The following is a 57,671-nucleotide window of genomic DNA, read 5'->3' on the forward strand; positions in this document are numbered from 1 at the left end:
GAGTTCAGTAAACTCAATCCGGAGGCTCTCTGTGTCCCTGGCTAAGTGCATTTACGATTTTCAACGATTATATGCTGACATGGTTTTGAGATCTAAACCTCACAAAGCATAGTAAAGGCTGTTAATTTTCAAAGAGATATGGATTTCATGGCAGGGGAACGTATATTGGTAGCTTGAAGCGAGTAACCGAAGGAAAGAGAGTTGGATATTGTTAAGGACGATTTGCAAGGCCATCAAATTAAGGCCTTACTTCAAGAGCACTTAGATGATATGTATGCCACGTCACCGGCGGAAAGCGTGCACGCTCTCGATATTGAGGCTCTGCGTCAATCTAACATAGAGTTTTGGACGGCCTGGAATGAGCAAGAGTTGTTAGGATGTATTGCGTTGAAAGCTTTGGACAGTAAGCACGCAGAAATCAAGTCAATGCGCACTGCTCATAACGCGAGAGGCAAAGGGGTGGCGAAAAGGCTTCTCAATCACCTTGTAAGTCAGGCATCTGAGCGCGGGTTTTCTCGTTTAAGCTTAGAGACGGGGACAGAAGACTACTTTACAGCCGCTCGCACACTCTACTCCGGCCATGGTTTTGTTGAATGCGATCCTTTTGCTGATTATGTACTCGATTCTAACAGTGTGTTCATGACCAGACAGCTTTAGGAGGCACCATGTTCAACCTAATTCGTCTTGTCGTCATTACCAATATTGTTGCTGCGTTATCGGTCTTTGGGCTAGGTTTGTTCATCCCGTTTTTTAAAGTCACCAACTTGATGGATGGCGCGTTTTTTAATGCCGCATCAATATGGTGTGTCACAGCTCTGGTTTGGGATGGTGGAAAAATAAGCCGCACTTACGATGTAGACCTAGTGACGCAAAAAGTGAAGGGCATGGTCGCTGAGCATGATTTGCAGGGCGAAAAGCACCAGCACTATCGTCAAAATTACAGCTTTGGTCTATCGCTTTTTATAGCGGGTGGGATACCTATGTTAGTGGCGATTGCCCTGTCGGTCTTTTCGTAGCTCAAATTGCTTACAGGAAAAAAGCCAGTGATGCCTGCGCACCACTGGTGACGCATGTTTACCCTAATCCATTTCACTTCCATGGCGCTCACGCCACTCTTGCCACATGCGCGCTTTAAACTCTAAGAATCCCATATCGCTATTTGGCGTAAACTGCTCGATGGTGCAATTCTCTTGGTCAAGGTAATCGAAATACTCGTAATGCTGTGTGTTGCCTCTGCTGTACTGGTAGCATTGAATAGTAATGCAAGCATTGCCATCACTCGCGTTGTTTTCAAGTTGGTGAATTTGATTTAGACCCGGTGATAACCAGGTGACTTCGCCTTGTTTAAACACTTGAGTGGCAAATGGCGTCGGATTGTCGTGAAATTTAGACAGCATTGCGAATAATTTCACTGTGATTTCACCAGCCAGCACCCTGATGATGGCATTAGCATCACCGTGGTTGTGAATGGGAGAGCGATGTTCGCTCGGCCATATCTCCATAACGTAAGGGATACCCGGCGATTCACCTTGATTCACTCCCATAGTGATCCGCAAATAGCTTTCTTTCGGGTCATCCCCAAATTCGTCTTTTTTGGCTTTGAGCGTTTGATAACACCAGCCATTGACGTCATTGATGCTTTCGTTGATGGCCTGCTCAAACTGCGGGAAGGCTTGAGTATTGAGGGTAAATTGCTTTCCTGAGATGTTGGCGTAGAGCTGCTGACAGGCGGGGGTTAAGTTCTCCGCAACGGTTTTGTGGTGAAAGGCGATGTCATCCATACTGATATCGTCAGTTTTGGCGACAAAAAGCGGAGGGTCGATCGTCACGGGATCAACGAGAACCTTATCGGTAAGGCGGTTATCTGAAGCGAGAATATCGATGTTATTGACTTCTTTAAGCCAGCTTTCGGCTTCGCTATCGATATCATTGGCTCGAAGATATTGTTCATCTTGTTTAAGCCCGTATTCCAACATGACGGTATTACCGCGTATCTCACCTTTACCATAGCGAACGACGGCGTTGTTACCATCGATACTGAGCCAATATTGACAATGTGGATCGCGATCGATGCCATGATGATTCGCAGCTAGTATTACCCAATCTCCAGAACCATCTAACCCTTGTATCGTTGTCGAAATACTGGTTACCGAGAGCTTCATTGCTCGCTTTCCTTCACCAAAGCAAAACTCCAAGAAGTTGAGTTCGCAATCAGTACTCGCCGCCACAGCGACTACGCCTTGCCCCCTGACAATGAGTTCCTTTTCTAGCTTTTTGGTGTGGCTAAAATCGGTACTATTGGCTAAGGGTGAAGTCGTTGGTTTTGTCTTGTCTGTCATATCTTGCTCCGCTTATGGTTCGTGCTTGGTTGCATATAATGCTAGGACAAGATTTGTTAATGTCTCGTTAAAATTCTAGACTTAATAAAAAGCAAGGGGATGTGAATATGGAAGCGATCAAAGAATGGCGGGTAAACTGCCCATATTGTGGTGAGGCCTTTGAGACCGTCATCGATTGCACATCGGACAATCAGGAGTACATTGAAGACTGCTATGTCTGCTGTCGTCCCATTTTGTTTGAAGTTACCCTAGAAAGTGAAGATGTGTATGTGACCGTGCGACACGAGAACGAGGTTTAAATTGAAATTCAACTAATTACGCGTTAAAACATCAGATTGTTATATGGATGTAACTCGGAGTTGGTTTGGATATTGGGGTCTTTTTTACCGGTTTTTCGTTAGGTTTGTCGTTAATTCTGGCGATTGGAGCGCAAAATGCGTTTGTCCTCAAGCAAGGATTAAAACGCCACTATGTTTTTGCAGTTTGCGCGGTCTGCGCGGTTTCTGATGCTTTACTTATTAGTGCCGGTGTTAGTGGCTTTGGAGCAGTGATTGAAGCGTACCCTTCGGTCGAAGTGGTTTCTCGTTATGCAGGCGCGGCATTTCTTTTTATCTACAGCTTTCAGAGTTTTCGCTCGGCAATTTCAAGCAACCATCAACTGGATCCCGAAGGGGATAGCAACGCCAGTCTGATGAAAACAGTGCTTATTTGTTTAGCACTAACATGGCTCAATCCTCATGTTTATCTAGATACCGTTGTCCTTCTCGGTTCTATCTCAACGCAATATACCCCTCAGCAATTCTCGTTTGGCCTTGGTGCGGTAACCGCCTCATTCGTGTTTTTCTTTTCGCTTGGCTATGGCGCCAGATACTCACGCCGATTTTCCATAAGCCCATTTCATGGAAGATTTTGGAGGGGCTGGTGGGCTTTATCATGCTGGCGATAGCGGTGTCTTTGGTTTTAGGTTAGGAGACAAGGATTTGGTGATGCAAAGTAATACGCTCAGCTGTCATTGTGGAAATGTGCAGCTTTCCTTTGACCGTTGGCCTGAGTCGGTCACTTGCTGTAATTGTTCGATTTGTCGGCGCTATGCGGCGCTCTGGGGCTACTTTCAACCCAAAGATGTGACGGTTGAAATAACGAAAGAGACAGTCGCTTATCGCTGGGGGATGGCTGTATCGAATTCCATCACTGCGCTGTGTGTGGTTGCGTGACTCACTATGAGTCTGCCGATAGCTCATCGACTCCGAGAACGGCTATCAATCTTCGAATGGCGGATGGCCTTAAGTCTTCCCAGGTTAAATATTTCGATGGTGCTGAGTCATGGTGTTTTCTAGATGAAAGTGAGGTGCGTAAGGTATGAATCAAGAAAGGTTGAGTTTTCAAGATATCACGCTGCGAGTCGCCAGTGAGCAAGACTTTGAGCCGCTCTATCAACTCATGACAGAGGATGAAGCCTGGACGGAGTTAAATGGCCCTTATTTTGGTTATCAGCGTCCAACGCGCGAGCAGTTTCGAGAGAGAAACTTTACCAAGCTTAAGTTAGGTAATGAAGCGCTTGTTATTGAATATCATCAAAGAGTCGTCGGGACGGTAAGTTGTTACTGGGAAGACCAAACGACCCGTTGGCTTGAGGTTGGAGTACTGGTTTATGACTCGCGACTATGGGGTTGTGGTATTGGCATGAAAGCGTTAATCCCTTGGGTGAGTTATCTGTTCAATACTCTAGACATAGAGCGGGTAGGGTTAACCACCTGGAGCGGTAATCCGCGAATGATGAAGTGTGCGCTAAAACTTGGCATGACTCAGGAAGCGCGCTTGCGTAAAGTTCGTTACTATCAAGGGCACTATTACGACAGCGTTAAGTATGGTGTGCTACGAGAAGAGTGGCGTGAACTAGAAAAGCTTTGGCGCCAGCGTGATCATATTTATTTGTTCGACTGGGGCGATACACTCATGGTCGATGATCCCACCCAAAGCGGAAAGATGTGCGATTGGCTAAAGGTTCAGCCGGTGGAGGGTGCGGAAGCGCTATTAAGTGGGCTTGCAAAATACTGCCCCATCTATGTCGCAACCAATGCCAAAGATTCTGCAGAACAAGACGTAAAACGAGCCTTTGAAAGAGCACAGCTTGCCGAATACCTATCCGGGTATTTTTGTTTCAGCAATCTTGGTGTTGGAAAAGATGATCAGGACTTTTACCCATGCATTGCCGCTAAGCTCAATACAGATACCAGCCAGCTTGTGATGACTGGAGATCAACTTGAACGAGATATACTGCCGGCAAGACGTGCAGGGCTAAGAACGAACTGGTTTAATCCGAGTGCAACCCCAAATAAAGAAAACGGCTTTGCTCGACTAGAGGATATTCTCTATCGGGAGCAAAGCCGTATGTCGCTGGTTGATCTTGACTAAAAAACGGCCATCACGATGATTGGATGGTGGTGATAAGCTTCTCTGCTTGATCCAAGTACTCACCACCAAACAAATTGCAGTGATTGAGCACATGATACAAATTGTAGATGTGCTTGCGGTACTCGTACATAGGCTCAATCGCCAATATGCTTTCGTATCCGTCGTAAAACTCTTGTCTAAATCCGCCGAAAAGCTCTGTCATTGCCAAGTCGCATTCTCTATCTCCCCAATAGCTCGCAGGGTCGTAGCATATTGGTCCAAAGGCAGTATTAGCCGCATTGCCATACCAAAGGTCGCCATGCAGTAACGACGGCTTAGGGTTGTGCCCGGAAAGCTGATCGTTCACCAGCCCAACAAAGTCATCTATATCCGTAAAGCTGATTTGTTTTTCTTTTAGAAGCTGAAGTTGCCAACCAATACGCTGTTCAGAGAAGAAGCGTGACCACTTTTTGTGCCATTGATTCGGTTGTAGGGTGGTACCAATATAGTTGTCTTGGTCGAACCCAAACTCTTTTTGCTCGCCCCACTTGTGCAGTTTGGCAAGCTCTTCGCCAAGCTGATAACTGGCGGGAGCGGTATCTAAGGGTTTTACTGGGATGTAATTGAGAATGATAAAGGCACACTCTTTGGTTTTACCAATGTGAACCAGTTCAGGTACGTGAACGGTGTTAGTTTCACGTAAAGCAGTGAGGTTGTCGGCTTCGATTTCAAATTTCGCAATAAAGTCTTTGTCATTGATTTTGACGAAGTAACGCTGATCACCATCGCTGATCATGTAACACTGATTAATGTCTCCGCCGCTCATTTTAATGCGCTCAGAGATATTGAACTCAAACATTAGAGTTTCTGAAAGCTGATCTGAAATTGCTTGCCACATAAACGCCTCCCACCTGCCAACACTATGGCTAGTGTAGAACAATATTGCTTACATAACATACTGTCAGCGCACAGAATCATTGACGTGACACCCGAATTTTCCCTTGTGTTCTTACAAACGTGACCTAGGTTTGCTATGGTGAAGATCTTGTCATTATTGTCATTGCTAGGAGAGCAGTCGTGGTTGTAGATACTGATGGCTATCAAGCACTTATTGAACACCTTGCGCTCAATCTAAGTGTGTTTACCTCAGAGTTGGGGGATACAGGAGAAGAGACCATCGAGGACGTATCCACTGATATGGTCGCCTCAAATATTATGGCGGTCTTTGAACAAAACCCAGAGCTTCATGCCAGTGTTCGCTTCAAGCTTCTCAAGGAAGTGGATTTAGTTATTCAAGATCTGGAAGAAGTGTTAGCGGGTGTTTGGAATAAAAAAGCGACCAATGAACAAGTCGCTTTTCTTGAGGAATACATCGCGCTAGTAAAAAATCTATTTGACACTGCGGTGGCAAAATACGATTGATCTCAGCCTTTCTCTCTGTATCGAATTATGGAGAGAAGGGTTATTGAACGTTTCTAAAATGCCAAAACGTTGATGCCCAATATGGGTTATCTAAGCGAGAAAGCACCACACCTTTTGATGTTGAGGCATGCATAAACGTATTGCCGCCTAAATATATTCCCACGTGACGTGTCTTCCTACCGGTTTTAAAAAACACCAAATCACCACTTTGCGCACTGTTATAGGCGACTTTTTCACCTATTTTAACTTGCTGCGCAGTTGTACGTGGTAATGAGAGCGAATAGGCATCTTGATAGACCGCTTGAACAAAGGCTGAGCAGTCAACGCCGGAATAATTAGTCCCACCCAAACGATATGGAACACCTTGCCATTTTTTATATTCCGCGAGAAAGGGCGCATTTTCAGGAGTATTGTAGTGTTGCTGAGTATGCTCCGCTCGCTTCGGCTGACTAGAGCAGGCCGATAGCAAAACCACCATACTGTATAAAATCAATAATTTAACAACTTTCATCTGTCACACTGCTTACATTTAAACGTAATAAAAATGTCATTAAGGATTACTAATATCCTGATAATTCTATACCAAGTTATTAAATAGTACGAACCTATTACTTATTTGGTTACCGTTTAATGGATCAACTCGACGGATTGTTTATGAAAACCCCAGACAAGGGAAAACGCGCCATCTCCTTGATTCACTCTCTGAGTGCTATCTTTTTAACCATTATTCTAATATTTGTCGGCGTGAGTGTGCTGAGCACCAATGGCCTTAATCAAGTTAAGCAGCAGTTTGACAATTTATCAGAAAAAGCCCTTCCTCTGTCTCTTAATAATGCCGCATTGACACAAGATGTGTTGGAACAAGTAAAACTGCTTAACTATGGTACACAGCTTGATTCGACAGAAGAGTTAGAGCAGACCCGCCAACGCATCACGCAGCTTGTCGAGCAAAGTAATCAAAAGATTGAAAACCTATTCGCCATTGCCTCAGAAATGGGCAATGCCGTGACTGCGGAGCAGCGAGAACTCCTTGGGCAAAAAATTGTTGAGCTTCAGGATAGCACTCAAGCTATTTTGGCTTACCAGTCGCAAATACTGGCCATGAGTGCCGGTATTGATAAGGAAGTCGCCGGTTTTCGATATGCCATTAGTACGCTTGGTCAAGAAATGAATCGCATCAGCTTGCTGTTTACACAAAACAACCCGTCGTCGGCGGATGCCGCGACACGAGTGGTGACGGCTGCTAGCTCTTTAGAGAGCGCATTCTTGATGCTGATGATGCAGACCGACCTAAACAAGGCCAATGGCGAATATCGTCAGATGCGCAATCGCTATGCCAGTATCAACTTAGCTTACGATCAGTTTGAAGAGTGGCATCCAGAAATCAGTGAATTTCCAAGCTTTACTGCGCCGTATGACATGGTAAAGACAGGGTTTAAGCCAGATGGCGTGGTGCGTCAGATCATAGAGCGATTGGAGATTGCGACTACGCAGCGTGAGGAACTCGCTAAAGCGGCTGTTTTAGCCAATGAAACTACTGAGATCTTATCAGCTATTTCCACAACCGCAGAAGGGCTCATTGATGAGAGCCAATCTGTAGTAAACGACACCATTCAAACCAATATTTACACGCTCATTAGTACTACTGTCGTATTGGTGGTCGTTGTTCTTGGGTTGTTCTTTGGGTTACGACGCTGGGTTAACCGAGCACTTAAGAATATTACTAGGCAGCTAAAGCGGTTGGTTGAGCACGACCTAACGGGGGGTGTCGAGCTTTCAGGTCCATCTGAAATGCGCGATATTGCTAGAAAGCTGAATCAGGTTATTGAATCGACTCACGACTCCATTGAGGTGGTAACACGTAACTGTGAAACCTTATACCAAACCGCAGAAATCAGTCATGGCGCGGCAGAAGAGACGCGAAGCAGTTTACGAGCACAAAACGAATCTCTCGATAGTATGGTGGCGACAGTGACTCAGTTAGAAGCGTCAATCAAAGAGATCGCGACGGTAACGACGTCTTCATTCTCCGATTCACAGCAGGCAGAAGAGTTTGCTTCTTTGGGACTAAAAGCGGTCGAGGAAAATCAGCAACGTTTGCATTCCCTCGAAACGACACTGGGTAACAATGAAGCCTCCATGACTGAGTTGGATGGCAAAGTGAAGCAAATCCAAGAGATGGTCGATATGATCAGTGGCATTGCAGACAACACCAACTTGTTAGCGCTCAACGCAGCCATTGAAGCAGCGCGAGCGGGAGAGATGGGACGCGGTTTTGCCGTTGTTGCGGATGAAGTCCGTAAGCTTGCCAGCGATACCTCAGAGCAAACCACCAATATTCGTCAAATGATGGCTGAACTGATGCATGCCGCCCAAGATTCGAGACAATCTGTTATCGACTCTCGAGCGGAAATGAATCACGCTCTCGATTCTAGTGAGCGAGTAAAAGCATCGTTTTCAGACATTGCGCTGTCTGTGAATCATATTCGAGAGCGTGCTGAGCAAGTCTCTGTAGCCACTGAAGAGCAAGAGCGAGCGACTGCTGAAGTAGGGCGCGCGATTGTTCATGTTACTGACCAAGGTGAGCACTCTAATATGCAGCTCGAGTCCATGGTTGAAAGTGCTGAGCAGGTGGCCGATATCGCTGGTCATCAGCAAGCGATGTTGCACAAGTATGAGCTCAACCGTCTATCCGTTTGAACGAACAGCTGTTTGAACGAACAGCTGTTTGAACGAACCGCAGCTTAAACGAACAGCGGTTTAACCTAATTAGACTCGCGATCGTTCCTAAAAGGCTGGGTAAGTAACTTATCCAGCCTTTGTTCGTTTTTAGCCGCAAATTCTGGGATGCCTATTTCCACCCTGTCGTGTCCAAGCTCTGGCTGAGCGCGATAGGTCCCAAACCAGCGATCCCATACCGACAAGAAGAAGCCAAAGTTGGAGTGTGTTTCTTTGGGGATCACTGAGTGGTGAACTCGATGAAAGTCCGGTGTCACCACCACTTTTCGTAGTACTTTGTCTACGGCTAAAGGTAGCTTGGCATTGCTGTGGTTAAACATCGCACTCGCATTAAGAACAACCTCAAACACCAATACCGCCATCGGTGGGATCCCGAGTGCCATGACTACGCCAATTTTGAGCCACATTGACACAACGATTTCGATGGGGTGGAAGCGTGCGCCAGTGGTGACGTCGATGTCTCTGTCGGCGTGATGCATTCGGTGCAATCGCCAAAGAATGGGCAGTCGATGGAACACGACATGTTGAAAGTAAATGACGCCATCCAGCAAGATGACACTGATTGGCAATACCAGCCATAAGGGCAAGGTAAGGTGGTTAAAAAGCCCCATGTGATGTTCAGCCGCGCGCAAAGATGCTTCAATTGCTAGAAGTGGCATGGCAATCGCTAAGGTTAAAGAGTTAAACCCCACCAACGCTAAATTGTTACTCCAACGCAGTAAACGACTGCGCGTTCTCTGCTTCCTTGGGACTGCCCACTCCCAAGCAGCGCAGAGCACTAATACGGAAAGAAAGATTGCTAGGCGAATAGTGTCACTGTTTTCCATTGCTGTTGAGTTTCCTTTTACTAACGCACGTTGGCAGAGTAGAATCCCGCCACCTTTTGTCAAACTACCATGATTATGAGACGCCACGCCTTCCACGCCATGTATGACGAGCGCCTTGCCGCAGCCACCAAACCATTCAACGCTCGCGGAGCAAAAGTTGAACGTTGTAAAACCTGTCAAATCGCCAAGCAATACTGTATCTGTGAACACCAACCTTCACCGAACCGTGATATCGCGGTCATGTTGTTGGTTTCTGATGCAGAGATTTTAAAGCCAAGCAATACTGGCCGTCTAATACTTGATACGGTCGAGCAAGGCTATGCGTTTCCTTGGCATCGTACCGAGCCAAACCCCAAAATGTTGGCAGTGTTAAATGATGAGACCTTGCAGCCGATTATAATCTTTCCGGAAGATTATGTAGATGACAAAACGCGTGTTCTTGAAATGGGTGAGCAAACTGAGTCAAGCACGATTTTATCTGAAGGTAAAAAGCCGCTGTTTATCTTTTTGGATGGCAGTTGGCGAGAAGCGAGAAGAATGTTTCGCAAGTCCCCATATCTGGATAAGTTCCCGGTCTGTTCGATAAAACCAGAAGCGATGTCGAACTACGTAATGCGCAAGTCTGAGAATGAAGACCATCTAGCGACCGCAGAGGTCGCCAGTTTGGTGTTTGAGCAATTTGGCGAAGGTAAAACCGCGAATACACTCGCACTTTGGTTTGCCGCTTTTCGCGAAAGCTACATGTTGAGTAAGACACGTTTCTCTTCTGACCTTACTCGTCCTGAGCTAAATAATTTCATTGCTCTAATAAAAAACGAGACGTTGCTCTAATAGTGTTCAATTAGGTGACGACTTGTTAACCAAGCGGTGCAAGCAAAGGTATAAATTGGGGCTGCATCACGGTTTGAGGGGGTAGGGATATGGATAATGCCATCAGTTATTCTATTTTTTCGCCTCGGATTGGGGTTTCAAGGAGAGTTTTCATGTATTACGGCTTTGACGTCGGCGGCACAAAAATTGAGTTTGGTGCTTTCAACGAAAAACTAGAACGTGTAGCCACTGAGCGCGTTCCAACACCGGTTGATGATTATCAAGTACTGCTAGATACGATTGCAGGCTTGGTAGCCAAATACGATGCAGAGTTGGGTACAGAGGGTAAAGTTGGTCTAGGTCTACCTGGTATGGAAGATGCGGATGATGGCACAGTACTTACCGTTAACGTTGCTTGTGCGAAAGGCAAGCCGCTACGCCGTGATCTAGAGGCGCTGATTGGCCGACAAGTGAAAATTGAGAACGACGCAAACTGCTTTGCACTTTCTGAAGCATGGGACGACGAGCTGCAAGACGCACCATCAGTGTTGGGCTTGATCTTGGGTACTGGCTTTGGTGGCGGTTTTGTCTACGAAGGCAAAGTGTTCTCTGGTCGAAACAACGTTGCGGGTGAATTAGGCCACATGCGTTTGCCTATCGATGCGTGGTTCCATCTAGGCGACAATCCACCTCTACTTCAGTGTGGTTGTGGTAAAAAAGGCTGTCTAGATAACTACCTATCTGGCCGTGGCTTTGAGCTGCTTTACACGCACTTCTATGGCGAGAGCAAGAAAGCGATCGATATCATTAAAGCGCGTGAAGCCGGCGATGCCGATGCGACAGAGTTCGTTGACATGTTTATGGAACTGCTAGCAATCTGCTTTGCAAACCTATTTACTGCTAACGATCCACACGTTGTTACTTTAGGTGGCGGTCTTTCTAACTTCGAACTTATCTACGAAGAGATGCCAAAGCGTGTACCTAAGTACCTGCTTTCTGTTGCCAAATGTCCAAAGATCGTGAAAGCGAAACACGGCGATTCAGGCGGCGTTCGCGGTGCAGCATTCTTGAACATCAAGTAATTGCTATTGTTTTAAGTGAGGCGACCTAATGGGTCGCCTTTTCTGTATTAGGCGGGAGTTGTCGTGAAAGCGAAAGTGATCTATCATTTGATACATTAATACTGTATCAAATGGTGGTTTAAATGAGTGCTTCAGCTAAATTCGTTCCCTCTCGTTCACAGGCTAGCTTTTGGTCGCAGATTGGCGTGCCTCCAAGAGGGCGCAAACTCTATGAAGCGATTGAAGCTGGCTTCGATTTCGCGACCTACCAAAAACTCGCGAACGTAACAGGTATCGAGAAAAAAGAACTCGCTCGAATCACCAATATTAAAAGCGCGACCCTGAGTCGTCGAGCGAAGGATGGTAAGTTCTCCTCAGATGAGAGTGACAGACTGTACCGATATGCAGAAGTCTACAATGCGTCACTGCGCTTATTTGAGAATAACAAAATCAAAGCGTTTCAGTGGATGCATAACCCGGTGAAGGCATTAGGGTATATAGCGCCAAGCGATATGCTGAAAACCAGTGCTGAAACTGAAGAAGTATTGAGCGTCATTGGTCGCCTTGAGCATGGCGTGTTCAACTAATGCAGTTGTATCGAATTGTAAAAAGAAAGTTTGCGACAAGCATAGAACAAGTCTTTGATGGTGAGGGAGCGCGGCGCTATGGTGGGCGATGGAATTCGGCAGGCACGCGATGTGTTTATCTTGCTACGTCGGAGTCTTTAGCCATTTTAGAGGTGCTGGTGCATCTCAATGATTCAGAGTTGCTTGAGCATTATGAGTTGTATCAAATTGACATCGACGATAGCGCGATCATCGAACTTGACCAAAGCTACTTGCCTGATGACTGGCAAGAAGACCCTGCACCAGCGTCAACCGCACAAATTGGCGATGAATGGCTAGCCAGTGACATGAGTCTTTGCCTTAAAATTCCATCGACTGTGGTACCGCGAGAGTTCAACTGCCTGCTAAATCTTGCGCATCCTGATTTCAACCTAGAGAAACTTAACGTCGTTAAGCTTAACTTCAAACCGGATCCGCGTTTACGAGGTTGACTTAATCAAGGTTAATAACGACAGGGCTATTAGCCGGAAGCACCAGCTTGATGGCGTTTGGCAGTACACTGAATTTGATGCGCTTTGATGTGAGTGGTTCACCATCGAGATTCACTGGCATCACCGTGTCAGAAATCCACTCTAATGTTTTCACTTGGTTTCGTTTTACAAACGTGCCACTAAACTCTGGCTGTTGAAGCAGTTCGTCAACCACTGTTGCAATATCGCTAGGTGCAAACTCCTCCAATGACACCACGTCAAGCAGCCCATCATTGAGCATGGCGTTGGGCGACAAAGGTTGACCGCCACCCGCCATTCTGCCGTTACATACAGCGCCGACGACAACGTGACTGTCTACTTCCTTGCCGTCATACAATACCCTGCCGCTAAAAGGCTGAAAGTTAATCGCTTGCACAAGCCCTGCAAGGGTGTAAGCGCCGCCGCCCAAGAAGTTTTTAAGCGCCACGGGTGTGTTTGCCGTGACCTGCGCGCCAAATCCGGCCGTGGCGATATTGATAAAGTGTCGTTCATTCGCCGATGCAGCATCAATACACGTAGCTCGGCCGGTAAGCGCCAAATGCAGCGCATCATACGTAGAGAGCGTTGGAATTTCGCACGCTGTAGCAAAATCGTTGGCCGTACCGAGAGGTAGGACGGCTAATTCGATGTGAGAAAGTTGTTGTTTGAGCAGAGCATCGACCACTTCATTGATGGTGCCGTCACCACCGCCAGCGATGAGGCGAGTCACACCCTCGGCACCGGCTTCTTGTACTAATCTTTCAATGTCTCCGCCTTCCCACGTCACGCGAACCTCAAGCTGATGCCCTTGTTCCCGAAGTTGATAGACCGCTTCTCGAATGTCTTCTTGAGCAGCTTTTTTACCGTTTAGCAGTAGGCGGATGGTCATGTTCTTTCCTTAAAACAGCGAGTTAGCATTGAATGCAGCGATAATACGAAAAACTATAGCACAAATTTCTCAATCGCTTTTGCTACGCCGTCTTCATCGTTGCTGTCTGTGATGTAATCGGCAATGGCTTTGGTCGCTTCCATCGCATTCGCCATCGCGACACCTTTACCAGCAAATGTGATCATGTGATGGTCGTTTTCGGCATCACCAAAGCACATGGTTTGCTCGTAAGGAATGCTAGGTGATCGGCGATGACTTTGACGCCTTCACCTTTATTGCTAAGTGGGTTTAGGAACTCTAAGAAGAATGGGGCACTTTGAACAATGGTGTAGTCATCGTGATACGAGGCGTTAATCTTGGCAATGCCTTCAGTGAGTTTGCTCGGCTCGCCAACAATCATTGCTTTGATGATTTCATGGTCATCTTCTAAGCGTTCAAAGTCATAAACAGTGAAGTCGAGCTTATTGATTTCCGCTTCGTGGTCGGTGTAAGGGTTAGCTTCTGTCGTGATCAATCCGATCTGCGTGCTGAACGCATGGCAGTGCAGCCCTAACTCGTTTGCAAGGCTTGCAATGCGCTTGGCATCTTTGCCCGTTAGTGGCTGCTCGTGAAGTTTTTCACCACTTGCGACTTTTTCAACATAGGTGCCGTTAAAGTGAATAACAACGTCGTCTTGCTCTGTTAAACCTAGTTCGACTAGTGCATCCTTCATGCCGTTAAGTGGTCGGCCAGAAGCAAGGACGACCGTAACGCCTTTGGCTTTAGCCGCTGCAATAGCCTGTTTAGTACGAGGGGTGATGTTCTTATCGGATGTGAGTAGGGTTCCATCCATATCGATAGCGATGAGTTTGTACACGTGACTTACCTAAAAAAGAAATAAAACAAAACCGCATCAGAATAGGGAAATTAACCGCAGACTGCCAGTGATTTTGTCGTCTGGTTAATGTTGAATTTCTGGCGCTCATCCTTTAAGGTCTGCTCATCTTACATAAATGGCAAAATTAAATGAGCGGTAAACAATTCAAGATCAATGAGATGTTTGAAACCATTCAAGGCGAGGGCGTGTTCACTGGCGTTCCGGCGGTCTTCATTCGTCTTCAGATCTGTAATGTGGGTTGTGCGTGGTGTGATACCAAGCAGACTTGGGAAGCAAAGCAAGAAGATGAGCGTACGTTCGGCGAAATCATCACTAAGCAAGGCGATAGCCCGACTTGGAGTGATGTCAGCGCCGATGAGATCGTTGCTATGTACCAAGCCCAAGGCTTTACAGCGAAGCATATTGTCATTACTGGTGGTGAACCCTGCGAATATGACTTAACGCCGCTTTGTGAAGCGTTTGAAGCTATCGATGCGCGTTGCCAAATCGAAACCAGCGGCACGTCAGAAGTGAGAGTCTCTGAGAACACTTGGGTGACAGTGTCACCTAAGATTGCCATGAAAGGCAAACGCGAAGTGCTTACCTCAGCGCTAGAGCGAGCGAATGAAATTAAACATCCTGTGGCGACAGAAAAGAACATTGAACAGCTTGATGCGCTGCTTGATGGTGTCGCATTAAAACCGGATGTAGTGATTGCGCTGCAGCCAATTAGCCAAAAACCACGCGCGACAGAACTTTGCATGAGCACGTGTATCGCGCGCAACTGGCGTTTGTCGGTACAAACGCATAAATACTTAAATATTGCATAACACCAAATATGGAGACGGTAATGAAGAAGGCAGTAGTAGTTTTTAGTGGTGGCCAAGACTCGACCACGTGTTTGGTGCAAGCCTTAAAAGAGTATGACGAAGTACACGCAATCACGTTCGATTACGGTCAAAGACACAAGCTAGAAATCGAAGTGGCTCAAGCTCTGACAGAAAAGCTTGGCGTAAAAGCACACAAAGTGATGGATGTGGGTCTACTTAATGAATTAGCTATCAGCTCACTGACTCGTGATGACATTCCCGTTTCACATGAACTGCAAGAAAACGGTTTGCCAAACTCGTTTGTGCCTGGGCGCAATATTCTGTTTCTAACCTTGGCTGGCATTTACGCGTATCAAATTGGTGCCTCAGCGGTCATCACAGGTGTGTGTGAAACCGACTTCTCTGGCTACCCAGATTGTCGCAATGACTTTATTAAGGCGATGAACAGTGCCTTGGTGCAGGGTATGGACAGAGAATTGGACATCGTTACGCCGCTAATGTGGCTTGATAAAGCCGAAACATGGGCGCTAGCTGATAAGTATGATGCTCTAGAACTCGTACGTAACGAGACGCTGACCTGTTACAACGGCATTATTGGTGATGGCTGTGGTGATTGTCCGTCATGTGACTTGCGCGCGAATGGTCTGAACCACTATCTCGATAATCAGCAAGCAGTGATGAAATCACTTAACGAGAAATCAAACTAAAAAGAGGCGCATTATGCGCCTCTTTGCTATCTACGTTTTAAACGATAGGGTGCTGATTAGTTTAGCTTTAGATACAGCTTAGCAACCTCTGAAGGCTCCATTTCCTTACCGTCTAGTTGATCATTCCAGTTTGTGCCGATCAGTACGCCGTCTTCGTCCAATGTCAGTAGCCAATCTTCAACGAAGATATCAAGAGGGATGTGCAGTACTTCAAAGTCAGCCCACTCTTCAACGTTGTGAGTTTTTGCGTCTTCTTCTGACGACCAGAAAGGCATGACTTCACTGTTTTCGAACTCGGTTGAATCACACGCCAACCAACCGTCTTCGTTACGAAGACCCCATACAAGTTGGGTTTTGCTTGTTTCTTCAATAAACAGCTTTAGGTTTTGTTCGATATCAGACGTTAATTTGCTCATTGTTATCTACTCATAGTAAGAACTGCTTACAAGACTAGCATGAGATCGTTAATATCTAAATGAAATGGCAATAAAAAAGCGCTCTAGAAGAGCGCTTTGTGTCTGGTTGGTGGAGAACTAAACTACTTGCCGATTTTGGTGAATATCGTCCATTCCATTTTGACTTCGCCCTTATAGCCGACTACCGAAGCAACGACTTTGCGATTCATTGCATGGGCAAATTCAGTGTTACCTAACTCTTCTGGCTTGGTTTCACCAAATCCCACGATCGTGAGCCTGTTTGGATCGATACCGTTGCTAATAATGGCTTGCCTGACGACGTCTGCACGGTTTTGTGACAACAGCATATTTTTATCAGCATCACCGACAATACTTGCAAAACCTTGGATTTCTATGGAAGTCTCTGGATATTCTTTCAGAAAATCTGCCATTTCGCTGATTTGGTTTTGGAATACAGGCTTGATGAAGGTTGAGTTGTTGTCAAACAGTATCCGCAGCGCCAGTGTATTTGATATGTCGTGATACTCTTCGCAACCATCGTTATCAAGTGCAGCACCTTGGGGAGTGGTGATGCAAAGGTCTCTTGCGTTGATAACACCATCACTGTCGTCATCTTGTAAATCGGCTATTTGATCAGCCACCGGAGTTGGAATGTAGTCGTACTTGTCTTCTTCTTTTGTGGTTGCTGATGTCATAAGTGGCATCACCATAAGGCCACAGATAATTACGGTTCTCTGTAGTTTCATGATTAGTACTCCACTTTCTCATTCCATTCAGACGGCGTATCGACGCGCAGAGCATCAAGTAGGGCACCTGTCGCATTCATAACACGGTAGCGAGCGAACTGTTCCGCATACTTGGCATCTAAGTAGCCTTTACGCGCTTCAAATAGCTCGTTTTCTGTATTCAGGACATCAAGCAACGTGCGTTTACCAATTTTGTATTGCTTCTGGTAAGCGACAACGGTGTCGGACGCTGAGTCTACGTGATCAGATAGAAACTCCCTCTGCTGAACCGTGTATTCGAGCCCTGTCCATGACAGTTTCAGACCTTCTTCGACCATACGATAGGTTCTGTCTCTAAAGTCCTTCGCCTTATTAAGTTGATACGCTGCCGATTCAGTGCGATCTGAATCTGAGCCGCCGTTGTATAAATTGTATCGCATGCGCAGCATGGCTCGGGTTTCGTTATCGGTACCTATGTTACCCCCAGCATCATCACGCCAGTTGTGTCCAGCATCGATATAGAACGTAGGGTAATTAACCCCCTTCGTTTGTTGGTACTGGAAACGTGCCGAATCGACATCAACTTGTGAGATTTTGATGACGGGGTGTCGCTCAATAGCAATCTGGAGTGCATCATCAACGGTAAATGGGATCGCAACCTCGTCCGCTCTTGGGTATTTCAGGCCGAGAGGGGCTTGCCCTACCAAGCGCTTAAATTGGGTATGAGTATCGAACAGATTATTTTGTGCTGCAAGCAAATTACCGTGCGCTTTAGCGATACGTGCTTCTACTTGAGATAAGTCCGCCGTCGACCCTATGCCAGAATCCACCCGCTTTTTAATGTCAGCGTAGATTTTCTTGTGCACATCGAGATTGGCTTCCGACAATGCGAGTACTTCATAGGCTTTGGTTGCATCTAGGTATATTTGTGCAACCTCTAAAGCTATGTCTGAGGCGTCTGCAAGCAGTTGGTAGCGCACTGATTCAGCCTCAGCGGCAGTTCTGTCGATGTCGTTGAGTGTTTCATTACCGTCCCAGATGAGCTGCGTCAGAGTGATGCCGACTTCCTTTCGGGTGAGAGACTCGTTTCTACTGTTGAGGATATTCTCACGATCGAAATCCGTTCTTTCGTATCCAATTCCGCCATCTAAGTCGACTTTTGGTCGGTATGCGCCAACCGCTGCTTCTGCATCGTAGCGTTTACTGACGTACTCATTGTACGCAGCTTTGATCTCAGGGTTGGTTTTGAGAGTGAAGGCGACAGCTTGCTCAAGCGTTTGACTGCTAACAGGTAGGCTGAGAGCCATAAAACAAGCTGCTGCGGTAGTGGTAAGCTTATTCAAAGTCTTTCTCCTTGATCCTGTGCTTAATAATCGGCTGGGCATGAATTTATGCATTTCTAAGTCTTAAGTATGAGTAGGCGGTGAGCCTTTACTCTTTTCGTTTAATAATAAGTTCAGCCAAGTCAGAATGTTACCCACTGTAGTTTTAACTATAGCGACAGTTAGGTGCATTTCAATGTCGATTTGTCTGGATTATGTATTTATTGTAAGACTCTAGATGATTTCATATCACGTCTTGTGATCTACGCTTACATACTATTGAAAGTAGTAAAGAAAATAGCCAATGCAATTAAAACAATGAAAAGGTTTCTTGTTTTTGAGACAGCAGAAACAAAAAAGCCAACCTTAGTTAGGTTGGCTGGGAAAGAGATGGGCTCGAATCTAGCGTTTGGCTGTTACAGTACTTTGCAAGCGAACCCTTTAAGGTAGAAGCCTTCTGGGTAAGCAGTATCGGTCGGATGATCTGCAGCTTGTTCAAAACGTTCAACAAATTTCACTGAGCGATTGGCATCTAATGCTGCATCGGCAATGATTTTTTGGAACAGGTTGCCGTCCATCAGGCCTGAGCAAGAGTAGGTGAGCAGTGTGCCACCTGGCTTGAGGATCTGCATGGCAAGCATGTTAATGTCCTTGTAACCGCGACAAGCGCCATTAAGCTGCGCTTTCGATTCAGCAAATTTCGGCGGATCCATAATGACCACATCGAACTTGGTGCCTTGGTCGCGATATTCGCGCAGTAGCTTGAACACATCAGCATTTAGGAATACGGCTTTTTTCTTTTCAGTAAAGCCATTGAGCTCAGCATTGTGTTTTGCTGTATCCAGTGCCAGTTGTGACACGTCAGCATTGATAACTCGCTTAGCGCCACCTTTAAGTGCATAAAGGCCGAATCCGCCCGTGTAGCTAAAGCAGTTGAGTACTTCTTTGTTCTTCACGTACTTTTGTGCTTGGAAGCGGCTGTCACGCTGGTCGAGATAGAACCCAGTTTTATGACCATTGATGATATCGACACTAATTTTTACGCCGTTCTCTTCAATAACCACTGGTTCATCTGGTGATTGACCAAATAGTACGCCGGTGCGCTCTTTTAGACCTTCTTTCTTTCTCACCGATACGTCGGAGCGCTCATAGATAGAACAATCAGGGAAGCAATGGTTCAACGCTTTCACTAGCGTCTCTTTTTGGTGTTCTGCGCCAGCGCTTAGTAGTTGGCAAACTAGGAAGTCTCCATAACGGTCAATAGTGACACCTGGTAGGCCATCAGATTCAGCCGCAATTAGACGATAACCGGTAAGGCCGTCACGCTCTATGATGTCTTCGCGAAGCAGTTGTGCTTGCTGAATACGCTCAATGAAGAAATCAACATCGATGTCTTGCTTAGAGAAACTCCATACTCGTGCACGGATTTGAGAGTTTGGAGAGTAGGCGGCTTTTGCCAACCACTCGCCGTTGTGCGCATACACGTCAACTGTCTCGCCAAGTTCTGGGGTGCCATCGACACGAGAGATGCCTCTAGAGAAAACCCAAGGGTGTTTGCGTCGGAGTGATTTGTCACGGCCTTTTACAAGGTGGATAGCTGATGCCATGGTATGCCTTACGATGTTGAAACGGAGAAAAGGTGGGGTATTTTGTGTGAAGTTTCAAATAAATGCAAATTGGCTTCATTACTTAAAACGTTAACACCTCATACTGAACTAAAATCAGCATAGCATGCGATGGATCTAGGAGAGTAATTATGGCGCAATATTGTCAGAAGTTGATTATCACCGGCATGGTTCAAGGGGTCGGTTTTCGTTATCACACCTGCCACGAAGGACTAAAGATAGGACTTACTGGTTATGCTAAAAATCTCCACGATGGTTCGGTAGAGGTAGTTGCTTGTGGAGATGAATCGAAAGTTGAGGCGTTGTGTGAGTGGTTGTTAAAAGGCCCAAGGACGGCGAGTGTAGACTCGGTGACCAGAGAGCCTTGTGAGCAAACAAAAGTCTATTCAGGCTTTGTTATCATGTAATCGATATAACCGTTACATAATTGAATCGATAGCTTGATTACAAGCATTTTGCCGGTTTAGGGAGGCCGGCAAGTTTGGTTGCTTGTTTCGCTGGGCCTTTCTTGAACAGTTTAAATAGGTATTTACTGTTGCCTTTTTCCGGGCCATGTGCTTTTTCCATGGCTTTGACCAACATTCTTACTGCTGGAGAGGTATTAAACTCTTCATAGAACTCGCGAACAAATAGAACCACTTCTAAGTGAGCGTCTGTCACTTCTATGCCTTCTTGCTCTGCCAAAATAGTGATCATACCTTGCTCCCAATCTTGGTGATTGAGTAGGTAGCCTTCAGCATCGGTTTCGATGGTTTTTCCGTTGTATTCAAACATGATGTGCAATCTAGTTGAGGATCATCGACGCAAGATTAGCTCAGATTAATCTTGTTTTTCAAGTAATGCTTCATGTTGAGGCTTTCGATTGAGTTCAGGTTTGGTTTTGAGCTGACAAATAAGAAGCCCGAGACACTGTCTCGGGCTCAATACAAACTATTTTATAAACGATAATTAATCGTCGTTCATGATGCCTAGGATAGACAATAGGCTGATAAATAGGTTGTAGATAGATACGTATAAGCTCACCGTTGCAGAGATGTAGTTCGTTTCACCACCACGTACGATTTGCTGAGTTGTCAGCAAAATGACACCTGTTGAGAACAGAACAAACATGCCGCTCATTGCTAGGTGAATCATTGGCATTTGTAGGAAGATGTTCGCGACCATACCTATCAGAAGCACAACAAAACCTGCCATTAACACGCCGCCTAGGAACGACAAGTCGCGTTTAGTCGTTAGTGCATAAGCAGAAGCGCCTAAGAACGCCAAAGCCGTACCGCCCAGAGCTGTAACAATAACATCACCCATACCTGCGCCAACGTAGGCGTTTAGGATAGGGCCTGTTGTGTAACCAAGGAAGCCAGTGAACAAGAACGTGAATACGAGACCCATGCTGTTGTTACGGTTCTTCTCAGTCAAGAACAGTAGGCCATAGAAACCAACCAACATTAGGATGAGACCTGGAGAGGTAGGTTCATTGCCATAGAGAATGCTGCAACGACCGCAGACCAAAGTAGCGTCATAGAGAGCAGCGCGTAAGTATTTCGCAATACTTTGTTTGTTTGCAGTACACTCGCCTGAGCAGAACTGCGAGATACCATAGGATCGTTCATAATCTTCCTCATAGATGATTGACTTATGTTTATATGACTATTTATGGGGTTGATTGTTCAAAAGATCAAGTCCCGTAGCGAAAGTCATTGAACAAAATCATAATAAAAATAATTGGTTAAGGATATAACAAGATGTAACACAATATTTCCAGTGTACATCAGTGACCTACAAAGAAAAAGGCGACACAAGGGTCGCCTTTGTTACATTTAATATAACTAAGATATGGAGATTAATGATGTAATATCTGACTTAGGAAGTTTTGGGTTCGGTCAGATTGAGGATTTTCGAAGAAATCAACAGGATTGTTTTCTTCAATAATTTCCCCAGCATCCATAAAGATAACGCGATCCGCGACTTCTTTCGCAAAGCCCATTTCATGCGTTACACACAGCATGGTCATGCCTTCTTCTGCCAACTCCACCATGACATCGAGTACTTCACGAACCATCTCTGGATCGAGTGCAGAAGTCGGTTCATCAAACAGCATCACTTGAGGATTCATGCATAGAGAGCGTGCAATAGCCACGCGTTGCTGCTGACCACCCGAGAGCTGACCGGGGTACTTGTCCGCCTGATCTGGGATCTTAACGCGCTCAAGATACTTCATTGCAATCGCTTCAGCTTCTTCTTTAGGCATCTTTTTCACCCAAATTGGAGCGAGAGTGCAGTTCTCTAGTACTGTTAGGTGAGGGAAGAGGTTAAAGTGCTGGAAACACATGCCAACTTCACGGCGAACCGCCTCAATGTTTTTCAGGTCTTCGGTGAGCTCTGTGCCAGACACATAAATGTGACCAGCTTGGTGCTCCTCTAGACGGTTGATACAGCGAATCATGGTTGATTTACCTGAGCCTGATGGGCCACAGATAACGATTTTCTCGCCTTTTTTAACGTCTAAGTTGATATTTTTTAGTACGTGAAACTCGCCGTACCACTTATTCATGTCCTTTAGTTGGATCATGTAATCTTCTTGTTGCGTCATAATACGTCCTCGAATTTCCGTTTATCGTTTGTGACCGGTATGCAGTTTGTTTTCGAGATAAATCGAGTATCTCGACATGCCAAAACAGAACACCCAGAACACTAACGCGACAAATACATAACTTTCCGTAGCAAAACCTAACCACTCAGGGTCGGTGTTCGCAGCTTGTCCAATACCAAGTACATCGAACATACCGATGATGAGTACTAGACTGGTATCTTTAAAGAGACCAATAAAGGTGTTTACAATGGATGGAATCGTGATTTTCAGTGCTTGAGGCAGAACAATCAGTCCCATCTTTTTCCAATAGCTTAACCCAAGCGCATCTGCGGCTTCGTATTGACCTTTTGGAATCGCTTGTAGACCACCACGAATAACCTCGGCCATGTAAGCAGCACTAAACATGACAACGCCGATGAGTGCGCGGATGAGCTTGTCTGTTTCTACACCCTCAGAGAAGAATAGCGGCAACATAACCGATGCCATGAACAGTACCGTGATCAGAGGCACACCACGCCAAACTTCGATATATACCGTACAAATACTGCGGATGATTGGCATTTCCGAGCGGCGACCCAAGGCCAGCGCAACACCAATTGGTAGCGATACGATAATACCCACCAAAGCGATAATGAGCGTAACGAGTAGGCCACCCCAGCGGTGTGTTTCTACGACTTCTAGTCCAAACACGCCACCGTAAAGCAGTGCTGCTGCAATGAATGGGTAGATGTTGACAAAGAACAGCCAAATCCAAACTCGCTTCGGTGTGCGCTCGTAGGCCAGTAGGGCAACGAACAGTGCCAATGTTGCGTAAAACAGGCGTGGTCGCCACAGTTCAGCTTGCGGATAGAAACCATACATGAACTGTTCCCAGCGCACGCTGATAAATACCCAACATGCTCCTTCACGAGAACACGCGTCACGTGTGGTACCTACCCAGTCGGCTTTAAGAATTGCCCAGTCGAACACATACCAAAGTAGTGATAGAGCAAAGTATCCCAAAACAATCGTCAAAACTGAGTTAACAGGACCATTAAATAAGTTTTTACGAAGCCAACCGACAACACCTACCGTGTTTGCTGGTGGCGGGAGATCGGGTTGAAATTGATGCTGACTCATATTATCTCTCCACCAAAGCAACTTTCTTGTTGTACACGTTCATCAGTGCAGACGTGAGCAAGCTGAGAGTGAGGTATACGCCCATCGTCATCGCGATGATTTCGATAGCCTGACCCACCTGGTTAAGCGTGGTACCAGCGAATACTGAAACCAAATCGGGATAACCGATTGCCATCGCAAGCGACGAGTTTTTCGTCAGGTTCAAGTATTGGCTGGTGAGTGGTGGAATGATGATACGCATCGCCTGAGGAATAACGACAAGCTTAAGCGTTCTTGAACGCGGCAGCCCAAGTGACATCGCAGCTTCAGTTTGACCATGGTTAACCGCATTAATACCAGAACGCACAATTTCAGCGATAAACGAAGCGGTGTAAATACTCAGTGCCAAAGTTAACGCTGCAAGTTCTGGAATGATGCTAATACCACCACGGAAGTTGAAGCCTTTCAGTACAGGATACTCAGCCGTGATTGGCATGCCCATAATAAAGAACACAACCATTGGAAGACCAACAATAAGTCCAAGGGCAATTCGACCCATAGGGGTTTGTTGACCTGTTAGCTTTTGGCGGTTATTCGCCCAAATATTGACAATGATCGTCGCAACAATACCCACGACAAACGCTGCGATTACAACACCACTGCCTTCGCCAAATACTGGGGCAGGGAGATAAAGACCACGAACGTTCAAGAAGATCGCTTCACCTAAACTCATACTTTGACGAGCAGAAGGCAGAGCTTGAAGTACCGCGAAGTACCAAAAGAAAATTTGCAGCAAAAGAGGAATGTTACGGAAAATCTCGATGTAAATTGCAGCAAAACGGCTAACCAGCCAGTTTGATGACAGTCTCGCGATACCCATGACAAAACCGAGAATGGTTGCAAACACAATGCCCAGCACAGAAACCAGAGCCGTGTTTAAAAGTCCCACATAAAAGGTGCGTCCGTAAGAGAAGGTTTCGTCGTACTCAATGAGTGTTAGACCAATACCAAATCCCGCTTCTTGACTTAAGAAGTCAAAACCGGTGGCAATGCCACGCGCAGCTAGGTTATCCAGTGCGTTATTGACGATGGTATAAAAGAAAAGTCCGAGAGCGAGTAGGGCAACGACCTGGAATACAACGGAGCGAAAGGTGGGGTTGTATAGTAGATTTGCGCTTTTCGCAGGTTTATCCTGCGCTGCGACTTGAGTCGTAGTAGGTTTCATACAGCTATAACCTCAAATCCTTTGAAAAAGGGCGGTAAAACCGCCCTTGTTGGAGCATGAAAACGCGATTAGCGAATTGGTGGCGCGTACATGAAGCCGCCAGCATTCCATAGTGCGTTTACGCCACGAGAGATTTGCAAAGGAGAGCCTTCACCTACTGTACGCTCGAAGCTTTCACCGTAGTTACCTACTTGTTTGATAACTTGGTAACCCCAGTCGTCAGCAATGCCAAGACCTTTACCTTTAGGACCGTCAACGCCAAGTATACGCTTGATGTTTGGATCGGTTGACTTCAGCATTTCGTCCGCATTCTTAGAAGTAATGCCGTACTCTTCCGCATTCACCATTGCAGCTAGAGTCCACTTAGCGATGTTGAACCACTGGTCATCACCTTGACGAACTACAGGGCCTAGTGGCTCTTTAGAGATGATTTCTGGTAGTACTTCCGCTGAGCTTGGATCCGCAAGGTTTAGACGAAGCGCGTAAAGACCAGATTGGTCAGTAGTAAGCACGTCACAACGACCAGAGTCGAAACCTTTTGAAGTTTGTGCTGCCGTATCGAATACAACTGGCTTATACTCCATACCGTTGTTACGGAAGTAGTCGGCTAAGTTAAGCTCGGTTGTTGTACCAGACTGAACACATACAGATGCGCCATCTAGCTCTTTAGCACTTGTTAGGCCAAGTTCTTTTTTGACCATGAAGCCTTGACCATCGTAGTAGTTAACACCAACGAAGTTCAGACCTAGAGCCGTGTCACGGTGTAGAGTCCAAGTTGTGTTACGAGAAAGAACGTCGATTTCACCTGATTGGAGAGCGGTAAAGCGTTCTTTTGCTGTTAATGGAACGTATTTAACTTTGGTTTTGTCGCCCAGTACCGCAGCAGCTAGTGCTTGGCAGTATTCTACGTCAATACCTTCCCACTCACCTTTTGAGTTAGGGTTAGAAAATCCTGGAAGACCAGTACTAACGCCACAAGTTAAAACGCCGGCTTTAGTGACTTTGTCCAGAGTTGAGTCTGCAGCCATTGCTGAAGTACTCATCATTGCAGCAGAAGCCGCCACTAAAGAAGCAATAAGAGTGAGTTTCTTTGCCATTGTGTATCCTTCCTGTTAGTTCCGTGTAAGTCAGGTCCAGCCTGAATACCATGTGCTAATTATTGTTGTGTTTCGGTAGAGGCTGCTGTTTTTGAACCGAATTGGTGCAAGTTGTCACAGCCGTTTAAAGCGTAGATAATGAACTGTGAATACTCAAATTATTAATTTAAATGGTTTTTTGAGTAGTCACTCAACGCCAAACAATTGTTAGAATGGCTAAGTGTGATGACTTTGTAAATAGTGCAACTAAGCACTAAAAAAGTGAATTAGAGAGTGGTGTGTTAAAGTTTCGTTAAAGCAAAATAAAACAAATGCCATTTCTTTGGTTGTTTATATTTTCATCTACAAAATGTTTGAAATTTGGTTGGAAATAGTTTTGTGATCAATGTCTCGGTGACAATTTTGCACCATTTTGGCGATCTTGAATGAATAGTTATATCGTTTAGAAAAGGAAAATTATGCGTTACTTTCCACTATTTATGGACTTACTTGAAAGGCCTGTTTTAGTTGTTGGCGGCGGTGAAGTCGCTTGTCGAAAAGTCGAAACTCTTGTTCGAGCAGGCGCTCGTGTTACGGTTGTCTCACCTAAAGTTGAACCTTATCTTGGGGAACTGAGCGAGAGTGGAAAGTGTGTTTGGATCCCGCGTTTTTATGAACAAGAATTGATGCGGGATGAGTTTGTTCAAGTATGGGCGACGACAGATAACCCAGAACTGAATCATAAAGTGCATAAAGATGCGAAAAATGCCGGTATATTAGTCAATGTAGTGGACGATACACCTTATTGTGACTTCATTACACCATCGATTATTAACCGCGGAAGAGTACAAATTGCGATCTCTAGTGGCGGCTCTTCACCAGTTTTGATTCGAGGTATACGTGAAAAGTTAGAAGCCGTTTTACCAATGAACACGGCTCAGTTAGCGGATTTTGCTGCCAGTAAACGAAGTGATATTAAGCGTCATTTTACGACGGTAGATGAGAGAAGAAAGTTTTGGGAGTTGTTTTTTAGACAACCACTGGTCGTCAACTGTAAAGATAATCAAGAGCTTGAAAAAGCCTATCAAGCACTGATTCACGCTGACGCAGAGTTTACTGATTCGTGTACTTGGATAGAGTTTGGCGACGATCCAGAGTTACTACCGATTAAAGCGATGCGTATTATGCAGGAAGCAGAAATCGTGTTTTATGATAAACAATGTCCGTTTGGGTTTGTCGACTTGGTAAGGCGAGATGCAGAGAGAATAGCGTTCGATGATGTTACGCAGGTCTCTTCAGACATTATGACAAGAAAAGCAGACAAACAACGTATTGTGGTATTTGTCGAACCGAATTCGTCTTCTTATAAACTGCTCAAGGAAGGCGATGACGTGATTGAGTTGGCGAAGGTAAAATAAAAGGGCGTATCGCCCTTTTATTTTTACAGATTAAGCTGAAAGAATACGCTTAGTCTCTGAAGTTATTGAACTGGAACGGTTGGCCAAGCTCGCCGTTTTTAACCAGTTGCATCGTTGCTTGCAAGTCGTCGCGTTTTTTACCCGTTACTCGAACTTTATCGCCTTGGATAGACACTTGTACTTTGATTTTTGAATCTTTAACAAGCTTAACGATTTTCTTCGCAATAGGTGTCTCGATGCCTTGTTTGAACAATACCGTCTGGTTCCATAGCTTGCCAGATTGTTCTGCAGTTTGAGATTCCATTGCGTTGACATCAACGCCACGTTTCGTCAGGTTGCCACGCAAAATGTCACGCATTTGCTTAAGCTGAAAGTCACCCTCACAAGAGAGTTTGACGGTTTCATCATTTAAAGTGAATGTTGCTTCAACATTGCGAAAATCAAATCGAGTAGAGATCTCACGGTTCGCATTGTCTACGGCGTTGCGCAGCTCTACGGTATCGATTTCAGAAACGATATCAAAAGATGGCATGTTAACTTTCCTTTTCGTTGCGTTGTTTAACGGCGTCAGCAAGAATATCGAGCATATGAACGGTGTCGTTCCAGCTCAAGCATGGATCGGTGATTGACTTGCCGTAAGTAAGGTTATGGATATCTTCCATACCCTGATTTCCTTCCTCAATAAAGCTCTCTGCCATAATGCCCGAAACCTTATGAGAACCAGCAATAATCTGGCGTGCGATTTCTTTTGCAACATCGATTTGTTTGCGGTGCTGCTTTTGACAGTTAGCATGACTAAAGTCGACAACCAGTCGAGCTGGTAGGTCAAACGATGCCAGTTGTTCACATGCGGCGTCAATAGACGCTTCGTCAAAGTTTGGGCCTGTATCACCACCACGTAAAATTACGTGACCAAACGGGTTGCCGCTGGTGCGATATACTGTCATGCGACCATGCTTATCTGGTGAGTAAAAGTAGTGTGAAGCCTTCGATGCACGAATGGCATCGATCGCAATTTTAACACTGCCGTTTGTGCCATTTTTAAAACCAACAGGGCAAGAAAGTGCAGAGGCCATCTCACGGTGGATTTGTGACTCTGTGGTTCGAGCACCAATCGCGCCCCATGTAATAAGGTCAGCAATGTATTGGCCAGTAATCATATCAAGGAACTCAGTTGCCGTCGCAAGGCCAAGTTTGTTGATATCGAGAAGCAATCCACGTGCTTTGTTCAGACCCGCTTCAAGTGCGTAAGAGCCGTCTAGGTTAGGGTCGGTAATCAAACCTTTCCAACCGACTACGGTGCGTGGCTTTTCAAAGTACGTGCGCATGACGATAAATAGTTCGTCTTTGTACTGATCTTGGATAGCGCTGAGGCGTTTAGCATAGTCTAAAGCCGCTTCAGTATCGTGTACCGAACAAGGGCCTACAATGCAAAGAAGACGGTTGTCGTCTCCAGTAAGAATATTTTCAATTTGACGGCGAGAATGCGCAATGCGCTCTGCTACGTCATCAGTAATTGGGTGGTTAGCGCTCAATTCTGATGGAGTTGGCATTGGACCTAATGCCTGTGTTCTTAGTTCATCGGTCTTTAATGGCATGATGGTGCAGCCTGCAAATTATTATGAAGCGGTTAAGATAACGGAATTGTTCAGTAGAATAAACCACTAATATAGCTATTGCTCAATCATTTCCATGATCACTTAAATTTTCACGCTACGTTTGCCTAAAAACAGAGCAATTTTCCTGTTAAGTTACTGAACGAAAGTCGGTTAGCCATTAAATTGCCTGAATCCCTTGTATTCTATGTGGTGAGTCGGTATTTTGCCATAAGCAGTAATAATTAGAGCATGGAGCAACAATGAGTTACCAAAAAGAACAGCCTCAAACTAACACGCCATCGGGACTCAACGTCGGCAATGTGTTGCCCAGTTTTGTAGAGCAAGCCCCAGCGTCTTCTCTCTATGTATCCATTTCAGAGCTGATTATGGAAAAGGTGTTTTTTCACCCGGGCTTTTCCGCGGCAGAATCTGAACTTGATCCGGTAGAATCAGAAGCCATTCAAGCGCTGCTTGGTGAACAAACCGCGGAAGAGTTCTTTGTTTCCACACTTGTTGAGTCGATCACGTCATCGATTACGCCTGAACACTCTTCCATTTGTGTTGAACTCAATGACGCCACCAGTTACGAAATGAGTGCGTTGCTAGGCGGTAAAGTGGAAGCGGACGAAATCAATCCGCAGCTAGGCTTACGTGGTGTTTCTCGTTTTTCTTCTGAGTCGTATCAAGCCTGTTTTGCTCTTGAGTGCGAAGTCATCAAAACATTGCGAAGCCAAGGTCATGATGTCGCTATTGTTGTCCCATGCGTGCGAGCGCTCAGTGATGCTGCTAAGATCATTGATCGATTGGCGGAACGCGGACTGCCTCGCGGTTTAAACGGCCTGAAAGTGCTGTTTGCGTGTGATACGCCATCGGCCGTTCTGCTGTCAGAGCGCCTGTTACATTACTTTGATGGCTTAGTGCTTAAGCTAGAAAGTTTAACCCAGCTAACGCTTGGTGTTGATTTGCAGCATGATGAGTTAGCTCATCTGTATGACCCGCAAAATGAAGCGGTGTTGGCGTTAGTCAAGCAAGCAATAGCCGCCTGTCATCAAGTGAACAAACCAGCGAGTCTCCTAGTCGACAATTTGTCTGATTTGCCTCAATTGGCAGAGCTGCTGCAAGATGAAACTAAGGTAACGGTATTTCCCGTTAGTGAGTAGAGCCACCTGATCAGGCTAATTATCGGAATGCTTCAGCGGCTGACTTCTTGTTCTATAGAGGTCAGCCGTTTTTTATTGCAGAGATTTCTCGCTTGGCTTTTGTTTTATTAACATTTTTTTGACAACTGGTGCTAATTTTGGCTTACTGGTCTGACTAGTTGTTCAGAAGGATCTCAACATGTTTAGCGCGTTGCAAAAAGCCAACTTTTATCTCAATACATTCGGTTTCTTTAAAGTGCCCTTAATTTGGCTTTGTCGGCCTAAGTTATTGAAGCTCGATGAGGATGAGGTGGAGCTGTTGATTCCTCTAAAACGTCGCACTAAGAATCATTTAAACAGTATGTATTTTGGGGTACTTGCAGTTGGGGCTGATGTCGCCGGTGGTTTTATGGCGATGAGTAAAGCGCAGCAGCGGGGTAAACGTGTGTCATTGGCATTTAAGGAAGTGAAGGGCAAGTTTCTTAAACGTCCCGAAGCCGATGTGATTTTCACCTGTAAAGATGGCAAGCTTATCGATGAGATGCTGGATGAGACGATTCGCTCGGGCGAGCGAATCAATAAACCGGTTCGAATTGTGGCCACGTGTCCAAGTTTACATGGTGATGAACCTATGGCCGAATTTTCCTTAGTTCTATCTCTAAAAGCGAAATAATGCTAGATAGGGATCTGCTCAATATCGACAATTTTTGAACGATTGAGAACAATCTTCCAGCGATAGTAAACAGGCTCTTCGCCTTGATTGCTCTCTTTAACTATGAGGTTGAGAAGGTGACGCTTCTCTAAAGATTCCTTTACAACTTGGCCTTCTTGTAGCTTGTAGATGCGGTTGTTGGATTTGTCCATCAGTCGGGTCAAAGCTCGAAAGTTAATGTTCAAAATCTCTCGTGTTTGCTCATAGCCACTAGTAAAGCGCGAGGTTGCCATTTCGGTATGTGAACGATAGTGCAGCACCTCTTCTTCTCTTTGTACTGAGCGTTTCTTGCGAATACTCTTAATTCGATCGGGCAATTGGTCGAACGTGCTGTAGTCTAGCCATTCAATCTTCTTACCCACTTCTTTTTTTGTTGTGGCATCAATAAAGCGGCGACGCCATTTCGGCTTGCCACGTTGTATCCAACGCCACATGATGTCGCGTAAGTCGTCCTTAAACACTTCTCGTAAGGCGTAGATGACGGACAGCACCAAAATAAATGAGGCGGTAATTTCCCCTAGGTAGTCCCGAGCCAAAATCACCGCAGAGGTAACAAACAACATCACCAAGCCCGTCGCGGAACCTTTAATGATTCGTTTGGTGTTATTTCCCATGCTGGTAGATTTCGATTGCAGCACGATAGGGTGCTCGATTAGGCGACGCAACAAACGCATTTTGTTAGCAAGGCGAGTGGGGTCGTTCTTTACTTTGTCGGAGTTGTAATTATTTAAGTTACGATGCGCTTGTTCCTTCTCAACAATCGTAATCAAACGATCTTTTAAAGGCGTGTAAGATTTACTATTTGGGATATACACGACCAACTCAAGTAACTTTTGTCCTGTATACCAAGAGAGGTAGTTATCAATATTGGCGTAGTGGCGTTTGAGATGTTCTTCATAAGGAACAGAACGACGCATCTTCTTGAGAATATCGAGTGCCAGCTCGATTACTTCGTCGACTTCATCCGCCGTCACTTCGTCTTGTGCGGTTTCTTTGAGTGTCGCAACCGCTTTATCCAATGCGATAACGTACTGGTAAGCAAACAAGCTCAAACTCACACGGTATTGGGTGTTTGATAAGCGGCCGCGCTTAGCGAGTCGTGAGTGGACTAGCGGCAGTAATGTTTCGTTACTATAGTAAGCGCGTTTCTGTGAAATAGATTCATGATAAAAATCAGACTCAGAGATGAGATGCGACTTCATTCCTAACTCATTGGGAATAAATAAGAATACATCTAAGTCTAGTTTTTTCGTGTTGGCCATTACATGCGCAATTTTTAGCGTAATGGCATCTTGTTTGTCTACGGTGATCAACCAACTCTCTCCATGTGCTGAGATTGCGCTAAGCATATCAGAACCAAGGTAAACTAGCATCTTAAAGGGAGTTAGGTATAATCGCGCCAACAACCCCATTAGAGATAAAAAACATGATTAACATAGGTCGTATTAACCAATTGGAAGTAATTAAAGAAGCAGACTTCGGCTGGTTCTTGGATGGAGAGGACTATGGCTCTATTCTACTTTCTAAAAAGCATGCTCCAGCGGACATCGCTATCGGTGACTCGGTCGATGTTTTTATCTATTTCGATGCAGACAACCAAGTTGTCGCAACAACGGATACACCTATTGCTCAAGTGGGCGAATGGGGTCTGATGAAAGTTGAAGGCATTAACAGCGTTGGTGCATTCGCAAGCTGGGGTATTAAAGAAAAAGATTTGTTGATCCCTTTTAGTGAACAGCGTGGTCGCTTGTCTGAAGGGCAAACTATCTTAGTTTATGTCTACACAGACAAAGCATCAGGGCGTATTGTTGGTACCACTAAGTTCAATAAACTCTTGGATAAGACGCCAGCACGCTACCAGCGCAATGAACAAGTCGATCTCCTGATCGCTGAGCGCAGTGACTTAGGTTACAAAGCCATCGTTAACGGTCAGCATTGGGGAATGATCTTCCCATCTGATGTCATCGGTAAGTTGTTTGTGGGTAAGAAGCTTAAAGGCTTTATCAAGCAGATCCGTGAAGATGGCAAAATCGATCTGTCACTGCAAAAAATTGGTGTGGCGAAAATGGATGACTTGAGTGAGAAAATTCTGAGCTTGCTTGAGAAGAAAGGTGGCTTCCTGCCATTGAGCGATAAGTCAACACCAGAAGCTATCTTTGCTGCGTTCAAAACCAGTAAAGGTACATTTAAGAAGAGTATCGGCGGTCTTTATAAGCAGGGTAAGATTCGTATCGAAAAGGACGGAATTTACCTTAACGCTTAGTAACGGCTTGCAATAGTATCTAGTGAATAATCAGTAGACCAAAAAGAGGCCCAAAACTGATCCTGATTTGGGCCTAGGGGAATGGCTCATGGAGAGCCTACGCTAACTGTAAAAGATGGACGATGTTTCAAACGCTATTGCTTCTAACAATGAGCTTGTAAGCCTTTAACAAACTTGCTTGGTGGTATATCTGTTAAACACAAAACGCTTTCTGCCTGTGTCTTGATAACCTTTAAAGTGTAGTACAGAACAGTAAAAAAGCGATGCTGATAGCGGTTTTAACCAGCTAAAACCGCTATCCAATTGGCTTAGAACAGATTTTTGTCGCGCACTAGTTCCCTAGGCAATCCATTTTTGACTCGATTCCCCACCCATTTACCTAGACCAATGATGAAACCATTGTAGCTAACCAAAACTTCGCCTTTACCACTTAGCCCCTCTGGACGCACATCACGCCCCATAAACCACTCTCTGGCATCTCCAATACTCAAAGGCACGGCATCAGCGTCGGCTGTTGCCAAAGCAGTGGCTACTTGATGCTGCCATTTGTAGCCTTTTTTATGCTGCTCTGCGATTTTGATGCCCATTCGGGAAAAGCGAAACTGACCCAACATCGGCTCTAATGCTTTTGGGAATAACCAAATGTCATTATCGCGTTTCCAAAGCACGCTGCTTTCTGGAGCAGAAAGTGAAAATGCTTGCTCTAAATGCGTGACAACGTCACCAATCTCTTTCTTAGTAAGTTGACTAAAAGGGAATTTACCGAGCTTTTTCTTTACATCTGGAGAAGGCACAGAAGCGTGTTTGGTAAACTTGGCAATGAAAAAGCCTTCGCTATCATAGGTCTGAGGGAAAACGTGTAAGTAGCCTTCCGGAGTTGTCGCCTTGTCAGCGCCTTCAAATAAACTATTCAAGCTCTCAGCTTGAACGGCGTCTCCGAATGTATCAAGAAGATGCGCGGCCACGTTTTGATTTTCTTCTGGGCTAAGTGCACAGGTTGAATAGACCAGTGTACCGCCGACTTTTAGTGCATGGAAAGCACTCTCAATGAGGTCTTTTTGGGTAGCAGCAATCTCGGCTGTAGAATCTAAGCTCCAGTTTTTCATCGCGTCCGGATCTTTTCGAACCGTACCTTCACCTGAGCAAGGTGCATCGAGCAAAATAGCGTCAAATTGTTCTGGCAACCAACCACCAAATACACGAGCATCATAGTTACTCAGCGCGGCATTGCGTACGCCGCAACGCTCAATATTGGCATGCAATACTTTAACGCGGCTGGCAGCAAATTCATTGGCAACCAAAACACCTTGGTTATTCATAAGTGCTGCCAATTGAGTGGTTTTAGAACCAGGTGCTGCCGCCATATCTAATACAGACTCGAAGTTCTCCGTAGCGTCTGAATAAAGAGCGCTAGGCGGTAACATTGAACTTGCTTCTTGTATATAAAATAACCCGGCCATATGTTCAGCCGTATTGCCCAGTGGTACAACAGACTCGTCAGCTTCTATCCAGAAACCTTCTTGGCACCAAGGATAGGGTTTAGGCGCCATCCTTTTTGCTCTGCGGTTATTTGAAAGGCTTCAATGGTCGTCTTGAGCGTGTTTACGCGAATACTTTTCCTAAGTGTCTACGACAAGCGTCAATGAAATCACTCATCGACAAATGCTTTGGGAGGAAGCTGCCGACGTGACTTAGAAAATCTTCCGGGAGATAGACGTTAGAATGCAAAATGAAGCCTTTTGATACTGTATTGAGTTGCGCAGGATTATAACCATAGCAGGGTGTGAATGAAACCAACTATCATAGATACGTGCATTGAAGTAGCAGTAAACTAACAAGCAAAAAAATAGCCCGCTGAGCGGGCTATTACAGAAAACTAAACCTAAGGAGCAGGAATAGCGGTACGCCACTGTTTCCAACTAGCATCTGCTTCTTTATTTAAGTAGAAGGTTTGACCAGCTTCTGCTTTCGGCTGCAATTGGCTGCCTTCTGGTGTAGAGAACGTAATGCCACCACGAAGTAGGCTATCTACAGTGCCTGCTTTGACATTGGCTCCGGATAAACCAAATTGAACATTTAGCCCAGAAGCATTCCAAAATACGCTATTGGCACGTACCAGGTAAGCATAATCAGGGTCTATCTCGATAGTAGACACCACTCGGTCAGCGAATGGTCCCAGTTCGACGAGCGTTACGCGACCCACTTCAATGTCTCGATAGAGGATAGGGGTTCCAGGCTTGATAGAGCCTCGGTTCTCACTTTGTAAGATGAACTGCACGCCATTATCGACTTTCGCGAAGTCATGCAGGGCGAATGACTTACTCGGCTCGCCTTTACCCGGTTCAACAGCAATATACTGAGATACGATGGCACCGAGGTTCTTCACGCCATTGAGACCAATCTCCGGTTTCACCATCCAGTAATAGGCTCCGGTGTTGGTGAGTTGTTTTACGTATTCGGGCAGAATGCGAGCAACCACCTCGACGCGATTTTTGTCGAAATCCGGTAGGGTCAGCATGACTTCACCGACTTTCACGCCTTGATACTTAATCGCCATACCTTTATTGATGGACTGATCGTTAGCGGTGGTAAATAGGGTGATTGACTGACCAAACTTACGCGCAGAGTTAAAATCAGAATAGAGCTTCCAGTTTGCGCCTGTTTTGTTTTCAATACCTGGTAAGCTATCGAAGGCAATGCCACCGTCAATCAGCGTTTTCAACGGAGCGGCTTTGACGTTAATACCGGAGAGCGACGCTTCTACTTCAACGCCTGAGCGATTCCAAAATACCGTCTGCTTGGTAATAAGGTGTTTATATTTATTATCAATAGACACATTGATATACACACCGCCGTCTGTCAGCTCATAATCAGCGACACTCCCGACTTCCATATTGCGATACAGCAGTGGGCTACCTTTTTTTACTGATGGCAATTGAGCTGCAAACAACTTCATTGTCATAGAGCCAGACTGATTGTGCTTGGCAAGCTCTGCCAACGCTTTAGTCTGGAATAAGGGGAACTCGGCACGTTCGGTTTTTTGCCCTTCGCTAACAAAACTAATGGAGCCAGTCAGCAGTTGTTTCGCTGGAGGTACTGTAACGTTAAGTCCTGCTTCGGTGAGCTCAGCGGTTGCGCTACCCGACACGAAAAAGCGGTTTTGAGAACGAATGAGATGCTTATATTCCACATCAATCGCAATATCCATGGCCACCTGATCGTCTACCAATTCAACACTGGATATGTTGCCGACAGGGATGCCACGATAGAGAACATTTACCCCAGGTTCTAAACCGTAGGAGTTGTCAGCAAGTAGGCGGAGTGAGACAGATTTTGCTTGTACCTGGTCGAGCTCCTCTTGCTGAATGGCAATAAAGTCACGAGTTTGCGGCCCTTCACCTGGAACTAACGTCAGAAAATTGCCAGTCAGCAAGTTCGACAAGTTTTCTACACCAGTCAGGGACACTTTGGCTTCTTCAAGTAAGAATAGGGTGCCTTGGTTGAGCATGTCGCTAAACGCGGGTTCGATCGAAGCGGAAGCGATAATGGAGTCACGTCCATCATTGAGTGCTAAATTGTTAATGCGGCCAATTTCAAGCCCGCGGTACATGATTGGTGACCCATTAGCTTTAAGGTTGCTGTTGTCCGGTAGCGTGATCTTAACAGGAATACCTCGACCTGCCGTTTTGAGATCTTTGTAGAGTCTGAAGTCGGAACCATCCTTAACCGGTTCTCCGCCATCAGGAGAATCCACCGCAATCGCACCCGCCAAAATTGCCGCTAAGCTTTCTAAGCGAATATCGACGCCCTGAAAACCAACACTTGCTCCAATGCCGCTCACATTCCAGAAGCGACTCTTGTTGGTAATGATGTGACGAAACTCTTCTTGAATAGACGCTTTGATAATGACCGTTTCAGCGTCATCATCAAGCTTGAAGTTGTAGACTTCGCCAATAGGTATTTTCTTGTAGACAATCTTTGAGCCAACGGAGATGCCACCTAAATCTTTGGCTCGAAGAGTGACGGTAAGGCCATCGTTGATCGCAAGCTCTGTTGGAACTGACTCAAGAGCAATGAACTTGGATTTTGAGCTGCTGGATTCTGTTGCCGGGTGAATGGCAATGTAGTTACCTGAGACCAGTGCATCGAGACCAGAAATGCCTGACAAAGATGCAGAAGGTTTAACCAGCCAAAACTTGGTATCTTCGCCAAGCAGTTTTGCGGCCTCTGGGTAGATGTCTGCATCCACATAGATGTTCGAGAGATCTTCAGAAAGGTTGATATCTCGGATCATGCCGACTTCGAGACCTTGGTACCGGATGGTGGTTCGCCCAGCAATTAAGCCTTGTGCATCGGAGAAATAGATTTGAACACGTTGTCCTGCATCGTGGACCGCTTTCACCAATAGCCAACCTGCCAAGGCAATGGTCAGAATAGGCAAGATCCAAAGCGGCGATATTCTTCGCGTTTTTTTTATCTCGGGCGCAAAAGAGGGCTGTGGCTGATTATCATTACTCATTGATGCTACTACTCAACAGTGTTGTCTGACTCAGATTGAATTTTGGACGCATGCTTGTCCCATAACAATCGCGGGTCTATAGATTCGGCGGCCAACATAGTTAAGACCACCACAATTCCGAATGCAACCGCGCCAAAACCTGGAGTGAAGTTCAGGATTTGTCCGCGATCCACTAGTGTTAACATGATGGCGATGACGAACAAGTCGGTCATCGACCATTTACCAATCCATTTGATGGCTCGATAAATCATCAGCGCATGACGATGATTTTTGACCATATTGAATTGAATACAAATAAGAAGGTATGCCAGTCCCACAATCTTCGCGACGGGTACTACGATACTGGCAACAAAAATAATGATGCGATGCCCAACATGTCGTTGTTAATTAATGATGCCACACCAGAGAAGATCGTATCTTCCAATAGTTGACCATTGGTAATGAGAATCGAGATGGGGATCAAGTTTGCAGGGAATATCGCAATGGTTGCCGCAATAAGCAGTGCCCAAGTTTTCTGCATCGACTTGGGCTTGCGGTGGTGCAGGGCGCTACCACAGCGAATACATGCGGTGCTTTCTTGCTGCGATAGGTGGCAACTGTGACAGTGAATACGTTTCTCGGTAATCGCTAAGCGACTTTCCGGGTGCCATAACTCCCAATAGCGGCGAGTGCTGACGCGGTTGATAATCAGAATAGTGATGACTTGCAAGATAACCAAACTATAGAGGGCATTACCAACGAAGATGTCTGAATAGTCTTGCAGTTTGAAACAGGATATCGCCACACTAATGAGAAATACATCCAACATCACCCAATGGCGACTGTGGTCGAGAATGAACAGTGACCACTTTAACGGCACAAACCAGCGATGTTTTAGTGAAAAATGAGCGCTTAAAATTGAAAAACACATCGCTAGTGGTGCAATAGTGTGACAAAACAGGGTGAGTAGCGCTAGACCGAGATAGCCTTCCTTAACGAGAGCGTGGAAGCCTTCCATTAACGTGCCCTCGATATTGACTCCGACCAAGCGAATCGTAATAAAATCGAAATAATAAGAGGGAATAAACAGCAGCAGGCAGGTGATAGCCAGTGCCAGATTGCCGTTCAGTGATGCGTGTTCGCTGCGGTACACTGTGGTACCGCAGCGAGGACAATCGGCAGTTTGTCCAGGTTGCAGAGGAATGGTGTCGACAGGTAATTCACAGTTCTCACAGAGACGAACTTGCGAAGCCGGTGATGAGTGGGCACAGCTTTTCATCATCACCAGTCTTGTCGCCTAGGTGATGTATGGGTAACGTTAGCTTGCTGACTGCACTGTGCCGTACAGGGTCTGGTACAGACCTTCTTTTTCAACCAATTCAATATGGGTTCCTGATTGTGTTACCTGACCATCTTCGAGTACATAGATGAGGTCGGCTTGTTTCACTGCAGAGAGTCTGTGCGCAACAATAAGTGTTGTACGATTTTTTAAAAACTCACCAAGTGCAGTGTGTAGGGCGGCCTCTGTTGCTGTATCGAGCGCCGATGTCGCTTCATCCAAAATCACAAATTGCGGATCGCTTAGAATCATACGAGCGATTGCCAAGCGCTGTCTTTGGCCACCTGACAGCCGAATGCCATTTTTGCCAATTTGAGTTTCTAGCCCATCAACAAGCTGATCTGTGACATCTTGGAGCTGCGCTACTTTCAGCGCATTCCAAATAGAGAAGTCATCGTACTCTTTTCCAAGAGTCAAATTATGCCTTAAGCTGTCATTAAAGAGTATAGGTTGCTGTAAAACAACAGCAATTTTGTCTCTAATAATGTCAAAACCTATGTCATCAGTGTCAACTCCATTGAATTTAATAATGCCTTGGTTTTGCTTATACACGCCAATAAGTAACTGGATGAGTGTTGACTTGCCGCCACCACTGGCTCCAACGAGCGCAACTTTCTTTCCAGCAGGTATGTTCAAACTTAACCGGTTGAGGACATCTTTGTCTGAGTTATAGGAGAACACCACGTTTTCAATCGCGACATCAACTTGGGTGTTGTCGGTAAACGGATTAACTTTGCTGACAATTTGTGGCTCTTCATCGAGGTCGAGCAGGCTATTGATGCGGTTAAGTGCAGCTTTCGCGCTATACCAAGAAAACTGAATGCTCAGTAGCTCTTGAACGGGGCCTAACATAAACCACAAGTAACCAAACACGGCAAAAATTTGTCCGATGGTCAAATCACTAAACAGAACCATGACCATAGCGACGGCTCTAAACAGCTCAAAACCTATAAGGAACAGCAAAAAAGAGAGTCGACCAGCGGCTTCGGACTGCCAGGCATATTTGTCGGCATTGGATCTCACTTCATTGGCATGCTCTTTTAGTTGATTTAGAAAGTCACGCTCTCGATTGGCCGCACGTAACTGATAGATGCCATCGAGTGTTTCGACTAACCGATTCTGGAATGTCTCAAACGCATGGTTCTCTCGCTTTTTAAGATGTTTAACCATGCCGCCCAGTTTCTTTGAGAAGTAAACCACCACAGGGTTAACCAACAAAATAAACAAGCCCAGGCGCCAGTCTAACCACAGCAGCACAATAGCGGTGCCGATCACAGTGAGGAAACTAATGATGAACTTACTCAGTGTAGAGCCGATGAACTGATCGATGGTTTCGATATCGGTAATAAGATGAGCGTTAATACCACCGCTGCCACGAGTTTCGTACTGAGCAATGCTAATTCGTCCGAGCTTGTCGATCATTTTGCAGCGGATTTGATAGGTAATGGTCTTAGACACTAAGGTGAATTGACGTCCTTGCAGGATGTTTAAACCTTGGCTGATTGTGCGCATGAGAACCACCAGCACTAAAGTCATAGCGATGTAACCGATAGGGGTTTGCCAGCTATCGAGCATAAAAGTGTTCATTATGGCAAGGCCGCTTGCAGGTTGGTCTAAGAGAACTTCATCAACCATTAAAGGCATCAATAACGGAATAGGGACGCTAATCAGCGTAGCGATAATCGCGATGAGGTTAGCAACGATCAAGCGTGGCTTGTGATTTTTTACTTGAGTTATCAACCAGGAACGGCTAATAGTGTCTTTGGTATTCGGCATGCTTTTGAGAATGGTTCCTATTACTGTTTGCTGGCATTGTACGTTTATCGTTGGAATTTAAAAGCTATTAATGGAAATATCATGAATTTAGACAACTATGAGCGTCTTACAAAACAGGCGGTTGCGCTCATCGAATCAGAAACCGACTTCATCGCTAACCTTTCTAATATTAGTGCACTTCTATTCATGGAGTTAGAAGACCTTAACTGGGCTGGCTTTTATTTGATGAAACAAGGCGAACTCGTGCTTGGTCCATTCCAAGGGAAGCCGGCTTGTGTTCGAATTCCTGTAGGCCGAGGTGTTTGTGGCACTGCAGCTGCAACCAACACAGTACAACGTGTATACGATGTTCATGCATTTGAAGGTCATATTGCGTGTGACGCTGCGAGCAATTCTGAGATCGTCATTCCGTTTTCTATCAATGGTGAGATTGCCGGGGTACTGGACATTGATAGCCCAAGTATTGGTCGATTCAACGAAATTGATGAAGAGGGATTAACCAAGTTCATGGATTCCATACAAAAGGTGCTTAATTCCCATACAAACGTGGGCTAAAATCACATTTGCCTGTGGTTTTTCTATTGCAGGTCACTATAATACCAAGAATATTTTTCTTAATGCTTCGCGGATAACCGCATTAACCAGGAACCCACATGGAAAACACTGAGAAGTTGAAGAACAGCAAAGAAATTATCGCGTATATTGCTGAATGTTTCCCTAAATGCTTTACTGTAGAAGGTGAAGCGAAACCACTTAAAATTGGTATCTTTCAAGATCTTGCTGAGCGTCTAAAAGATGACGAGAAAGTAAGCAAGACTCAGCTACGTGCAGCGTTAAGACAATACACTTCTTCTTGGCGTTACCTACACGGTGTTAAACCTGGTGCAGTGCGTGTTGACCTTGATGGTAATGATTGTGGTGTATTAGAAGAAGAGCACGTAGAGCACGCAAAAGCGACGCTTGCAGAAAGCAAAGCAAAAGTAGCTGCGCGTCGTAAAGAACAAGCTCAAAAAGCTCGTGAAGAAGGTAAAGCAAAACCTAAGGCTAAAAAGCCTCAAGGTGCACGTAAGCCACAGACTACAAAGAAAACAGCGAAAGTAAGTAAGCCAGTTGAAACGCGCGCTTTGAATGCAGATGAGATGATCATCGGTAAGCAAGTAAACGTAAACATGGGCAAAGGGAACATGGCTGCGACCATTGTTGAAATCAATAAGGAAGATGTGCGCGTTCAGCTAGTAAATGGCCTACAAATGGTTGTTAAAGCGGAGCACCTGCGCGCATAAAGGAGAAATTCCTACGCATGAAGTGCCGTTCAAAAGTATCTTTAATCGCTGCTAGCCTTTGGCTAGCAGCATCTTCGGCTCAAGCCATTGAAGCAAAGTACGAGAAATCAAAAATTCCTACTTTAGCTCCAGAAGCTCAGCATGAGACCGCCAGTAAACGCGTGACATCTCGATTCACTCGTTCTCACTACAAGCATTTCACTTTAGACGATGAATTTTCAAAGGCGATATTTGCTCGCTATTTGGAAATGCTCGACTACAACCGCAACATTTTTACCCAATCTGACATTGACAAGTTCGACGCATGGTCAACTCAGCTCGATGATCAACTAAAAGCGGGCAATAACCAGATTGCGTTTGATGTTTACAATCTCTCAATGCAGAAACGCTACGATCGCTTTGTCTACGCACTGTCTTTATTAGACAAAGAGATGAAGTTTGACGTTGATGAGGCAATCACGCTTGATCGTTCAGAGGCTGCCTGGCCAAAAGATGAAGCAGAGCTTGATGAGTTATGGCGTAAGCGCGTCAAATATGATGCCTTGAACCTCAAACTCGCGGGTAAAAATTGGGACGAAATCAAAGAGACATTGGGCAAGCGTTATAACAATGCGATTAAACGCCTTACCCAATCACATAACGAAGATGCGTTTCAGATTTACATGAACGCCTTCGCGCGTGAAGTTGATCCTCATACTAGTTACCTGTCACCGCGTTCTGCTGAGCAGTTCCAGTCAGAGATGAATCTCTCTCTTGAAGGAATTGGTGCAGTGTTGCAACTGACGGATGACTATACCGTTATTCGCTCTTTAGTCGCTGGTGGCCCAGCATCGAAAAGCAAGCAGCTTGGAGAGGGTGACCGAATCATCGGTGTCGGACAAGATGGTGAAGACATTGTTGATGTTATCGGTTGGCGCTTGGATGATGTCGTGCAATTAATTAAGGGGCCAAAAGGCACTAAGGTTAAACTGCAAATTCTTCCAGAGGGCAAAGATGCCAAAGCATCAGTGGTAGAGATTGTTCGTGACAAGATTCGTCTTGAAGATCGCGCAGTTAAGTCAGAAGTCGTTGAGAAAGACGGTAAGAAAATAGGTGTACTTGAAGTACCTAGCTTCTATGTTGGGCTTTCAAAAGATACTGACAAGCTGATTACTGAGCTTAAAGAAAAAGGCGTTGATGGTATTATCGTTGATCTTAGAAACAACGGTGGTGGCGCCTTAACAGAAGCGACTGCACTATCAGGTCTGTTCATTGAAAGTGGTCCAGTAGTACAAGTTCGCGATAGTTACGGGCGCGTGAACGTGAATAGTGATACTGATGGCAAGATCAGTTATCAAGGCCCGATGACTGTTCTGGTTAATCGCTACAGTGCTTCAGCTTCTGAAATCTTTGCAGCTGCATTGCAAGATTATGGGCGAGCCATTGTCTTGGGTGAGAACTCATTTGGTAAAGGTACGGTCCAGCAACACCGTTCGCTAAATCATATCTATGATTTGTTCGACAAAGAGCTTGGTTATGTTCAATACACTATCCAGAAGTTCTATCGTATCGATGGTGGCAGTACTCAAAACCGTGGTGTCGTGCCCGATATAGCTTTCCCGACGGCGGTTGACCCTGCTGAAACAGGAGAGAGTGTTGAAGACAATGCTCTACCTTGGGATAGCATCGACAAAGCGAAATACACTCAGTTACAACGTAACGATGAAGTGATCGCTGCACTGACTGCTTCACACGAAAAACGCATTGCTACGGATATGGAATTCGGCTTTATTGCTGAGGACATTGCCAAATACAAAGCGGAAAAAGACGATAAGACGTTGTCTCTAAGTGAAGCAGCACGCAAGCAAGAAAGTGATGAAGCAGACGTTCGTCGTTTGGAACGAGTTAACCAACGCCAGAAAGCGGCAGGTGAAAAACCTTATGCGACGTTGGATGACATTCCAAAAGATTACGAAGTGCCAGACGCTTACTTGGATGAGGCAGTAGCAATCACTGTCGACCTTGTTAACAGCAAAGCGTAAGCTTTAACTCTGTTACTACTAAGAACTGTGATTAATAGAAACGAGCGGCAACGCTCGTTTTTTTTCACCGGTATGAAAGCTGCCTCAGTTCTGATACATAAAATTAAAAACCGTGATTTAGATCAAAAAACTTAGCAATCTCGTACTAAGCCTCCTAAGCTTTAAGTAATGGTGAGGGGGATACATATGAGATGGATTACGCTAATTCTGTGTGTTTTTTCGTTTGGGGTAATGTCGGAAACGCGCAAAGATAATAATGATTTAACACAATTTGATCAGCCGTTTTTGCTTGGAGATTGGTATTTGGTCAATCCAAGTCCCGGTGAATCACCGGATGCTTTTCTGGCTATCAAACTTACACTTCAATCTAACTACTCGTTCAGCATTGATATTCAAAAGCAAGATTACAGCATCGAACATTGGGAAGGTTTGTTCACTGCCAATGACGATACCATTATTCTTGGCTTAAACTCCGATGAGCCACAAGTCTACAGTTACAGTGGCAATCATAACATGCTCAACCTCAATGGGGTTGTTTTTACCAAAGCGCTTTCTAACTCGCTTGCTGGAATTTGGTCATCAGTGAGTGTCTCGGGTGATGACAAACACGCTCACGATATTACTCGCATGGACTTGATTTTACAGCCGGATTTCGTGTTTACTTTTCGTGTCAGTTCAAGCGAGGGTAGCGAAGCAATCCACAGTGGCGTTTACTACACCGAAGATGATCATATCGTACTTCTATACCAAGATGGTGAGCACGATGCCACTTACACACTAGACCAGGATGAACTCACTCTAGAAGTTGAAGATGGTGACATGTTTGCGGTGTTAAACCGTATTCGTTAACAAAAGTTTATAAAACATTTGAGCGTCAACTCACGTTGGCGCTTTTTTTGTGTCTTGGTTTGCAAACATTGTCTGCAAACCTTTGTCTGTAGGAGTATAATCGACGCGATTCAGCAATATTTCAATATTCTGCTAACAAATAATAAAGACAAGGACTAAAGGATGACGGAGTCAGCACCTAAAGCCAAATACCGAAGTGATTATCAATCACCTTCGCACACTATCACAGATGTAAACCTCACGTTCGAACTTCACGAAACTCAAACGCGTGTCACCGCTATCTCTCAAGTAAAACAGATGGCCAATGAAACAACTTTGATGCTAGACGGCGAAGGTATCGAGTTAGTACAAATCAGTGTTAACGGACAAGTTTGGCAAGATTATGCCAAGACCGACACAGGATTGGCGATTAGCAACCTACCGACAGAGTTTGAACTGACGATTGAAAATATTATTTCGCCTTCAACGAACACTGCGCTGGAAGGTTTGTATATTTCAGACGGCGCTTATTGTACTCAATGTGAGGCAGAAGGTTTCCGCCGTATCACCTATTTCCTCGACAGACCTGATGTGTTGGCGAAATACACGACGAAAGTGATCGCAGACAAAGCAAACTTCTCATACCTATTAAGCAATGGTAATAAGATCGCGGAAGGTGAGTTAGAAGGCGGCAAACATTTCGTGACGTGGGAAGACCCACATCCGAAGCCATCTTACCTGTTTGCATTGGTCGCGGGTGACTTTGACGTGCTACGTGACAAATACACCACGCGCTCTGGTCGCGATGTCGCACTGGAGATTTTTGTTGATAAGGGCAATTTAGACCGCGCCAACCATGCCATGGTCTCGCTAATTAATTCTATGAAGTGGGATGAAGAGCGTTTTGGTTTGGAATACGATCTTGATATCTACATGATCGTTGCCGTCGACTTCTTCAACATGGGCGCAATGGAAAACAAAGGCCTTAACGTCTTTAACTCTAAGTTTGTTCTAGCCAATGACCAAACGGCGACGGATACCGATTACCTTGGTATCGAAGCAGTAATCGGTCACGAATATTTCCATAACTGGACCGGTAACCGAGTAACTTGTCGTGATTGGTTCCAACTCAGCTTAAAGGAAGGCTTGACCGTATTCCGCGATCAAGAGTTCTCATCTGATTTGGGTTCACGTTCAGTGAATCGTATCAACAATGTGCGTATTATTCGTGGCCCTCAGTTTGCTGAAGATGCAAGCCCAATGTCACACCCAATTCGTCCAGAGAAAGTAATCGAAATGAATAACTTCTACACTTTAACGGTTTACGAAAAGGGCAGTGAAGTTATTCGAATGATGCACACCTTATTGGGTGAAGATAAATTCCAAGCGGGTATGAAGCTTTACTTTGAACGCCATGATGGAACGGCAGCAACCTGTGAAGATTTTGTCGCAGCGATGGAAGATGCATCAGGTATCGACCTTAAGCAGTTCCGTTTATGGTATAGCCAGTCGGGCACACCAACGTTGTCTGTTACAGAGCAATATGATGAAGCTGCGCAAACTTACACCCTCACTGTGAAGCAGGCAACACCAGCGACACAAGATCAGGCAGAAAAGCAGGCGCTACACATTCCATTTGACGTAGAACTGTATGATGAGCAAGGAAAAGTTTTTGAGTTACAACGTAACGGAGAGCGTTGCGGCAATGTGCTAAATATTACCGAATCTGAGCAAAGCTTTGTGTTCGAGAACGTCGCAAGCAAACCGATTCCTTCAATGCTTAGAGAGTTCTCGGCACCAGTGCGTTTGAACTTTGAGTACAGTGATGAACAGTTGGCTTTCTTGATGGTTCACGCTCGCAATGATTTTGCCAAGTGGGACGCGGGTCAAATGTTGCTGGCGAAATACATTAAGTTAAATGTAGAAGCGGTGCAAAAAGGCTCGAAAGTTGAACTTCCTGAGTTGGTTGTCGATGCCTTCCGAGGCGTAGTACTAAATAGCGAACTTGAGCCGGCCTTTATTGCTGAAGCATTATCGTTACCGAGCTTCAATGAAGTAGCGGGTTGGTATGAAACAGTAGATGTTGATGCCGTGTGTGATGTACTGAAAGGGATCAAACTTGCTTTAGCATCGGCACTTCAAGATGAAATGTCTGCGCTTTACCATACTCTTGCTCAAGCGGATTACACCATCGAGCACGCGGCAATTGGTAAGCGTTCGTTGCGAAATCTGTGTCTTCAATACTTGGTGAATGTTCCTGAGTTCGCACATCTTGCAAAAGAGCAATACCAATTGGCGAACAACATGACCGACACCATTGCTGCAATGAGCGCTGCAAACAGTGCGTCACTGACATTCCGTGAAGAAATCATGTCTGACTACAGTGAAAAATGGAGTCACGATGGTTTGGTTATGGATAAGTGGTTTGCCTTGCAAGGTGCGAATCCGTCGGAAGATGCGCTGGAAAATGTCAAAGCTTGTATGTCACACAATGCATTTAGCTTAAGTAATCCTAACCGAACTCGTAGCTTGATTGGTTCATTCCTAAACATGAACCCACGCCGCTTCCATGATAAATCGGGTAAAGGCTATCAATTTGCTGGTGAGATCTTAACGCAACTTAATGAGTCTAACCCACAAGTGGCTTCGCGTTTAATCGACCCACTTCTAAAACTGAAGAAATACGATAGTGAACGTCAAACATTGATCAAGCAGGAGCTCAAGAAGTTGAAAGGCCTCGATAACCTAGCTAAAGACTTGTTTGAAAAAGTCACGAAAGCGCTAGAATCTTAATGTTTAACCCATACCTGTATTTTTATACAGGTATGGGTATTTTCTTCATTTTAGATAAATCGATCGATTTTTACTCACCAACCTATCGCCGCGTCATGAAACACTACTATTTCACTCTAAATATTAGCTATCAACAGTACCTCACACACTATACTGGTCATGCATCCAGTGTTTTGGTTTATACCGATCAAGGATTGAGATTACAGCTGCCAGCGACACGATTTCGTCCATTTTTAACACAATTAGGTCTAAAAGGGCGCTTCAGGTTAACAACTGACCAAAACAACAAGTTTTTACGGTTAGAATCACTGTAACTCCCGTCATTACTAGTGATATGAATAAGTGCATCAGTCACACAATCAAACATTTCCCTGTCACATCCCACATTTTTCATTAACCCTTTCTCAATAAAACTTTTACAATAAAGACAAGCCTACATCCCTCATAAAAACAAAAAAGTGGAGCGTTATTATGACCACGCGCGAACCCGTTGTTCCGGTTCTACTGGAGAAAGTTTATCAACTGATTGAATCTAAGTTAGAAGGCGTCAATCAGCCGTTAGTGACTAAACTTGCCAAACACATTTTTAGCAACGTTTCCCCTGACGATTTGCTACAGAGAAACGAGTCAGACTTGTATGGTGCTGCTGTCAGCCTTTGGCATCATCTCAATGAGAAAAAGTATGACGAGATTTCAGTTCGAGTATTCAACCCGACAGTAAGTCGTCACGGTTGGCAGTCTACCCATACAATCGTTGAAATAGCGGTGCCAGATTCTCCATTCTTAGTCGATTCTGTAAAAATGGCACTCAATCGTGTCGATCTCACTTGTCACATTATGCTGCATGGTCCGACTCAGTTTGAGAGAAATGACCAAGGCCAAATTACTTCGGTCAATGAAGGGAAAGGGCATCTTCAATCAGTCTTCCATATCGAGGTAGATAGACTGAGTGAAAAATCAGAAATGACGGCGCTTAAAGATGAACTGATTTCTATTTTTGAAGACACCAGTTTGGTGGTCAACGAATGGGAGTCAATGTCGAATAAGCTCAAGCAAATTACTAAAGACCTTGTAAAAAACAAAAGTAAACTTCCATTAGAAGCGGATCGTTTTGATGAGACGATTGCATACTTAGAGTGGTTGGGTGATCACAACTTCACATTCATGGGATACAAAGAATTTGACCTGATTAGTGAAGAGGGTGATTCGGTATTAAAACCAACCGACGAACCAGGTCTTGGTTTGTTCTCGAAAGCAGATCGTGTTCGCTCGGTGAAGATTTCTGAGTTCTCCGACTCGGCGCGTCTTGAAGCGAAAAAGCCGTTTCTACTTATCCTGACAAAAGGTAATAAAGCAAGCCGAATTCATAGACCTGCTTATACCGACTACGTAGGGATTAAAAAATTCGACGCCAACGGCAAGGTTATTGGCGAACATCGATTTACTGGTCTTTATACCTCTGCCGTGTATAACCAAAGCGTTTCAACCATTCCACTTATCCGCGAAAAAGTAGAACGTATTTTATCGGCAAGTGGCTATCGAGATGGTTCGTACTCATACAAAGCACTGAGAAATATTCTTGAAAACTACCCACGCGATGAGCTGCTTCAAGCAAAAGAAGAAGAGCTTCTCGAGATTGGTATGGGTGTGGTGCAAATGCAGGATCGTGATTTGATCCGGTTGTTTGTGCGCAAAGATCCGTTTGGGCGCTTTTTCAGCTGCATGGTTTACGTAAGTAAAGATCGTTACAACACCCAGCTTAGAAAAGATACTCAACGGATCCTGAAAAACTATTTTGGTATTGAGCAAGAGGTTGAATTTACGACTTATTTCTCAGAAAGCCCTCTGGCAAGAACCCACTATATCGTTAGGTAGATAACAACAACATGGATGTAGATGTGAAGGCGATTGAACGAAACCTAATGGAGGTATCCGCGTCTTGGGATGACCGTTTGTCTGATGCGATCGTTGCTAACTTTGGTGAAAGTAAAGGTTTGCCGCTCTCTAAGGTGTATTCAAAAGCATTCCCGCGTTCATATAAAGAAGACATGATGCCAACATCGGCGGTAGCAGACATTGAACGTCTGGAAGCGCTGGATGAAAATAACAAGTTGGGCATGCTTTTCTACCGCCCACAAGAAGAGTCCGCTAACTCTAAGGCGGTTCGTCTTAAGCTTTATCACCGTGATGAGCCAATTCATCTATCTGATGTCATGCCGATGCTGGAAAACCTTGGCCTACGAGTGATCGGCGAATCACCTTACGAGATCGTTAAAACCGACGGTGGCACCTATTGGATCCTAGATTTCTCAATGCTTCATAAGAGCGATGCAGAAGTGGATCTTCGTGAAGCAAGAGATCGCTTCCAGCAAGCCTTTGCCGCAATTTGGTCTGGTGATCTTGAAAGCGATGGCTTTAACCGACTTGTGCTAGGTTCCGGTCTAACAGGCCGAGAGGTTTCTATTCTTCGTGCTTATGCTCGTTACATGCGGCAAGTTGGTTTCCCATTCAGTCAACACTACATCGAAGATACCCTCAATCACTACCCAGAGCTGGCAAAAGATCTGGTTGAACTGTTTACTCAACGCTTTATGCCGTCACTAAAAGGCAGTAAGAAAGGTCAGCAGCGTGTGATTGAGAAAATCAATAAGCAGCTTGATCAAGTCGACAGTTTGGATGACGATCGTATTATCCGTCGTTACGTTGAAATGATTTCAGCGACACTTCGTACCAACTACTACCAGAAAGATAAAGCCGGTGAGCATAAGCCATGGCTATCACTTAAGCTTGAGCCTAAGAACATCCCAGAAATCCCAGCGCCTGTGCCGGCATTTGAGATCTTTGTGTATGCACCAGATATTGAAGGTGTGCACCTTCGTGGTGGTAAGGTTGCTCGTGGTGGTCTTCGTTGGTCAGACCGTCAAGAAGACTTCCGAACCGAGATTCTTGGCTTGGTGAAAGCGCAACAAGTTAAGAACACTGTGATTGTTCCAGTTGGTGCAAAAGGTGGTTTCGTTTGTAAGCGTCAGCCACAACTCTCTAGCCGAGATGAAATCTTTGCTGAAGGCCAGCGCTGTTATAAACAATTCATTCGAGCACTATTGGATGTGTCGGACAACATCATTGAAGGGGAAGTCGTTCCACCTAAGAGTGTAGTAAGACATGATGAGGACGACCCATACTTAGTTGTTGCTGCTGACAAAGGTACTGCAACCTTCTCAGATTTAGCGAACTCAGTCTCAGATGAATACAATTTCTGGCTAGGCGATGCATTTGCTTCCGGTGGTTCAAATGGTTATGACCACAAAGCGATGGGCATTACTGCAAAAGGTGGTTGGGAGTCGGTAAAACGCCATTTCCGAGAAATGGGTATCGATTGTCAAAACCAAGACTTTACTGCCATTGGTGTAGGTGACATGGCAGGGGATGTATTCGGTAATGGGATGCTGCTTTCTAAGCATATTAAGTTACAAGCTGCCTTTAACCACATGCATATCTTTATTGATCCAAATCCGGAGTCTTCTGCGAAGAGTTGGGAAGAGCGTAAGCGACTGTTTGATCTTCCTCGCTCTAGTTGGGAAGACTACGATCCTAAGTTGATCTCTAAAGGTGGTGGTGTCTTTGCTCGTCGTGCCAAATCGATCACGCTGACACCAGAAATCCAAAAAATGCTGGGTACTAAGAAAGCGTCTGTTGCCCCAAATGATCTTATTAAGATGATTCTGGGCATGGAAGTGGATCTACTATGGAATGGTGGTATTGGTACTTATGTGAAGGCAAGCTCTGAAACGCACACCGATGTGGGTGACCGCGCGAATGATGTGTTGCGCATCAATGGTAGCGAGCTAAGAGCTAAAGTGGTTGGCGAAGGCGGTAACTTAGGTATGACACAGCTGGGTCGTATTGAATACGCTCTGGCTGGTGGTCGCGTGAATACCGACTTTGTCGATAATGTTGGCGGTGTTGATTGCTCGGATAATGAGGTCAACATTAAGATCTTCTTGAATGGTCTTGTTTCAAATGGCGATCTAACGGTCAAGCAACGCAACCAAATCCTCGAGTCTATGGAAGATGAAGTTGGCGAGATTGTCTTGGATGATGCTTATTGCCAATCTGAATCGATTTCGGTGACAGAATTCCAAGGTGTCTCTCTGGTGAAAGAGCAGATCCGATTTATTCATACGCTAGAGAAGGCGGGGCATTTGGATCGTGCTCTAGAGTACATTCCATCGGATGAAGATCTGCTTGAGCGAGAGAAGCAAGGGATTGGCATGACGCGTCCTGAGCTATCTGTTCTGGTCGCTTACGGTAAGATGGTGCTTAAAGAAGAGTTGGTGACCGATGACATCGCCAATGACCCATATCATCAGCAACAACTGACCCAATACTTCCCATCAGAGTTACGCCGTAACTACTTAGAAAGTATGCCAAATCATCCACTGCGTGCAGAAATTATCTCAACTATGCTTGCAAATCAGATGGTTAACGAGATGGGCTGTAACTTTGTGACTCGCTTGCAAGAAGAAACAGGTGCAACCGTGGTCGACATTGCGAATGCGTACGCGGCGTCTCGTGAAATCTACGGTTTTGCTTATACCTTCGAGCAGATCAGAAAGTTAGATAATGTCGCGAGCTCTGAAGCACAGTATGAACTTTTGTTTATCGTTCGTAGAACGCTGCGTAGATTGGCTCGTTGGATTTTGCGTAACCGTCCGGGTAAGCAGTCGGTAGAAGAGTTGGTTGCTCGTTATCGTGAAGACGTTATCAAGGTAGAGCAAACTCTTGAGAAATGTTTGGTGGCCGAAGAAGTTGAAGAGCATCATGAACTAGCTCAAGTTTGGGTTGAGCAAGGGGTAGGTAGTGAACTGGCGAACTATGTGTCGCGTTTGTCTAGCTTACTTTCTGCGGTTGATATTGCCGAAATTGCAGCTGAAGCAAGCTTTGATGTTGAACGAGCGTCGAAACTGTACTTCCACTTAGGCGATCGTCTATCACTGCATTGGTTCTTGAATCAAATCAACGGCCAAGCAGTTGATAACAACTGGCAAGCATTGGCAAGAGCGGCATTCCGTGAAGATCTTGATTGGCAGCAACGTCTGTTGACTGCTCAAGTACTGCGATGTGGTTGTGGGGGAGATTCAGATGACGTGATCCTGTCACTTGATAACTGGATGGAAACCAATACACATAGCCTTCAACGATGGGAAAATATTCTCAATGAGTTCAAAGTGGGGAATGTACACGAGTTCGCTAAGTTCTCGGTGGCATTGCGCGAACTCAGTTTGTTGAACTTGAACTGTGCAAATAATCTATAGGTTAACTGCCTAATATCATAAAAATAAGCGCTCTTCGGGGCGCTTTTTTACATCCAGCGACAAATTAAGTGACGGTGTAACCTATATTTGATGTAATCTTATGCGAAACGTTTGCTTTTTTCCGATAAACACAAATCTTGATTGCATGTTGAGACGAATCAGTAAATAATACCACCCCGTTTACACGGGTTTTCTATCGGAGGCACAATGCTTTACCGTCTTGCCAGAGCTGGCTTTTTCCAACTTGATGCCGAAAAGGCTCACGATCTCGCTATTCAAAACTTCAAGCGCTTCACCGGCACACCACTTGATCTCGCTTATCGCCAACAACTACCAAATCGACCAGTCGAATGCATGGGTTTGACCTTTAAAAACCCTGTCGGTCTAGCTGCAGGTCTAGACAAAAACGGCGAATGTATTGAAGCATTCGGCGCAATGGGCTTTGGTTTTGTTGAAGTTGGTACGGTAACTCCACGTCCTCAGCCAGGAAATGACAAACCACGTCTGTTCCGTTTGGTAGAAGCGGAAGGCATTATCAACCGTATGGGTTTCAATAATTTGGGTGTTGATAACCTGGTAGAGAACGTTAAGAAAGCCAAGTACGACGGTATCATCGGTATTAACATTGGTAAAAATAAAGATACGCCAATCGAGAAGGGTGCCGAAGACTACATTATCTGTATGGAGAAGGTTTACGAGCACGCGGGTTACATTGCAGTAAACATTTCATCCCCTAACACGCCTGGGCTGCGTACGCTGCAGTATGGCGAAGCTTTGGATGAACTACTTGCTGAGTTGAAAACGAAGCAGGCGGAACTGGCTGAAAAATATGGTAAATATGTACCACTTGCGCTAAAGATCGCGCCGGATCTCAGTGACGACGAAATCAGTCAGATTTGCGATTCGTTGATCAAAAACCAAATCGATGGTGTGATCGCAACGAATACCACATTGGATCGTACTGTTGTTGAAGGAATGAAGCACGCTAATGAAGCGGGTGGCTTGAGCGGCCGTCCAGTACAGTCTCGCAGCACGGAAGTAGTGCGCCTTCTAGCGAAAAACCTTGATGGTAAGCTTCCAATCATTGGTGTTGGTGGCATCGACTCATACGTGTCTGCAAAAGAGAAGCTAATGGCTGGCGCTTCGTTAGTTCAGGTTTACTCTGGCTTTATCTATCACGGTCCAAAACTTGTAAAAGACATCGTTAAGAATCTATAAGCGCTTTCAATTACTAAAGTGACTAGGTTTTAATCGAGAAAGGGGAAAATAGTTTTCCCCTTTTTTTTTGTTTATTCGTTTTTAGAATTAGTAACAACTGACCAACAGGTAATTAAGCGTTTTACCTAACAGTCTGATTATTCTTTAAATATAGAGACGGAACGATGCTTAAACCCAGCGATACATGGATCTGGTATATGGACGAGAGTGAAGACTCTCTTATGCTGGACTTGGGAGACGATATGGTTTTCAAAACCAATCTTTCCCGTAAACTCCTTGTCGACTGCGCGATGGGTCAGAACAACTTCACTGTCGATGACGCATCCGCGTTTCAAACCTTTAAAGACCAAATTAGTGTACTTGGGCTATCTGAGCCTAGACAAGCGGAGCTAACGCTGTACTGCGTGGCTGCCAAGCGCTTCCATAAACCAGTACAACCCAAAAGCTGGTTCTTCGACCATCAAGATGGCTCTTATCAGCCAGAGGAAGGGGAATTGGTTAGATTGGTAAACTCACATTCAGAAGGCTTTTTCATCGTTCTGGAAGTGGGAGAGAGTGCCAGTTTGTGTGCGTTAGTTGACTTAGAGTCATTCAGTTTGACAGCAAGCAAGCAAGTCACCTTTGGACAAAGCATTAAAGTGATGCACGACCGTATGACGTGTGCACAGCAGTTTATCGCATTAAACCAGCCTATCGCTCTTGTAGGTTAGAGCTGGGCATTTAGAGCGCGTTAACGCGCCTTATAAGAAAAAGCAGTGGCAGCTTTAAACAAAAATAATATGTGTTTCCTTCATTTCTCGTAGAATTTATCGGCCTAGTTGGCCGATTTTTTTTGTCTGCTGTTTACCAAAAACCTACAAATACCCCTCAGTTTTACTCTTCAAGCGAGCTCTTTAACCATTCAAGCGGCGATGTTTTGCCGTGTCTATTTTGTCTCAGAGCAAATAATTGGCTTTTTTTTGTCTCTGAAAGTGACGTATTTATTTCCCTTAATAGGGGCTAATTAGCGAGTGAATTCCCCATTTACGCACTTTTTGTAACTAAGTTACAAGTAAAAGTAGGTGTTGGTATATACCAGATTTGGAGCGAATAAGTATTCACTATCGCGGTAGGCGTTGGTTTCTGGTGTTTTATTTAAGTGGAAGCTAATGTTAAGTGTCAGGTGATTACAGCGGTTAAAGCTTGTGCGAACAAACACTTTGAAAGCGGGTTATTGAAGGATTGTTTAGTGACAGGCGGCAATGTCAGGTATAATCAACACCATTTTTCACAGCCAGATGAACACTATGAACCAATATCTTGCCGTCACTTCTAACGGACTTGAAAACCTTCTCGCTCAAGAGCTTGAACAAATGGGCTTAACTTCTGTAAAGCCTGTTCAAGCGGGGGTGAAATTTAAAGCGACAAATGAGCAGATTTATCGCGCTTGTTTGTGGAGCCGCTATGCTTCTCGCTTTGTTAAAGTACTGTCGGAATTCACTTGCCAAGATGATATGGACCTTTATCTGGCTGCATCGTCCATTAACTGGGTTAACCACTTCCACAGCACGAAGAAGTTCATTGTTGATTTCAACGGTACGAACCGAGAGATCCGCAATAGCCAATATGGCGCAATGAAAGTGAAAGACGCGGTAGTGGATTGCTTTAATAAAAAGAACTTGCCAAGGCCAAACATCAGTAAAGATAGGGCTGATGTTCGTGTGCATGTGCGTTTGCATCGTGATAAGGCACTGATTGGTCTTGATATGGTGGGTTCTGGCTTGCACCAACGTGGTTATCGTACTGAATCTGGTCGTGCTCCACTTCGTGAAACACTGGCCGCCGCTATTGTCGCTAGAAGTGGGTGGGAGCAAGGTAAGAACATGCTCGATCCAATGTGTGGCTCGGGTACCTTGTTGATTGAAACAGCCATGCTTGCGGCAAATATGGCGCCAGGTGTGAAACGTAAGACTTGGTGTTTTGAAGCGTTAGAAGATTTCGAGCCAGAAGTTTGGGCTGAAGTGAAGTCGGAAGCGAATGTACAAGCTCGTCGCGGTGTCAAAAAGACTGACAGCAGATTTTGGGGCTTTGATAACGACCCTAAAGTCCTGCGTACTGCAAAAGAAAACGCAAAGCGCGCAGGCGTTGATGACTTGATTACGTTTGAACTTGGTGATGCTAGTAAAGTGACTAAACCTGCTGAATTCGGTGAGGGTGTGATTGTGTGTAACCCACCTTATGGTGAGCGCCTCGGTACAGAGCCAGGTTTGATTGCGCTGTATACTGAGTTTGGTAATCAGCTTAAAACTGAGTTCGGAGGTTGTCAGGCATCGATTTTCTCAAGTTCAGATGATTTATTAAGTTGCCTACGCATGCGAGCTGATAAGCAATTTAAACTGAATAACGGTGCGTTACAGTGTCACCAGAAAAATTATTCGATTTCAGCGCGTAGTGCAGAACAGATCGCTGGCAACAACGACCTTCAAGTGATCGCTCCAGATTTCTCAAACCGTTTGAAGAAGAACATAGCGAAAATCGGCAAGTGGGCTAAGAAAGAAGGATTAGACTGCTACCGTATTTACGATGCTGATTTGCCAGAATACAACGTTGCGGTAGACGTATACCAAGATTCATTGGTCATTCAGGAATACGCGGCACCGAAGAGTATTCCTGAAGAAACAGCAAAACGTCGCCTTACCGATATTATCCGCGCTTCGATTAAAGTGACGGGTGTTGATACCAACAACGTAGTTTTGAAAACGCGTGAGAAGAAGAAAGGCAGCTCACAGTACAATAAGCTTGCTCAAAAGTCGTCAACTATGAAAGTTCATGAATACGGCGCGCAGTTGATTGTAAACTTGCATGACTACCTAGATACCGGCTTGTTCCTAGATCATAAAATCACTCGTCGTAAATTGGGTGAAATGGCGCAGGGCAAAGATTTCTTGAACCTGTTCGCATACACAGGTTCAGCGACTGTTCACGCTTCGCTTGGCGGTGCAAAGTCCACAACCACAGTTGATATGTCGAATACATATCTAGAGTGGGCGAAAGAGAACATGAAATTAAATGGTCAAGTAGGTCGTCAGCATCAGTACATCCAAGCAGATTGCTTGCAATGGCTAGCGAAAGCAAACGGCAGTTACGATCTTATCTTTATCGATCCTCCAACGTTCTCAAACTCTAAGCGTATGGAGCAATCGTTCGATGTTCAACGTGACCACGTCACTTTAATGCGCGATTTGAAACGCCTACTAAGTGCAGAAGGCACTATCGTTTTCTCAAACAACAAACGCCACTTCAAGATGGACTTGGACGCGTTGGAAGAAATCGGCTTAACGGCGAAAAACATTTCTGATAAGACCTTGCCACTCGACTTTGCTCGTAATAAGCATATTCATAACTGCTGGGTTATCTCTCACAAAAACTAATACGGATCATGACAAAGGAACTGACATTATACAG

General features: G+C 45.1%; 49 protein-coding genes and 5 pseudogenes (2 of these 54 only partly in view). 31 read left to right on the forward strand and 23 right to left on the reverse strand.

Translation table 11 applies throughout. The features are described from left to right. From arfB to TZ48_RS16215, 3 genes are all read left to right on the forward strand, one after another. Positions 1-11, forward strand: partial view of an alternative ribosome rescue aminoacyl-tRNA hydrolase ArfB gene (gene arfB, locus TZ48_RS16205; RefSeq protein ID WP_112479918.1) — the 3' portion only. The gene continues 400 nt to the left of window position 1, outside the view; only the last 11 of its 411 coding nucleotides appear in the window; its start codon lies beyond the left edge, outside the window; it ends in the stop codon at positions 9-11. 190 nt (positions 12-201) lie between these two features. Next, a complete protein-coding gene (locus TZ48_RS16210) occupies positions 202-657 on the forward strand; it encodes a GNAT family N-acetyltransferase (protein ID WP_112479919.1) in 456 nt (151 codons plus the stop codon). Between the two features lie 8 nt (positions 658-665). After that, positions 666-1,016: a hypothetical protein gene (locus TZ48_RS16215; RefSeq protein ID WP_112479920.1), complete on the forward strand. Its 351-nt coding sequence runs from the start codon at positions 666-668 to the stop codon at positions 1,014-1,016. A 63-nt stretch (positions 1,017-1,079) separates the two neighbouring features. Here the strand turns inward: TZ48_RS16215 and TZ48_RS16220 are convergent, their stop codons facing one another. Further along, entirely contained in the window at positions 1,080-2,339 is a 1,260-nt protein-coding gene (locus tag TZ48_RS16220; protein ID WP_112479921.1) for a cysteine dioxygenase, read from the reverse strand. Positions 2,340-2,446: 107 nt separating this feature from the next. Between TZ48_RS16220 and TZ48_RS16225 the strand changes: the two genes are divergently transcribed. The 4 genes and pseudogenes from TZ48_RS16225 to TZ48_RS26160 all read left to right on the forward strand — a co-directional run bounded on the left by TZ48_RS16225 (position 2,447) and on the right by TZ48_RS26160 (position 4,754). Next, positions 2,447-2,638: a CPXCG motif-containing cysteine-rich protein gene (locus TZ48_RS16225; RefSeq protein WP_112479922.1), complete on the forward strand. Its 192-nt coding sequence runs from the start codon at positions 2,447-2,449 to the stop codon at positions 2,636-2,638. A gap of 71 nt (positions 2,639-2,709) precedes the next feature. Continuing rightward, positions 2,710-3,308, forward strand: a pseudogene (locus TZ48_RS16230) (LysE/ArgO family amino acid transporter). Between the two features lie 17 nt (positions 3,309-3,325). Next, on the forward strand, positions 3,326-3,553 hold the full coding sequence (locus TZ48_RS25320) for a GFA family protein (protein WP_239670926.1): 228 nt from the start codon (positions 3,326-3,328) through the stop codon (positions 3,551-3,553). Between the two features lie 145 nt (positions 3,554-3,698). Next, a complete protein-coding gene (locus tag TZ48_RS26160) occupies positions 3,699-4,754 on the forward strand; it encodes a GNAT family N-acetyltransferase (protein ID WP_338062281.1) in 1,056 nt (351 codons plus the stop codon). A 10-nt stretch (positions 4,755-4,764) separates the two neighbouring features. Here the strand turns inward: TZ48_RS26160 and TZ48_RS16250 are convergent, their stop codons facing one another. Further along, positions 4,765-5,631 (reverse strand): fructosamine kinase family protein, encoded by an 867-nt coding sequence (locus TZ48_RS16250; protein ID WP_112479923.1) that lies wholly within the window; start codon positions 5,629-5,631, stop codon positions 4,765-4,767. Positions 5,632-5,810: 179 nt separating this feature from the next. Here TZ48_RS16250 and TZ48_RS16255 point away from each other — a divergent pair, with 179 nt between their 5' ends. After that, on the forward strand, positions 5,811-6,155 hold the full coding sequence (locus TZ48_RS16255; RefSeq protein ID WP_042498691.1) for a DUF3802 family protein: 345 nt from the start codon (positions 5,811-5,813) through the stop codon (positions 6,153-6,155). 40 nt (positions 6,156-6,195) lie between these two features. Here TZ48_RS16255 and TZ48_RS16260 read toward each other — a convergent pair whose 3' ends face one another. Next, positions 6,196-6,666 (reverse strand): NlpC/P60 family protein, encoded by a 471-nt coding sequence (locus TZ48_RS16260; protein ID WP_112479924.1) that lies wholly within the window; start codon positions 6,664-6,666, stop codon positions 6,196-6,198. Positions 6,667-6,809: 143 nt separating this feature from the next. Here TZ48_RS16260 and TZ48_RS16265 point away from each other — a divergent pair, with 143 nt between their 5' ends. Then, complete coding sequence (locus tag TZ48_RS16265; protein ID WP_112479925.1) at positions 6,810-8,855, forward strand: methyl-accepting chemotaxis protein; 2,046 nt, start codon at positions 6,810-6,812, stop codon at positions 8,853-8,855. Positions 8,856-8,920: 65 nt separating this feature from the next. On the opposite strand, the gene TZ48_RS16270 is transcribed toward TZ48_RS16265, so the two are convergent. Further along, entirely contained in the window at positions 8,921-9,721 is an 801-nt protein-coding gene (locus tag TZ48_RS16270) for a sterol desaturase family protein (RefSeq protein ID WP_112479926.1), read from the reverse strand. Positions 9,722-9,790: 69 nt separating this feature from the next. Between TZ48_RS16270 and TZ48_RS16275 the strand changes: the two genes are divergently transcribed. The 4 genes from TZ48_RS16275 to TZ48_RS16290 all read left to right on the forward strand — a co-directional run bounded on the left by TZ48_RS16275 (position 9,791) and on the right by TZ48_RS16290 (position 12,649). Further along, positions 9,791-10,552, forward strand: coding sequence for a tRNA-uridine aminocarboxypropyltransferase (locus TZ48_RS16275; protein WP_112479927.1), 762 nt, complete (start codon positions 9,791-9,793; stop codon positions 10,550-10,552). Between the two features lie 152 nt (positions 10,553-10,704). Beyond that, positions 10,705-11,613 (forward strand): N-acetylglucosamine kinase, encoded by a 909-nt coding sequence (gene nagK, locus TZ48_RS16280; protein WP_112479928.1) that lies wholly within the window; start codon positions 10,705-10,707, stop codon positions 11,611-11,613. Positions 11,614-11,735: 122 nt separating this feature from the next. Then, positions 11,736-12,179, forward strand: coding sequence for a type II RES/Xre toxin-antitoxin system antitoxin (parS, locus tag TZ48_RS16285; protein WP_112479929.1), 444 nt, complete (start codon positions 11,736-11,738; stop codon positions 12,177-12,179). Beyond that, positions 12,179-12,649, forward strand: a complete 471-nt coding sequence (locus tag TZ48_RS16290; protein ID WP_112479930.1) for an RES family NAD+ phosphorylase — start codon at positions 12,179-12,181, stop codon at positions 12,647-12,649. The genes parS and TZ48_RS16290 overlap by 1 nt, the downstream gene beginning before the upstream one ends. A 1-nt stretch (position 12,650) precedes the next feature. Here TZ48_RS16290 and yegS read toward each other — a convergent pair whose 3' ends face one another. Together yegS and TZ48_RS16300 are read right to left on the reverse strand one after the other, a co-directional pair. After that, positions 12,651-13,556, reverse strand: a complete 906-nt coding sequence (gene yegS / locus TZ48_RS16295) for a lipid kinase YegS (RefSeq protein ID WP_112479931.1) — start codon at positions 13,554-13,556, stop codon at positions 12,651-12,653. 53 nt (positions 13,557-13,609) lie between these two features. After that, positions 13,610-14,412: pseudogene (locus tag TZ48_RS16300) on the reverse strand (Cof-type HAD-IIB family hydrolase). Positions 14,413-14,561: 149 nt separating this feature from the next. Here TZ48_RS16300 and queE point away from each other — a divergent pair. After that, positions 14,562-15,242, forward strand: a complete 681-nt coding sequence (gene queE / locus TZ48_RS16305) for a 7-carboxy-7-deazaguanine synthase QueE (protein WP_112479932.1) — start codon at positions 14,562-14,564, stop codon at positions 15,240-15,242. Positions 15,243-15,262: 20 nt separating this feature from the next. After that, entirely contained in the window at positions 15,263-15,949 is a 687-nt protein-coding gene (gene queC, locus TZ48_RS16310; protein ID WP_112479933.1) for a 7-cyano-7-deazaguanine synthase QueC, read from the forward strand. 56 nt (positions 15,950-16,005) lie between these two features. On the opposite strand, the gene TZ48_RS16315 is transcribed toward queC, so the two are convergent. The 4 genes from TZ48_RS16315 to TZ48_RS16330 form a co-directional block, all read right to left on the reverse strand. Beyond that, positions 16,006-16,365: a DUF2750 domain-containing protein gene (locus TZ48_RS16315; protein WP_042498718.1), complete on the reverse strand. Its 360-nt coding sequence runs from the start codon at positions 16,363-16,365 to the stop codon at positions 16,006-16,008. Positions 16,366-16,487: 122 nt separating this feature from the next. Then, positions 16,488-17,111, reverse strand: a complete 624-nt coding sequence (locus TZ48_RS16320) for an OmpA family protein (protein ID WP_112479934.1) — start codon at positions 17,109-17,111, stop codon at positions 16,488-16,490. Positions 17,112-17,113: 2 nt separating this feature from the next. Continuing rightward, the gene (locus TZ48_RS16325; RefSeq protein ID WP_112479981.1) at positions 17,114-18,397 is read right to left on the reverse strand and encodes a TolC family outer membrane protein; all 1,284 of its coding nucleotides are present in this window, start codon (positions 18,395-18,397) and stop codon (positions 17,114-17,116) included. 431 nt (positions 18,398-18,828) lie between these two features. Further along, the gene (locus tag TZ48_RS16330; RefSeq protein WP_112479935.1) at positions 18,829-20,019 is read right to left on the reverse strand and encodes a class I SAM-dependent methyltransferase; all 1,191 of its coding nucleotides are present in this window, start codon (positions 20,017-20,019) and stop codon (positions 18,829-18,831) included. A gap of 149 nt (positions 20,020-20,168) precedes the next feature. On the opposite strand from TZ48_RS16330, the gene yccX reads away from it, so the two are divergent. Beyond that, positions 20,169-20,444 carry an acylphosphatase gene (yccX, locus tag TZ48_RS16335; RefSeq protein ID WP_112479936.1) on the forward strand — a complete coding sequence of 92 codons (276 nt, stop codon included), beginning with the start codon at positions 20,169-20,171 and terminating at the stop codon, positions 20,442-20,444. Between the two features lie 37 nt (positions 20,445-20,481). Here the strand turns inward: yccX and TZ48_RS16340 are convergent, their stop codons facing one another. The 6 genes and pseudogenes from TZ48_RS16340 to TZ48_RS16365 form a co-directional block, all read right to left on the reverse strand. Next, positions 20,482-20,811, reverse strand: coding sequence for a TusE/DsrC/DsvC family sulfur relay protein (locus tag TZ48_RS16340; RefSeq protein ID WP_112479937.1), 330 nt, complete (start codon positions 20,809-20,811; stop codon positions 20,482-20,484). 174 nt (positions 20,812-20,985) lie between these two features. Next, a pseudogene (locus tag TZ48_RS16345) lies at positions 20,986-21,647 on the reverse strand (Bax inhibitor-1/YccA family protein). A 230-nt stretch (positions 21,648-21,877) separates the two neighbouring features. Next, a complete protein-coding gene (locus TZ48_RS16350) occupies positions 21,878-22,627 on the reverse strand; it encodes an amino acid ABC transporter ATP-binding protein (RefSeq protein WP_042498733.1) in 750 nt (249 codons plus the stop codon). Between the two features lie 21 nt (positions 22,628-22,648). Beyond that, complete coding sequence (locus TZ48_RS16355; protein ID WP_112479938.1) at positions 22,649-23,746, reverse strand: amino acid ABC transporter permease; 1,098 nt, start codon at positions 23,744-23,746, stop codon at positions 22,649-22,651. 1 nt (position 23,747) lies between these two features. Next, positions 23,748-24,950 (reverse strand): amino acid ABC transporter permease, encoded by a 1,203-nt coding sequence (locus TZ48_RS16360; protein WP_112479939.1) that lies wholly within the window; start codon positions 24,948-24,950, stop codon positions 23,748-23,750. Between the two features lie 68 nt (positions 24,951-25,018). Continuing rightward, positions 25,019-26,047, reverse strand: a complete 1,029-nt coding sequence (locus TZ48_RS16365; RefSeq protein WP_112479940.1) for an amino acid ABC transporter substrate-binding protein — start codon at positions 26,045-26,047, stop codon at positions 25,019-25,021. Positions 26,048-26,505: 458 nt separating this feature from the next. Here TZ48_RS16365 and TZ48_RS16370 point away from each other — a divergent pair, with 458 nt between their 5' ends. After that, on the forward strand, positions 26,506-27,444 hold the full coding sequence (locus tag TZ48_RS16370) for a siroheme synthase (RefSeq protein WP_112479941.1): 939 nt from the start codon (positions 26,506-26,508) through the stop codon (positions 27,442-27,444). Positions 27,445-27,493: 49 nt separating this feature from the next. On the opposite strand, the gene TZ48_RS16375 is transcribed toward TZ48_RS16370, so the two are convergent. Beyond that, positions 27,494-27,976 (reverse strand): YajQ family cyclic di-GMP-binding protein, encoded by a 483-nt coding sequence (locus TZ48_RS16375; RefSeq protein ID WP_042498747.1) that lies wholly within the window; start codon positions 27,974-27,976, stop codon positions 27,494-27,496. 1 nt (position 27,977) lies between these two features. Next, complete coding sequence (locus TZ48_RS16380; protein ID WP_112479942.1) at positions 27,978-29,042, reverse strand: 3-deoxy-7-phosphoheptulonate synthase; 1,065 nt, start codon at positions 29,040-29,042, stop codon at positions 27,978-27,980. A gap of 260 nt (positions 29,043-29,302) precedes the next feature. Here TZ48_RS16380 and TZ48_RS16385 point away from each other — a divergent pair, with 260 nt between their 5' ends. Together TZ48_RS16385 and TZ48_RS16390 are read left to right on the forward strand one after the other, a co-directional pair. After that, entirely contained in the window at positions 29,303-30,202 is a 900-nt protein-coding gene (locus TZ48_RS16385) for a putative PEP-binding protein (protein ID WP_112479943.1), read from the forward strand. 178 nt (positions 30,203-30,380) lie between these two features. After that, a complete protein-coding gene (locus TZ48_RS16390; protein WP_112479944.1) occupies positions 30,381-30,854 on the forward strand; it encodes a PaaI family thioesterase in 474 nt (157 codons plus the stop codon). A gap of 2 nt (positions 30,855-30,856) precedes the next feature. On the opposite strand, the gene TZ48_RS16395 is transcribed toward TZ48_RS16390, so the two are convergent. Next, positions 30,857-32,206 (reverse strand): hypothetical protein, encoded by a 1,350-nt coding sequence (locus tag TZ48_RS16395; RefSeq protein ID WP_112479982.1) that lies wholly within the window; start codon positions 32,204-32,206, stop codon positions 30,857-30,859. Between the two features lie 113 nt (positions 32,207-32,319). On the opposite strand from TZ48_RS16395, the gene TZ48_RS16400 reads away from it, so the two are divergent. Next, positions 32,320-33,156 carry a CvfB family protein gene (locus TZ48_RS16400; protein ID WP_112479945.1) on the forward strand — a complete coding sequence of 279 codons (837 nt, stop codon included), beginning with the start codon at positions 32,320-32,322 and terminating at the stop codon, positions 33,154-33,156. Positions 33,157-33,464: 308 nt separating this feature from the next. On the opposite strand, the gene rsmF is transcribed toward TZ48_RS16400, so the two are convergent. The 4 genes and pseudogenes from rsmF to TZ48_RS16420 form a co-directional block, all read right to left on the reverse strand. Continuing rightward, positions 33,465-34,706, reverse strand: coding sequence for a 16S rRNA (cytosine(1407)-C(5))-methyltransferase RsmF (rsmF, locus tag TZ48_RS16405; RefSeq protein WP_420822944.1), 1,242 nt, complete (start codon positions 34,704-34,706; stop codon positions 33,465-33,467). 332 nt (positions 34,707-35,038) lie between these two features. After that, on the reverse strand, positions 35,039-37,675 hold the full coding sequence (locus tag TZ48_RS16410; protein ID WP_112479946.1) for an MlaD family protein: 2,637 nt from the start codon (positions 37,673-37,675) through the stop codon (positions 35,039-35,041). Between the two features lie 8 nt (positions 37,676-37,683). Beyond that, positions 37,684-38,936 (reverse strand): annotated as a pseudogene (locus TZ48_RS16415) (PqiA/YebS family transporter subunit). 36 nt (positions 38,937-38,972) lie between these two features. Next, the gene (locus TZ48_RS16420; protein WP_112479947.1) at positions 38,973-40,769 is read right to left on the reverse strand and encodes an ABC transporter ATP-binding protein; all 1,797 of its coding nucleotides are present in this window, start codon (positions 40,767-40,769) and stop codon (positions 38,973-38,975) included. 81 nt (positions 40,770-40,850) lie between these two features. On the opposite strand from TZ48_RS16420, the gene TZ48_RS16425 reads away from it, so the two are divergent. The 11 genes and pseudogenes from TZ48_RS16425 to TZ48_RS16475 form a co-directional block, all read left to right on the forward strand. Continuing rightward, on the forward strand, positions 40,851-41,324 hold the full coding sequence (locus TZ48_RS16425; protein WP_112479948.1) for a GAF domain-containing protein: 474 nt from the start codon (positions 40,851-40,853) through the stop codon (positions 41,322-41,324). A 98-nt stretch (positions 41,325-41,422) separates the two neighbouring features. Continuing rightward, positions 41,423-42,052, forward strand: coding sequence for an RNA chaperone ProQ (proQ, locus tag TZ48_RS16430; RefSeq protein ID WP_042498768.1), 630 nt, complete (start codon positions 41,423-41,425; stop codon positions 42,050-42,052). 17 nt (positions 42,053-42,069) lie between these two features. Beyond that, positions 42,070-44,073, forward strand: a complete 2,004-nt coding sequence (gene prc, locus TZ48_RS16435; RefSeq protein WP_112479949.1) for a carboxy terminal-processing peptidase — start codon at positions 42,070-42,072, stop codon at positions 44,071-44,073. 231 nt (positions 44,074-44,304) lie between these two features. Beyond that, positions 44,305-44,922, forward strand: coding sequence for a hypothetical protein (locus TZ48_RS16440; RefSeq protein ID WP_420822950.1), 618 nt, complete (start codon positions 44,305-44,307; stop codon positions 44,920-44,922). 162 nt (positions 44,923-45,084) lie between these two features. Then, positions 45,085-47,694, forward strand: coding sequence for an aminopeptidase N (gene pepN / locus TZ48_RS16445; protein ID WP_112479951.1), 2,610 nt, complete (start codon positions 45,085-45,087; stop codon positions 47,692-47,694). A 95-nt stretch (positions 47,695-47,789) separates the two neighbouring features. Continuing rightward, on the forward strand, positions 47,790-48,008 hold the full coding sequence (locus TZ48_RS16450) for a DUF2835 domain-containing protein (protein ID WP_112479983.1): 219 nt from the start codon (positions 47,790-47,792) through the stop codon (positions 48,006-48,008). A gap of 157 nt (positions 48,009-48,165) precedes the next feature. Next, a pseudogene (locus TZ48_RS16455) lies at positions 48,166-53,009 on the forward strand (NAD-glutamate dehydrogenase). A 207-nt stretch (positions 53,010-53,216) separates the two neighbouring features. Further along, positions 53,217-54,227 carry a quinone-dependent dihydroorotate dehydrogenase gene (pyrD, locus tag TZ48_RS16460; protein WP_112479952.1) on the forward strand — a complete coding sequence of 337 codons (1,011 nt, stop codon included), beginning with the start codon at positions 53,217-53,219 and terminating at the stop codon, positions 54,225-54,227. A 164-nt stretch (positions 54,228-54,391) separates the two neighbouring features. Next, on the forward strand, positions 54,392-54,937 hold the full coding sequence (locus tag TZ48_RS16465; RefSeq protein WP_112479953.1) for a cell division protein ZapC: 546 nt from the start codon (positions 54,392-54,394) through the stop codon (positions 54,935-54,937). A gap of 576 nt (positions 54,938-55,513) precedes the next feature. After that, complete coding sequence (gene rlmKL, locus TZ48_RS16470) at positions 55,514-57,637, forward strand: bifunctional 23S rRNA (guanine(2069)-N(7))-methyltransferase RlmK/23S rRNA (guanine(2445)-N(2))-methyltransferase RlmL (protein WP_112479984.1); 2,124 nt, start codon at positions 55,514-55,516, stop codon at positions 57,635-57,637. 8 nt (positions 57,638-57,645) lie between these two features. Beyond that, positions 57,646-57,671 carry the beginning of a glutaredoxin family protein gene (locus tag TZ48_RS16475; protein WP_112479954.1) on the forward strand. The gene runs 226 nt beyond the window's last position, so 26 of the gene's 252 nt are visible here — the first part of the coding sequence; it begins with the start codon at positions 57,646-57,648; its stop codon lies off the right edge, out of view.

The sequence above is a fragment of the Vibrio variabilis genome, from assembly GCF_003263785.1.
Lineage (GTDB): Bacteria > Pseudomonadota > Gammaproteobacteria > Enterobacterales > Vibrionaceae > Vibrio > Vibrio variabilis.

Excerpts from the sequence above, each read along its gene's own strand:
- TZ48_RS16215 (WP_112479920.1), top strand. The coding sequence starts at position 666 with ATGTTCAACCTAATTCGTCTTGTCGTCATTACCAATATTGTTGCTGCG.
- TZ48_RS16220 (WP_112479921.1), bottom strand. The coding sequence starts at position 2,339 with ATGACAGACAAGACAAAACCAACGACTTCACCCTTAGCCAATAGTACC.
- TZ48_RS16225 (WP_112479922.1), top strand. The coding sequence starts at position 2,447 with ATGGAAGCGATCAAAGAATGGCGGGTAAACTGCCCATATTGTGGTGAG.
- TZ48_RS25320 (WP_239670926.1), top strand. The coding sequence starts at position 3,326 with ATGCAAAGTAATACGCTCAGCTGTCATTGTGGAAATGTGCAGCTTTCC.
- TZ48_RS26160 (WP_338062281.1), top strand. The coding sequence starts at position 3,699 with ATGAATCAAGAAAGGTTGAGTTTTCAAGATATCACGCTGCGAGTCGCC.
- TZ48_RS16250 (WP_112479923.1), bottom strand. The coding sequence starts at position 5,631 with ATGTGGCAAGCAATTTCAGATCAGCTTTCAGAAACTCTAATGTTTGAG.
- TZ48_RS16260 (WP_112479924.1), bottom strand. The coding sequence starts at position 6,666 with ATGAAAGTTGTTAAATTATTGATTTTATACAGTATGGTGGTTTTGCTA.
- TZ48_RS16265 (WP_112479925.1), top strand. The coding sequence starts at position 6,810 with ATGAAAACCCCAGACAAGGGAAAACGCGCCATCTCCTTGATTCACTCT.
- TZ48_RS16270 (WP_112479926.1), bottom strand. The coding sequence starts at position 9,721 with ATGGAAAACAGTGACACTATTCGCCTAGCAATCTTTCTTTCCGTATTA.
- TZ48_RS16275 (WP_112479927.1), top strand. The coding sequence starts at position 9,791 with ATGATTATGAGACGCCACGCCTTCCACGCCATGTATGACGAGCGCCTT.
- nagK (WP_112479928.1), top strand. The coding sequence starts at position 10,705 with ATGTATTACGGCTTTGACGTCGGCGGCACAAAAATTGAGTTTGGTGCT.
- parS (WP_112479929.1), top strand. The coding sequence starts at position 11,736 with ATGAGTGCTTCAGCTAAATTCGTTCCCTCTCGTTCACAGGCTAGCTTT.
- TZ48_RS16290 (WP_112479930.1), top strand. The coding sequence starts at position 12,179 with ATGCAGTTGTATCGAATTGTAAAAAGAAAGTTTGCGACAAGCATAGAA.
- yegS (WP_112479931.1), bottom strand. The coding sequence starts at position 13,556 with ATGACCATCCGCCTACTGCTAAACGGTAAAAAAGCTGCTCAAGAAGAC.
- queE (WP_112479932.1), top strand. The coding sequence starts at position 14,562 with ATGAGCGGTAAACAATTCAAGATCAATGAGATGTTTGAAACCATTCAA.
- queC (WP_112479933.1), top strand. The coding sequence starts at position 15,263 with ATGAAGAAGGCAGTAGTAGTTTTTAGTGGTGGCCAAGACTCGACCACG.
- TZ48_RS16315 (WP_042498718.1), bottom strand. The coding sequence starts at position 16,365 with ATGAGCAAATTAACGTCTGATATCGAACAAAACCTAAAGCTGTTTATT.
- TZ48_RS16320 (WP_112479934.1), bottom strand. The coding sequence starts at position 17,111 with ATGAAACTACAGAGAACCGTAATTATCTGTGGCCTTATGGTGATGCCA.
- TZ48_RS16325 (WP_112479981.1), bottom strand. The coding sequence starts at position 18,397 with ATGGCTCTCAGCCTACCTGTTAGCAGTCAAACGCTTGAGCAAGCTGTC.
- TZ48_RS16330 (WP_112479935.1), bottom strand. The coding sequence starts at position 20,019 with ATGGCATCAGCTATCCACCTTGTAAAAGGCCGTGACAAATCACTCCGA.
- yccX (WP_112479936.1), top strand. The coding sequence starts at position 20,169 with ATGGCGCAATATTGTCAGAAGTTGATTATCACCGGCATGGTTCAAGGG.
- TZ48_RS16340 (WP_112479937.1), bottom strand. The coding sequence starts at position 20,811 with ATGTTTGAATACAACGGAAAAACCATCGAAACCGATGCTGAAGGCTAC.
- TZ48_RS16350 (WP_042498733.1), bottom strand. The coding sequence starts at position 22,627 with ATGACGCAACAAGAAGATTACATGATCCAACTAAAGGACATGAATAAG.
- TZ48_RS16355 (WP_112479938.1), bottom strand. The coding sequence starts at position 23,746 with ATGAGTCAGCATCAATTTCAACCCGATCTCCCGCCACCAGCAAACACG.
- TZ48_RS16360 (WP_112479939.1), bottom strand. The coding sequence starts at position 24,950 with ATGAAACCTACTACGACTCAAGTCGCAGCGCAGGATAAACCTGCGAAA.
- TZ48_RS16365 (WP_112479940.1), bottom strand. The coding sequence starts at position 26,047 with ATGGCAAAGAAACTCACTCTTATTGCTTCTTTAGTGGCGGCTTCTGCT.
- TZ48_RS16370 (WP_112479941.1), top strand. The coding sequence starts at position 26,506 with ATGCGTTACTTTCCACTATTTATGGACTTACTTGAAAGGCCTGTTTTA.
- TZ48_RS16375 (WP_042498747.1), bottom strand. The coding sequence starts at position 27,976 with ATGCCATCTTTTGATATCGTTTCTGAAATCGATACCGTAGAGCTGCGC.
- TZ48_RS16380 (WP_112479942.1), bottom strand. The coding sequence starts at position 29,042 with ATGCCATTAAAGACCGATGAACTAAGAACACAGGCATTAGGTCCAATG.
- TZ48_RS16385 (WP_112479943.1), top strand. The coding sequence starts at position 29,303 with ATGAGTTACCAAAAAGAACAGCCTCAAACTAACACGCCATCGGGACTC.
- TZ48_RS16390 (WP_112479944.1), top strand. The coding sequence starts at position 30,381 with ATGTTTAGCGCGTTGCAAAAAGCCAACTTTTATCTCAATACATTCGGT.
- TZ48_RS16400 (WP_112479945.1), top strand. The coding sequence starts at position 32,320 with ATGATTAACATAGGTCGTATTAACCAATTGGAAGTAATTAAAGAAGCA.
- rsmF (WP_420822944.1), bottom strand. The coding sequence starts at position 34,706 with ATGGCGCCTAAACCCTATCCTTGGTGCCAAGAAGGTTTCTGGATAGAA.
- TZ48_RS16410 (WP_112479946.1), bottom strand. The coding sequence starts at position 37,675 with ATGAGTAATGATAATCAGCCACAGCCCTCTTTTGCGCCCGAGATAAAA.
- TZ48_RS16420 (WP_112479947.1), bottom strand. The coding sequence starts at position 40,769 with ATGCCGAATACCAAAGACACTATTAGCCGTTCCTGGTTGATAACTCAA.
- TZ48_RS16425 (WP_112479948.1), top strand. The coding sequence starts at position 40,851 with ATGAATTTAGACAACTATGAGCGTCTTACAAAACAGGCGGTTGCGCTC.
- proQ (WP_042498768.1), top strand. The coding sequence starts at position 41,423 with ATGGAAAACACTGAGAAGTTGAAGAACAGCAAAGAAATTATCGCGTAT.
- prc (WP_112479949.1), top strand. The coding sequence starts at position 42,070 with ATGAAGTGCCGTTCAAAAGTATCTTTAATCGCTGCTAGCCTTTGGCTA.
- TZ48_RS16440 (WP_420822950.1), top strand. The coding sequence starts at position 44,305 with ATGTCGGAAACGCGCAAAGATAATAATGATTTAACACAATTTGATCAG.
- pepN (WP_112479951.1), top strand. The coding sequence starts at position 45,085 with ATGACGGAGTCAGCACCTAAAGCCAAATACCGAAGTGATTATCAATCA.
- TZ48_RS16450 (WP_112479983.1), top strand. The coding sequence starts at position 47,790 with ATGAAACACTACTATTTCACTCTAAATATTAGCTATCAACAGTACCTC.
- pyrD (WP_112479952.1), top strand. The coding sequence starts at position 53,217 with ATGCTTTACCGTCTTGCCAGAGCTGGCTTTTTCCAACTTGATGCCGAA.
- TZ48_RS16465 (WP_112479953.1), top strand. The coding sequence starts at position 54,392 with ATGCTTAAACCCAGCGATACATGGATCTGGTATATGGACGAGAGTGAA.
- rlmKL (WP_112479984.1), top strand. The coding sequence starts at position 55,514 with ATGAACCAATATCTTGCCGTCACTTCTAACGGACTTGAAAACCTTCTC.